Origin of the sequence: Micromonospora sp. CA-248089, from assembly GCF_050948515.1 — a bacterium.
Classification (GTDB): Bacteria; Actinomycetota; Actinomycetes; order Mycobacteriales; family Micromonosporaceae; genus Micromonospora.
This window is the reverse complement of sequence record NZ_CP192016.1, coordinates 6,345,328-6,400,340: the sequence shown is the minus strand read 5'-3', so window position 1 is coordinate 6,400,340 and position 55,013 is coordinate 6,345,328. Positions and strand designations below refer to the sequence as shown.

59 protein-coding genes (2 of these 59 only partly in view) are annotated in these 55,013 nt (G+C 72.3%); 16 read left to right on the top strand and 43 right to left on the bottom strand.

The features are described 5' to 3' along the window. A protein-coding gene (locus ACQP26_RS30075) for an alpha/beta hydrolase family protein (protein ID WP_433494584.1) crosses the window boundary here: on the bottom strand, window positions 1-84 show its start. 744 nt of this gene lie to the left of the window's left edge; only the first 84 of its 828 coding nucleotides appear in the window; the start codon lies at window positions 82-84; the stop codon falls past the left edge of the window. A 58-nt stretch (window positions 85-142) separates the two neighbouring features. Here ACQP26_RS30075 and ACQP26_RS30070 point away from each other — a divergent pair, with 58 nt between their 5' ends. Then, window positions 143-733 carry a bacterial proteasome activator family protein gene (locus ACQP26_RS30070; RefSeq protein ID WP_433494583.1) on the top strand — a complete coding sequence of 197 codons (591 nt, stop codon included), beginning with the start codon at window positions 143-145 and terminating at the stop codon, window positions 731-733. Between the two features lie 37 nt (window positions 734-770). On the opposite strand, the gene ACQP26_RS30065 is transcribed toward ACQP26_RS30070, so the two are convergent. The 3 genes from ACQP26_RS30065 to ACQP26_RS30055 all read right to left on the bottom strand — a co-directional run bounded on the left by ACQP26_RS30065 (window position 771) and on the right by ACQP26_RS30055 (window position 3,306). Then, window positions 771-1,583, bottom strand: coding sequence for an HAD family hydrolase (locus ACQP26_RS30065; protein WP_269703424.1), 813 nt, complete (start codon window positions 1,581-1,583; stop codon window positions 771-773). Beyond that, on the bottom strand, window positions 1,583-2,404 hold the full coding sequence (locus ACQP26_RS30060) for an HAD family hydrolase (protein ID WP_269703425.1): 822 nt from the start codon (window positions 2,402-2,404) through the stop codon (window positions 1,583-1,585). Before ACQP26_RS30060 ends, ACQP26_RS30065 begins: the two co-directional genes overlap by 1 nt. Before the next feature lie 167 nt (window positions 2,405-2,571). Then, window positions 2,572-3,306, bottom strand: coding sequence for a hypothetical protein (locus ACQP26_RS30055; RefSeq protein ID WP_269703426.1), 735 nt, complete (start codon window positions 3,304-3,306; stop codon window positions 2,572-2,574). Between the two features lie 118 nt (window positions 3,307-3,424). On the opposite strand from ACQP26_RS30055, the gene ACQP26_RS30050 reads away from it, so the two are divergent. From ACQP26_RS30050 to ACQP26_RS30040, 3 genes are all read left to right on the top strand, one after another. Continuing rightward, window positions 3,425-3,853, top strand: a complete 429-nt coding sequence (locus ACQP26_RS30050) for an OsmC family protein (protein ID WP_013289315.1) — start codon at window positions 3,425-3,427, stop codon at window positions 3,851-3,853. An 88-nt stretch (window positions 3,854-3,941) separates the two neighbouring features. Further along, window positions 3,942-4,286, top strand: coding sequence for a metallopeptidase family protein (locus ACQP26_RS30045; protein WP_181726620.1), 345 nt, complete (start codon window positions 3,942-3,944; stop codon window positions 4,284-4,286). Between the two features lie 95 nt (window positions 4,287-4,381). After that, window positions 4,382-5,101: an AIM24 family protein gene (locus ACQP26_RS30040; protein WP_269703427.1), complete on the top strand. Its 720-nt coding sequence runs from the start codon at window positions 4,382-4,384 to the stop codon at window positions 5,099-5,101. Window positions 5,102-5,144: 43 nt separating this feature from the next. Here ACQP26_RS30040 and pheA read toward each other — a convergent pair whose 3' ends face one another. From pheA to ACQP26_RS30020, 4 genes are all read right to left on the bottom strand, one after another. Then, entirely contained in the window at window positions 5,145-6,101 is a 957-nt protein-coding gene (gene pheA / locus ACQP26_RS30035; RefSeq protein ID WP_433494582.1) for a prephenate dehydratase, read from the bottom strand. A gap of 10 nt (window positions 6,102-6,111) precedes the next feature. Further along, window positions 6,112-6,687, bottom strand: a complete 576-nt coding sequence (locus ACQP26_RS30030; RefSeq protein ID WP_433494581.1) for a hypothetical protein — start codon at window positions 6,685-6,687, stop codon at window positions 6,112-6,114. 50 nt (window positions 6,688-6,737) lie between these two features. Further along, complete coding sequence (locus ACQP26_RS30025) at window positions 6,738-7,187, bottom strand: hypothetical protein (protein WP_433494580.1); 450 nt, start codon at window positions 7,185-7,187, stop codon at window positions 6,738-6,740. Window positions 7,188-7,331: 144 nt separating this feature from the next. Continuing rightward, window positions 7,332-8,069, bottom strand: a complete 738-nt coding sequence (locus ACQP26_RS30020; protein WP_281579492.1) for a hypothetical protein — start codon at window positions 8,067-8,069, stop codon at window positions 7,332-7,334. 162 nt (window positions 8,070-8,231) lie between these two features. Between ACQP26_RS30020 and ACQP26_RS30015 the strand changes: the two genes are divergently transcribed. Then, window positions 8,232-9,446 (top strand): arginine deiminase, encoded by a 1,215-nt coding sequence (locus tag ACQP26_RS30015; RefSeq protein ID WP_269703435.1) that lies wholly within the window; start codon window positions 8,232-8,234, stop codon window positions 9,444-9,446. A 10-nt stretch (window positions 9,447-9,456) separates the two neighbouring features. On the opposite strand, the gene ACQP26_RS30010 is transcribed toward ACQP26_RS30015, so the two are convergent. The 12 genes from ACQP26_RS30010 to ACQP26_RS29955 form a co-directional block, all read right to left on the bottom strand. Then, window positions 9,457-10,341 (bottom strand): DUF5926 family protein, encoded by an 885-nt coding sequence (locus tag ACQP26_RS30010; protein WP_269703436.1) that lies wholly within the window; start codon window positions 10,339-10,341, stop codon window positions 9,457-9,459. Between the two features lie 86 nt (window positions 10,342-10,427). Further along, window positions 10,428-10,844, bottom strand: a complete 417-nt coding sequence (locus ACQP26_RS30005; protein ID WP_433496231.1) for an ATP-binding protein — start codon at window positions 10,842-10,844, stop codon at window positions 10,428-10,430. Between the two features lie 64 nt (window positions 10,845-10,908). Continuing rightward, window positions 10,909-12,363, bottom strand: a complete 1,455-nt coding sequence (locus ACQP26_RS30000; protein WP_269703440.1) for an ATP-binding protein — start codon at window positions 12,361-12,363, stop codon at window positions 10,909-10,911. A gap of 76 nt (window positions 12,364-12,439) precedes the next feature. Beyond that, entirely contained in the window at window positions 12,440-13,234 is a 795-nt protein-coding gene (locus tag ACQP26_RS29995) for a glycerophosphodiester phosphodiesterase (RefSeq protein ID WP_269703441.1), read from the bottom strand. A 16-nt stretch (window positions 13,235-13,250) separates the two neighbouring features. Then, on the bottom strand, window positions 13,251-13,586 hold the full coding sequence (locus ACQP26_RS29990) for a rhodanese-like domain-containing protein (protein WP_013289303.1): 336 nt from the start codon (window positions 13,584-13,586) through the stop codon (window positions 13,251-13,253). 28 nt (window positions 13,587-13,614) lie between these two features. Next, the gene (locus tag ACQP26_RS29985) at window positions 13,615-14,550 is read right to left on the bottom strand and encodes an LCP family protein (protein WP_433496230.1); all 936 of its coding nucleotides are present in this window, start codon (window positions 14,548-14,550) and stop codon (window positions 13,615-13,617) included. 179 nt (window positions 14,551-14,729) lie between these two features. Next, window positions 14,730-15,944, bottom strand: a complete 1,215-nt coding sequence (locus ACQP26_RS29980) for an LCP family protein (protein ID WP_433494579.1) — start codon at window positions 15,942-15,944, stop codon at window positions 14,730-14,732. Window positions 15,945-16,147: 203 nt separating this feature from the next. Further along, window positions 16,148-17,395: an LCP family protein gene (locus ACQP26_RS29975; RefSeq protein ID WP_433494578.1), complete on the bottom strand. Its 1,248-nt coding sequence runs from the start codon at window positions 17,393-17,395 to the stop codon at window positions 16,148-16,150. Window positions 17,396-17,469: 74 nt separating this feature from the next. Next, window positions 17,470-18,447: an NAD-dependent epimerase/dehydratase family protein gene (locus ACQP26_RS29970; RefSeq protein WP_269703445.1), complete on the bottom strand. Its 978-nt coding sequence runs from the start codon at window positions 18,445-18,447 to the stop codon at window positions 17,470-17,472. Between the two features lie 67 nt (window positions 18,448-18,514). Next, on the bottom strand, window positions 18,515-20,188 hold the full coding sequence (locus ACQP26_RS29965) for a solute symporter family protein (protein WP_269703447.1): 1,674 nt from the start codon (window positions 20,186-20,188) through the stop codon (window positions 18,515-18,517). Beyond that, window positions 20,166-20,534 carry a DUF485 domain-containing protein gene (locus ACQP26_RS29960; protein WP_269703448.1) on the bottom strand — a complete coding sequence of 123 codons (369 nt, stop codon included), beginning with the start codon at window positions 20,532-20,534 and terminating at the stop codon, window positions 20,166-20,168. Before ACQP26_RS29960 ends, ACQP26_RS29965 begins: the two co-directional genes overlap by 23 nt. Window positions 20,535-20,771: 237 nt before the next feature. After that, window positions 20,772-21,368 (bottom strand): flavin reductase family protein, encoded by a 597-nt coding sequence (locus ACQP26_RS29955; protein WP_433494577.1) that lies wholly within the window; start codon window positions 21,366-21,368, stop codon window positions 20,772-20,774. Here ACQP26_RS29955 and ACQP26_RS29950 point away from each other — a divergent pair. After that, complete coding sequence (locus ACQP26_RS29950) at window positions 21,358-21,615, top strand: hypothetical protein (protein ID WP_194800348.1); 258 nt, start codon at window positions 21,358-21,360, stop codon at window positions 21,613-21,615. The genes ACQP26_RS29955 and ACQP26_RS29950 overlap by 11 nt on opposite strands. A gap of 21 nt (window positions 21,616-21,636) precedes the next feature. Here the strand turns inward: ACQP26_RS29950 and ACQP26_RS29945 are convergent, their stop codons facing one another. From ACQP26_RS29945 to ACQP26_RS29935, 3 genes are read right to left on the bottom strand one after another with little or no spacing between them, the layout of a single operon-like run. Then, a complete protein-coding gene (locus ACQP26_RS29945; RefSeq protein WP_269703452.1) occupies window positions 21,637-22,128 on the bottom strand; it encodes an SRPBCC family protein in 492 nt (163 codons plus the stop codon). Further along, window positions 22,128-23,822: an ABC transporter permease gene (locus tag ACQP26_RS29940; RefSeq protein ID WP_433494576.1), complete on the bottom strand. Its 1,695-nt coding sequence runs from the start codon at window positions 23,820-23,822 to the stop codon at window positions 22,128-22,130. Before ACQP26_RS29940 ends, ACQP26_RS29945 begins: the two co-directional genes overlap by 1 nt. Further along, window positions 23,807-24,571 (bottom strand): ABC transporter ATP-binding protein, encoded by a 765-nt coding sequence (locus ACQP26_RS29935; RefSeq protein WP_269703454.1) that lies wholly within the window; start codon window positions 24,569-24,571, stop codon window positions 23,807-23,809. Before ACQP26_RS29935 ends, ACQP26_RS29940 begins: the two co-directional genes overlap by 16 nt. A gap of 151 nt (window positions 24,572-24,722) precedes the next feature. On the opposite strand from ACQP26_RS29935, the gene ACQP26_RS29930 reads away from it, so the two are divergent. Beyond that, window positions 24,723-25,223, top strand: a complete 501-nt coding sequence (locus ACQP26_RS29930; protein ID WP_269703455.1) for a SigE family RNA polymerase sigma factor — start codon at window positions 24,723-24,725, stop codon at window positions 25,221-25,223. Further along, window positions 25,216-26,073 carry a hypothetical protein gene (locus ACQP26_RS29925; RefSeq protein ID WP_269703457.1) on the top strand — a complete coding sequence of 286 codons (858 nt, stop codon included), beginning with the start codon at window positions 25,216-25,218 and terminating at the stop codon, window positions 26,071-26,073. Before ACQP26_RS29930 ends, ACQP26_RS29925 begins: the two co-directional genes overlap by 8 nt. A gap of 44 nt (window positions 26,074-26,117) precedes the next feature. Here ACQP26_RS29925 and ACQP26_RS29920 read toward each other — a convergent pair whose 3' ends face one another. Further along, a complete protein-coding gene (locus ACQP26_RS29920) occupies window positions 26,118-27,758 on the bottom strand; it encodes a cation acetate symporter (protein ID WP_269703458.1) in 1,641 nt (546 codons plus the stop codon). After that, entirely contained in the window at window positions 27,758-28,165 is a 408-nt protein-coding gene (locus tag ACQP26_RS29915; protein WP_269703460.1) for a hypothetical protein, read from the bottom strand. The genes ACQP26_RS29920 and ACQP26_RS29915 overlap by 1 nt, the downstream gene beginning before the upstream one ends. 169 nt (window positions 28,166-28,334) lie before the next feature. Between ACQP26_RS29915 and ACQP26_RS29910 the strand changes: the two genes are divergently transcribed. Then, a complete protein-coding gene (locus ACQP26_RS29910) occupies window positions 28,335-28,886 on the top strand; it encodes a Uma2 family endonuclease (protein ID WP_269703462.1) in 552 nt (183 codons plus the stop codon). 22 nt (window positions 28,887-28,908) lie between these two features. Here the strand turns inward: ACQP26_RS29910 and ACQP26_RS29905 are convergent, their stop codons facing one another. The 5 genes from ACQP26_RS29905 to ACQP26_RS29885 all read right to left on the bottom strand — a co-directional run bounded on the left by ACQP26_RS29905 (window position 28,909) and on the right by ACQP26_RS29885 (window position 34,352). After that, window positions 28,909-29,571: a DUF5701 family protein gene (locus tag ACQP26_RS29905; RefSeq protein ID WP_433494575.1), complete on the bottom strand. Its 663-nt coding sequence runs from the start codon at window positions 29,569-29,571 to the stop codon at window positions 28,909-28,911. 66 nt (window positions 29,572-29,637) lie between these two features. Next, window positions 29,638-30,405, bottom strand: coding sequence for a LytR/AlgR family response regulator transcription factor (locus ACQP26_RS29900; RefSeq protein ID WP_269703464.1), 768 nt, complete (start codon window positions 30,403-30,405; stop codon window positions 29,638-29,640). Continuing rightward, on the bottom strand, window positions 30,402-31,625 hold the full coding sequence (locus ACQP26_RS29895; RefSeq protein WP_433494574.1) for a sensor histidine kinase: 1,224 nt from the start codon (window positions 31,623-31,625) through the stop codon (window positions 30,402-30,404). The genes ACQP26_RS29900 and ACQP26_RS29895 overlap by 4 nt, the downstream gene beginning before the upstream one ends. 33 nt (window positions 31,626-31,658) lie before the next feature. Then, window positions 31,659-33,167 (bottom strand): sugar transferase, encoded by a 1,509-nt coding sequence (locus ACQP26_RS29890; RefSeq protein ID WP_433494573.1) that lies wholly within the window; start codon window positions 33,165-33,167, stop codon window positions 31,659-31,661. Window positions 33,168-33,491: 324 nt separating this feature from the next. Then, window positions 33,492-34,352, bottom strand: a complete 861-nt coding sequence (locus ACQP26_RS29885) for an Fpg/Nei family DNA glycosylase (protein ID WP_433494572.1) — start codon at window positions 34,350-34,352, stop codon at window positions 33,492-33,494. An 80-nt stretch (window positions 34,353-34,432) separates the two neighbouring features. On the opposite strand from ACQP26_RS29885, the gene ACQP26_RS29880 reads away from it, so the two are divergent. The 3 genes from ACQP26_RS29880 (at window position 34,433) to ACQP26_RS29870 (ending at window position 36,422) form a co-directional block, all read left to right on the top strand. Beyond that, complete coding sequence (locus ACQP26_RS29880) at window positions 34,433-35,683, top strand: glycosyltransferase family 4 protein (RefSeq protein ID WP_433494571.1); 1,251 nt, start codon at window positions 34,433-34,435, stop codon at window positions 35,681-35,683. Window positions 35,684-35,748: 65 nt separating this feature from the next. Further along, the gene (locus ACQP26_RS29875) at window positions 35,749-36,033 is read left to right on the top strand and encodes a type II toxin-antitoxin system Phd/YefM family antitoxin (protein WP_194800358.1); all 285 of its coding nucleotides are present in this window, start codon (window positions 35,749-35,751) and stop codon (window positions 36,031-36,033) included. After that, entirely contained in the window at window positions 36,030-36,422 is a 393-nt protein-coding gene (locus ACQP26_RS29870) for a type II toxin-antitoxin system VapC family toxin (protein WP_433494570.1), read from the top strand. The genes ACQP26_RS29875 and ACQP26_RS29870 overlap by 4 nt, the downstream gene beginning before the upstream one ends. Window positions 36,423-36,434: 12 nt before the next feature. On the opposite strand, the gene ACQP26_RS29865 is transcribed toward ACQP26_RS29870, so the two are convergent. The 4 genes from ACQP26_RS29865 to ACQP26_RS29850 form a co-directional block, all read right to left on the bottom strand. After that, entirely contained in the window at window positions 36,435-37,157 is a 723-nt protein-coding gene (locus ACQP26_RS29865; protein WP_433494569.1) for a CDP-alcohol phosphatidyltransferase family protein, read from the bottom strand. Next, entirely contained in the window at window positions 37,132-38,199 is a 1,068-nt protein-coding gene (locus ACQP26_RS29860) for an iron-containing alcohol dehydrogenase family protein (RefSeq protein ID WP_433494568.1), read from the bottom strand. The genes ACQP26_RS29865 and ACQP26_RS29860 overlap by 26 nt, the downstream gene beginning before the upstream one ends. After that, window positions 38,187-38,918 carry a sugar phosphate nucleotidyltransferase gene (locus ACQP26_RS29855; RefSeq protein ID WP_433496229.1) on the bottom strand — a complete coding sequence of 244 codons (732 nt, stop codon included), beginning with the start codon at window positions 38,916-38,918 and terminating at the stop codon, window positions 38,187-38,189. The genes ACQP26_RS29860 and ACQP26_RS29855 overlap by 13 nt, the downstream gene beginning before the upstream one ends. Before the next feature lie 70 nt (window positions 38,919-38,988). Then, the gene (locus ACQP26_RS29850; protein WP_269703476.1) at window positions 38,989-39,444 is read right to left on the bottom strand and encodes an NUDIX domain-containing protein; all 456 of its coding nucleotides are present in this window, start codon (window positions 39,442-39,444) and stop codon (window positions 38,989-38,991) included. Window positions 39,445-39,556: 112 nt separating this feature from the next. Between ACQP26_RS29850 and ACQP26_RS29845 the strand changes: the two genes are divergently transcribed. After that, window positions 39,557-39,949 carry a CBS domain-containing protein gene (locus ACQP26_RS29845; RefSeq protein ID WP_269703478.1) on the top strand — a complete coding sequence of 131 codons (393 nt, stop codon included), beginning with the start codon at window positions 39,557-39,559 and terminating at the stop codon, window positions 39,947-39,949. A 94-nt stretch (window positions 39,950-40,043) separates the two neighbouring features. On the opposite strand, the gene ACQP26_RS29840 is transcribed toward ACQP26_RS29845, so the two are convergent. The 9 genes from ACQP26_RS29840 to ACQP26_RS29800 form a co-directional block, all read right to left on the bottom strand. Beyond that, complete coding sequence (locus ACQP26_RS29840; protein ID WP_433494567.1) at window positions 40,044-43,130, bottom strand: malectin domain-containing carbohydrate-binding protein; 3,087 nt, start codon at window positions 43,128-43,130, stop codon at window positions 40,044-40,046. A 188-nt stretch (window positions 43,131-43,318) separates the two neighbouring features. Further along, on the bottom strand, window positions 43,319-44,362 hold the full coding sequence (locus ACQP26_RS29835; RefSeq protein WP_433494566.1) for a glycoside hydrolase family 26 protein: 1,044 nt from the start codon (window positions 44,360-44,362) through the stop codon (window positions 43,319-43,321). 141 nt (window positions 44,363-44,503) lie between these two features. Next, on the bottom strand, window positions 44,504-45,436 hold the full coding sequence (locus tag ACQP26_RS29830) for a sulfotransferase family protein (protein ID WP_269703485.1): 933 nt from the start codon (window positions 45,434-45,436) through the stop codon (window positions 44,504-44,506). Window positions 45,437-45,464: 28 nt separating this feature from the next. Then, complete coding sequence (locus ACQP26_RS29825; protein WP_433494565.1) at window positions 45,465-47,078, bottom strand: lipopolysaccharide biosynthesis protein; 1,614 nt, start codon at window positions 47,076-47,078, stop codon at window positions 45,465-45,467. Further along, the gene (locus tag ACQP26_RS29820; protein WP_269703488.1) at window positions 47,045-47,908 is read right to left on the bottom strand and encodes a sulfotransferase family protein; all 864 of its coding nucleotides are present in this window, start codon (window positions 47,906-47,908) and stop codon (window positions 47,045-47,047) included. The genes ACQP26_RS29825 and ACQP26_RS29820 overlap by 34 nt, the downstream gene beginning before the upstream one ends. A 16-nt stretch (window positions 47,909-47,924) precedes the next feature. Next, entirely contained in the window at window positions 47,925-49,130 is a 1,206-nt protein-coding gene (locus ACQP26_RS29815; RefSeq protein WP_433494564.1) for a hypothetical protein, read from the bottom strand. Then, entirely contained in the window at window positions 49,130-50,614 is a 1,485-nt protein-coding gene (locus ACQP26_RS29810) for an O-antigen ligase family protein (protein ID WP_269703492.1), read from the bottom strand. The genes ACQP26_RS29815 and ACQP26_RS29810 overlap by 1 nt, the downstream gene beginning before the upstream one ends. Next, complete coding sequence (locus tag ACQP26_RS29805) at window positions 50,611-51,618, bottom strand: DUF3048 domain-containing protein (RefSeq protein ID WP_433494563.1); 1,008 nt, start codon at window positions 51,616-51,618, stop codon at window positions 50,611-50,613. Before ACQP26_RS29805 ends, ACQP26_RS29810 begins: the two co-directional genes overlap by 4 nt. Continuing rightward, window positions 51,615-53,447 (bottom strand): Wzz/FepE/Etk N-terminal domain-containing protein, encoded by a 1,833-nt coding sequence (locus tag ACQP26_RS29800; RefSeq protein WP_269703494.1) that lies wholly within the window; start codon window positions 53,445-53,447, stop codon window positions 51,615-51,617. Before ACQP26_RS29800 ends, ACQP26_RS29805 begins: the two co-directional genes overlap by 4 nt. 497 nt (window positions 53,448-53,944) lie before the next feature. Between ACQP26_RS29800 and ACQP26_RS29795 the strand changes: the two genes are divergently transcribed. The 3 genes in view from ACQP26_RS29795 to ACQP26_RS29785 are tightly spaced (each overlapping or abutting the next) and all read left to right on the top strand, a layout consistent with a single transcriptional unit that may run on beyond the window. After that, entirely contained in the window at window positions 53,945-54,421 is a 477-nt protein-coding gene (locus tag ACQP26_RS29795; RefSeq protein WP_013289269.1) for a polysaccharide biosynthesis protein, read from the top strand. Then, complete coding sequence (locus ACQP26_RS29790) at window positions 54,421-55,002, top strand: glycosyltransferase (protein WP_269703495.1); 582 nt, start codon at window positions 54,421-54,423, stop codon at window positions 55,000-55,002. Before ACQP26_RS29795 ends, ACQP26_RS29790 begins: the two co-directional genes overlap by 1 nt. After that, window positions 54,999-55,013: the 5' end (the start) of a sulfotransferase family protein gene (locus tag ACQP26_RS29785; protein WP_269703496.1), read on the top strand. The gene runs 987 nt beyond the window's last position; the window shows 15 of its 1,002 coding nt (coding positions 1-15); the start codon lies at window positions 54,999-55,001; the stop codon falls past the right edge of the window. Before ACQP26_RS29790 ends, ACQP26_RS29785 begins: the two co-directional genes overlap by 4 nt.

Below are 55,013 nucleotides of genomic sequence, written 5' to 3'. Positions count from 1 at the left end.
CTGGTCCGGGTGGTCGCCGTAGGAGACCGTGGCATCCGGGGGCGGGGACGGGCGGGTCAGCACCTCGCGCGGGTCGGAGAGCATGCGGCGACGGTAGCGCTCCGGAGGTCCGGCCGCGTGCGCATGGTCGGCGTGGGTAAAGATGGGTGCCATGACCGAAGCGCACTCCGCCGGACACGACGACGAACAGGGCAACGATGGCATCCCCGGCACCGTGGTGGTGGTCGGGCCGGACGGCCGCCCGGTCGGCACGGTGCAGACCGAGGAGGGCAAGGGCGAGGACCCGACCCGCCTGGTCGAGCAGCCGGCCAAGGTGATGCGGATCGGCAGCATGATCAAGCAGCTGCTGGAGGAGGTGAAGGCGGCGCCGCTGGACGACGCGAGCCGGAACCGGATGCGGGAGATCCACGAGCGCTCGATCGTCGAGCTGAAGGAGGGCCTCGCACCCGAGCTGCGCGAGGAGCTGGAGCGGATCTCGCTGCCGTTCACCGAGCAGCAGACGCCGAGCGAGGGCGAGCTGCGCATCGCGCATGCCCAGCTCGTGGGCTGGCTGGAGGGCCTGTTCCACGGCATCCAGGCCGCGCTGGTGGCCCAGCAGATGGCCGCCCGCGTCCAGCTGGAGCAGATGCGCTCGGGCCGTCAGGCGCTGCCCAGCGGCCCCGGCGGCGTGATCCCGGGCATGCCCGGGATGCCCGGCGGCGGCGAGAGCCACGCGCCCGGCCAGTACCTGTAACCCGTCGGCCGGGGCGCGCCGCACGCGCCCCGGCCGCTCAGTCCAGCTCGAAGACCTTCTCCAGGTACGCCGCGACGCCGTCCTCGGTGTTCGGCCCGGTGACCTCGTGGGCGATCTCCCGTACCGCCGGGTGGGCGTTGGCGACGGCCACCGCACGCCCGGCCCAGGCCAGCATCGGCACGTCGTTGGGCATGTCGCCGAAGGCCACCACGTCCCGCTCGTCGACGCCCAGCCGCTCCGCGTACCAGGCCAGGCCGGCCGCCTTCGTCACGCCGGCGGCCGAGATCTCGATCAGCCCGCTGTACGACGAGTGGGTCGCCTCGGCCAGCCCTTCCAGCGCGCCCGCCACCACCCGCACGAACACGTCCGGATCCTGCTCACCGGCCCGCGCCAGCAGCTTCACCGCGGGCGCGGCCAGCAGCTCCTCGGGCGACTCGACGGCCCGGATCGCGTCGAGGTCGGCGTCCCAGCGCAGCGGATAGTGCGCCTCGTGCCGCATCTGCCGGCTGTCCACGATCTCCACGGCGAGACTCACGCCTGGTACCTCGGCGCGCAGTCGCCGGGCCACCTCCGCCAGCAGTTCCGGGGCAAGCGGATCGGCCCGCAGCACCTGGTCGGTGACCGGGTCGTACACCACCGCGCCGTTGGCGCAGATCGCCGGCAGCGGCGCGGCGAGCTGCTCGTACACGAGTTGGAGCCAGCGGATCGGACGGCCGGTGACCAGGACCACCGGTGTGCCGGCGGCGGCGATGCGGGCCAGCACCGCGGCGGTACGCGGGCTGAGCGTCCGATCGTCGCGCAGCAGCGTGCCGTCGATGTCGGAGGCGACGAGCCGAGGTGGATCTTCCATCACCGCGAGAGTAGCCGGTCCAGGTAGACCGCGACGCCGTCGTCGTCGTTGCGCAAGGTCACCTCGTCCGCCGCGGCGCGCACCTCCGGGTGGGCGTTCGCCACCGCCACCCGGGCCCATCCGGCCCAGTCGAACATCGGCAGGTCGTTCGGCTGGTCGCCGAAGACCAGCACGTCGGCCGGGTCCACCCCGAGCCGTTCGGCGACGACGCTCAGCCCGCTGGCCTTGTCGGTGCGGGGCGGGCAGATCTCGATGAACCCCAGCCCGGCCTGGGTGAGCGTGGCCACCTCCGGCGGCACGATCGCCCGTGCCGCCGCCAGCAGCTCGTCCACGTGGTGGTCGGCGGTCCGGGCGAACGCCTTGATCACGTCGCAGGACAGGCATTCCGTCCGGCTGCGCGCCTCGAACCGGTCCGGGTAGGGCCAGCTCGGGTGGTAGTCGCCCCACAGCGGCGCGTCGTGCTCGTCCGACGCCTCCACCATCACTGTCAGCGGGCCGACCGCCTCCTCCAGGTCCGTGAGGAGCCGGGCCAGCACCTCGCCGGGCAGCCGCTCGTCGCGCAGCACCAGCGGCCCGTCGGGGTCGCTCTGGTCCACCACCCGGCCGCCACCGGCCATCACCAGGAAGTCGGCGGCCCGGATGTCGTTGCGGGTGAGCTCGGTCAGGCGCGGCCCGCGGCCGGTCGCGCCGACCACCGGAATCCCGGCGGACCGCACCCGGTCCAGCACCCGATGGGTGTACGCGGAGACGGTCTCGTCGCTGCGGACGAGCGTGCCGTCGAGGTCGGTGGCGATCAGCTTGGGCAGTCCCGGGCGGGTCATGGTTCCTCCTTCGCCCGCCGCCGTCACGCCGGCCGTCCAGGTCTTCGGTGCCGCGACCATGGGACGGCGGGCAGCAACCGTATCTCGCGGAACAGGCGGCAACCACGGCTTTCCGGCGAATCGGCGGCGAAGCTCCGGTGGCCGTCGTCCGCGCTGCCGGAGCTGGATCAGTACGACCGTTCGGGGCCGGCGAACGGCACCGTGGGCTGCACCGTCAGGTCCGCCGGGGCCGGGGGCAGGTCGTCCTCGTCCACCCGGCGGCGACGGTCCGGCCGGTCGTCGTCCGGCTCCTTGTCGACGGGCGACCCGCCGGCCGCCCGGCCGGCCAGGTGCAGCGCGGCCGCCAGCAGCGCGACGGCGAGGAACGCGCTGACCAGGCCGCGGCCGTGCTCGACCTCCAGGCGCTGCTCGCCGACGAAGAACAGGATGCGCCGGGCCAGCTGTTCGAGGGAGGCGGCGGTCGCGACGAGCAACCCGAGCACACCGGCGGCGAGACCCAGCCCCGCCAGCCGGGCGTGCTGCCGCACCGCCGGGGCGCCGCGCAGCGCCAGCACCACCGCCACCGACAGCCCGAGCAGACCCATCAGGTACGCCGTCCCGAAGCCGCCGATCTCGGAGATGCCGCTGGTCAGCCGGGCCGGCGCGTCGTCGCCCCGGGTGTCGGCCGGCACCGTGATGGTCAGCCACTCGCCGATCAGCGAGGCGATCGCGGCCACCGCGCCCAGCCCGGTGAGCACTGTCGGCAGGCGGCGGTCCCGGCCCAGCGCGGCGAGCGAGCGCGCGGCCCGGCCGGACGGCTCCGGCTCGGCGTCGCCCCACTCGACGATCGTGGTGTCGTCGGACCGGTTGTCCTGCAGGGGGATTCGCTTGTCCTGCCGGGGAACGGGGAGATCCTGCGACATGGCCACCCTTCCCGTGCGCGGGCCTGGGTCGAATCATGGCACAGCCCGCTCCCGCCGGCCGGGATCGCGACCCCGAGGTGCGGTGCGGGGCGGCGCGCTTTCGGTTAGCGTCGGTGCCATGCCTATCCGTACCGCATCCGCTCGCTGGCAGGGCAACCTCACCGAGGGGTCCGGCACCGTCCGCACCGGCAAGGGCGGCCTGTCCGGCAACTACTCCTTCAAGTCGCGCTTCGAGGAGGGCGAGGGGACCAACCCCGAGGAGCTGATCGGCGCCGCGCACGCCGGCTGCTTCTCGATGGCGCTCTCCAAGCAGCTCGCCGACGCCGGCGCCCAGGAGACCGCGGTGGAGACCACCGCCAAGGTGCACTTCGACAAGACCGACGCCGGCATGACCGTGACCCGCATCGACCTGGAGACCGTGGGTCAGGTTCCGGGCATCGACCAGGCCGAGTTCACCAAGCTCGCCGAGGCGGCCAAGGAGAACTGCCCGATCTCCCGGCTGCTGTCGCCGGGCGCGCAGATCACGCTGAACGCCCGTCTGGCCTGACATCGCGTACGCCACGGCGGGGGTGTCCTGCGGGACGCCCTCGCCGTGCGGCGTGCCCACCGGGAGGGAGTGACCGGGCCGCGTGGCCGTGGAGATGAGCCGGGACCGGTTCGAGGAACTGGTCGGCGAAGCACTCGACGAGGTGCCCGAGGAACTGCTCGGGTTGATGAGCAACGTGGTCATCCTGGTGGAGGACGACCCGCCGCCGGGTGAGGACCTGCTCGGCCTGTACGAGGGGCACTCGCTCACCTCGCGCGGCTGGGACTACTCCGGCGTGCTGCCCGACCGCATCCTGATCTACCGCAACCCGATCCTGGCGATCTGCGACACCGACGACGACGTCGTCGACGAGGTCGCGATCACCGTGGTGCACGAGATCGCCCACCACTTCGGCATCGACGACGAGCGCCTGCACGCCCTGGGCTGGGGCTGACCGGCCCTCGGCGCGTCCCCGCTCGGCTGATCCCGGCGGTTGCGCAGGTCCCCTAACCTGCGGATCAGGCAGAACCCGATGCAGGAGGAAGACCCATGCGTAGCGCGCTGTTCTCCGCGGAGAACCTCGAGAAGGAGTCCCAGCAGCCGGGCATGCGGTTGCAGAACTCCAAGATGCTGAAGATCGAGCTGAACGGCGAGGCCATGGCCCGGGTCGGGTCGATGGTCGCCTACCAGGGGCAGGTGCAGTTCCAGGCACTCGGCTCCGGCGGCATCGGCAAGTTCATCAAGCAGCGGCTCACCGGCGAGGGCGTGCCGCTGATGAAGGTCTCCGGGCGCGGCGACGTCTTCCTCGCCGACTTCGCCAAGGACGTGCACGTCATCGACCTGGAGCCGGGCGACGCGCTGTCCATCAACGGCTCCAGCGTGCTGGCGTTCGACTCGACGCTCCAGTACGACATCAAGATGGTCGGCGGCGCCGGTTTCGCGTCCTCATCCGGCCTGTTCAACTGCGTCTTCACCGGGTACGGCCGGATCGCCATCACCACCAAGGGCACCCCTGTGGTGCTCAACGTGGACGCGCCGACGTACGTGGACCCGCAGGCGGCGGTGTGCTGGTCGGCGAACCTCCAGACCGGCTACCACCGGGCCGAGCAGCTCGGCCTCGGCACGCTGCTCGGCCGCAGCACCGGTGAGGCGTTCACGATGAGCTTCGCCGGTCAGGGCTTCGTGGTGGTCCAGCCCTCGGAGGAGCCTCCGGTGGCCGGCAGCGGCTCCCAGCAGCAGGGCGGCGTGCTCGGCGGCCTGCTGCAGTGACCTTCCGGTGCCCGGGGCGTCCGCCGAGGTCGCCCCGGGCCGGTCAGGTCAGCTCGCCGGACCGCAGCCGGGCCACCCAGGCCGCCGCGTCGGCGTAGTCGGCGTCGGTGAGCCCGGGCGGCACCGGCGTCTGCTGGTCACCCGCCGCCGTGCTCCAGCGGTGCCGGGGGTACGACCCCAGGAACCGCACGTCGGCGCAGACCCGGCGCAGCCCCTGCAACGCCTCGCCGAGGCGTACGTCGGCGACGTGTCCGGCGCAGTCCAGGAAGAACACGTAGCGGCCGAGCGCCTCGCCGGTCGGGCGGGACTCGATCCGGGTCATGTTCACGCCGCGTACCGCCAGCTCCATCAGCACCGCCAGCAGGGCGCCCACCCGGTCGTGCGCGAGGCACACCGCGAGCGAGGTGAGATCGTCCCCGGTGGGCGGCGGGGGCGGCCCGGGGCGGGACACCAGCGCGAAGCGGGTCACCGCGCCCGGGTGGTCGGCGATCTTGTCGGCGAGCACCGCCAGCCGGTGCCGGGTCGCGCCGATCGGGGCGCAGATGGCGGCGTCGTACTCGCCGCTGGCCGCACCGGCCGCGGCGGCGCCGTTGGAGAGCACGTCGACCACTGTGGCGTCGGGCAGGTGCTCCCGCAGCCAGCCGCGGCACTGGGTGGACGCCTGCGGGTGTGCCGCGACGGAGCGGACGTCGGACAGCGTGGTGCCGGCGCGGGCGGCGAGCACGAAGTCCACCGGGAGGACCACCTCGCGGGTGATCACCAGCGGGTCGCCCTCGACCAGTTCGTCGAGCGTCACGCCGACCGCGCCGCCGATGGAGTTCTCCAGCGGCACCAGCGCCGCGTCCGCCTCCCCGGCGCGTACCGCGTCGAGCGCCTCACCGACGCTGCGGGCCGGTGTACGGTCCCCGCGCTCGGCGGCGGGCACCGTACGCAGGGCCTGCTCGGCGAAGGTGCCCTCGGGGCCCAGGTAGACGAAGCGGGTCGGCGGTGTTCCGGGCATGTCGACCAGCCTACGCACCTGGCGTGCCGTCGCAGGCCAGGGTACGGATGCCGACCGGCGCCAGGGTCCGCACCTCGACGCCGCACACGTCGGTGCCGGCGGTGACCAGCCTCGGCGTGCCGGTCTCGCCGCGCGTGACCACCTGCAACTCCTCGTGCCCGGTGACCGTCAGCACGGTGTACTGCCAGCCCTCGGCGCAGAGCGGACCGGTCGCCACGGTGACCCGGACGTCGCGGGGCAGTACGCCGGCGGATCCGCGCAGCAGCGCGACGATCCGGTCGCCGGACGGCCGTCCCCGGCAGGGCGCCGCCGACACCGGCACGGCCGGCGAGAGCGTGGGTGCCGGCGGTGGCACGGGTGCGGCCGAGGTCGCGCTCGGCGTGGGCGTGCCGGACACCGACGGGACCGGGAGCGGCGTGGCGGCGGCGGACGGCGCGCGCAGCTCGGGCGGGGCGCCGCAGGCGGTGAGGGCGAGCAGCGTCAGCAGCGCCAGCGGGCGGTGGCGGCGCCGGGGGTGTGGGGTGCGGGGCACGGGGGCGTCCTCGGGGCATCGAGGGGTGTCGTCGTGTGGTGGGGCCGAGGCCATCGTAGGAGGATGAACCGGCCCGGGTGAAGGGCGCCGGGTCCGGTCGCGGATCAGACCGCGGAGAGGAAGGTGAGCGAGCCGGCCACCGCGCCGTCGGTGAGCACCGGCGTGGAGATGGCGTCGACCGTCCGGCCGGCGTCGGAGCCGGGCCCCTGCACCCGCAGCAGGCCGCGGGCGAGCCGCCCGGAGTGCAGCGCCAGCAACGGCGGGATCTTGTCGGTCTCCTGCTCGGTCAGCTCGCTCGGGCTCGCCGTGAAGTCGACCAGGCGCAGGCCGCCCTCCAGCAGCGGCAGACCGATCACGTCGTCCGGAGCGCCCAGGCAGAGCAGGTCGCAGCCGGACGAGGAGATCGCCACGACAGTGGTGCCCTCGTCGATCAGCAGGCACGGTTCGGCGGCCCGGGAGACCATGCCGGACCACTGCCCGAAGTTGTCGGACTCCTGCTCGGTGGATGCCGCGGGCGCGAACACTTCCGAGAGTGAGAGTTCGACGTGGGCCACCGCGCCTCCTATGTACACCGACGGTCTGTCCACGCTAGCCGGTCGGTGCGGCGGAAGCATCGGCTGCCGGGCGGCCGGCGACGGCGCGGACCGACGGAACCAGTCGGGGGCGGTGCCGTGGGCCGCGTGGCGTCGCCGGAGACGTTACCGGCGGGCGGCCCGCTTGTCAGCGGCCGTTCGGCCCTCGTCATACCACCGGTAGTCGGCGGTTGGACGGTACGTGCCGTTGAACCACGTGGCCGGCGCCTGGGCGACGCGGGAGAGCTTCTCGGCGGTGGCCGGGCTGATCCGGTTCCCGCCGGCCACGAGCAGGCGATCCAGCTCGCGGTGGGTGGCCATGAGGCAGTCCTTCGGCAGGCCGTAGACGCTGATCACCCCGGAGCCGACGAACGTCAGCACCGGGCTGACCGGGATCGGCAGGCCGACCGCGTCGGAGAGCGCCTTGCTGGCCCGCTTGGCGTCCCGGCGCGCCTCCGCCACGTACGGCGGGCGCTTGCCGTTGATCTGGACCACGTCTCCGGCGACGAGCACGCGGGCGCGGCCGTGGTCGGCGATGGTGACGGCGAACAGACCGCTCGGACCGATCGCCAGGAAACCGGCCCGGTCGTCCCGGACGCGGTCGAACAGCATGTCGGCGGGATCCGTCCGGGGCCACTCGATGACGTGCCAGGCGGGACCGAGGTGGTCGAGTTGGCCCAGGGCGCGGGCCCCTGCTGCTTCCAACCGGCGGGCCCCCCGCTCCGCCCGGCGACGCCGGGCCCACTCCAATGGAGTCGGTCGGGCCGGCTCGAGCACCGAAGTGGCCTCGACCCGGGAGTGCGGCACCGTGCGGGGCGGCAGTGCCCTGCTCGGTACGGCCTGGCGAGCGGGAAAGACAGTCATCGCGACCTCCGGCAAAAGGTCTCTCGAAGTTATGTCTCCACTACCCTACGTTGCGCCCCCGGGGGCTCGGCAAGTTGGACCGCCGGAGTGAGTGCGGATGAATGCCATATTCATTCACACTTCTTTTCCGGATGGTGCGCAAGCCTGCCCTAGGCTGCGGAGGTGACCCACTATGTGGACAGCGAAGTCGCCCGACTCGGGACGGTACTGCTGCACCGCCCGGGACCGGAACTGGCCCGCCTCACCCCACGCAACAACGACAGTCTCCTGTTCGACGCTATCCCATGGGTGGGACGCGCGCAGGAGGAGCACGACGCGTTCGCGGCGGCGCTGCGCTCCCGCGGGGTGGAGGTGCTCTACCTGGCCGACCTGCTGGTCGAGACGCTCGCCGTGGCGGACGCCCGGGCCGAGCTGACCGAGCAGGTGCTGCGGTCCCGCCGGCTCGGCCACACCCTGCGGCGCCGGGTCGCCGACCATCTGACGTACCTCGACCCGGCCGGGCTGGCCGACGTGCTCACCGCCGGGCTCGCCCACGAGGAACTGCGCATCGGCGCGGACCGGCCCGGCGGTCTGGTCTGGACGCTGATGGACCGGCACGACTTCGTCATCGACCCGCTGCCCAACCTGCTGTTCACCCGGGACTCGTCGGTCTGGATCGGCGACCGGGTCGGCGTGACCAGCCTGGCCATGCCGGCCCGGCGGCGGGAGACCACGCTCACCGACGCGATCTACCGCTACCACCCGCGCTTCGTCGGCACCGAGTTCGTCTACCACCCCCGGCTGGAGCACCTGGAGGGCGGCGACGTGCTGCTGCTCGCCCCGGGGGTGCTCGCGGTCGGCGTCGGCGAACGCACCACCCCGGCCGGCGCGGAACGGCTGGCCCGGCAGGTGTTCGCGGCCGGCCTGGCACACACCATCCTGGTGGTGCCGATCGCGCAGGAACGCGCCACCATGCACCTGGACACGATCTGCACGATGGTCGACGTCGACGCCGTGCTGATGTACCCGAACGTCGCCCACGAGCTGTCCGCGTACACGGTCATCGCCGGCGCGGACGGCGACGACCTGCGGGTCGACGGCCCGGCGCCGTTCCTGCGGGCCGCCGCCGACGCGATGGACATCGACCAGCTCCGGGTGATCGACACCGGCCTCGACCCGGTCACCGCCGAACGCGAGCAGTGGGACGACGGCAACAACACGCTCGCTATCGCGCCCCGGCTGTGCGTGGGCTACGAGCGCAACGTGGAGACGAACGCGCACCTGGAACGGGCGGGCATCGAGGTGATCGCGATTGCCGGGTCCGAGCTGGGGTCCGGGCGGGGCGGCCCGCGCTGCATGTCCTGCCCGCTGGTGCGGGAGAAGGGCGGGGCCGCCTGACCCGGAGACGTCAGCGCAGCGTCAGCTGGCGGCCCAGCAGACCCTGGCGGGCCCGGCGGCCGGCGGCGTCGAGCGGCTCCTTGTCCGCGACCGCCTCGGCGTAGCGCTTGGCGAACTCCGCCACCGGCGCCTCCCACTCGGCGGCCGGGGTGTCCTCCGGCAGGTCCCAGACCGGCGCCAGCCGCCCGTGCGCCCGGAACATGCCCGCGAACTTCGTGTCGTCGCCGAGCGTCAGGGCCCCCGCGGCGGCGAGGCGGGACAGCGCATCCAGCGCGGTGTCCTCGTCCTCCGGCAGCACCAGGCGCACGTGGGCCTTCTCCGGCACCTGGCACCAGTACGCGGCCCGCGCGGCGGCCAGCTTCACGGTCGGGTAGATCGCCGAGTTGGCCCGCTCCAGGGACGCCTGCACGTTCGGGTCGTCGGCGGCGCCCGGGTCCAGCCAGAAGTCGAACCCGTCGTGCATGGTGATCTCCAGCGGACCGTCCACCAGGATGTCCTGGAGGCGGGGGCCCGGCCCGGGCAGCGGCGGCACGCTCACCTGGCCGCCCGGCTCGGTCCGCAGCGCGGAGATCAGCGCGTCGGCCAGGTCACGGGAGACGTCGCCGGACTGCTGGTGCCGCTGCAGGCCGATGAAGACCCGGCCGTCCGGCTTGGTCATCGCCGGGGCGGCCATCGGCAGCACGGTGGCCAGCGTGACCGGGCGGTCGCCGTACTCCTCGATCAGCTCCGGGGTCAGCCGCAGCGGCGCGGACGCGGCCGGGACCAGCTCGCGCAGGGCGATCCACTCCGGCTCGTCGGCCAGGCCCTCGAACGGCCGGGGGACGAAGACGTCGCGCACCTTCTCCCGCTTCGGGGTGGCCTCGCCGGCCCGCTGGTTCTTCCGACGCTTGCTCATGCGCCCGCTCCGCTCCGCTCGCCCATGGCGAGACAGCCTAGATGCCGGGCCTCGGCGGCGGGGGCCGGACCCGCCCGCCGCGTCGGTCAGCCGGCGGTGACCAGGTCCGGCCGGTGCGCCGGGACCGGGTCGAACCGGGCCCACACGCTCTGGCCCAGGCCGTCGCGCTCCACGCCCCAGCCGCTGGCGAGCCCGGCGACGATGTGCAGTCCGCGCCCGTCGGCGGCGTCCGGCGCGGCGGTACGCATGCACGGGCCGGCACCGGATCCGCCGTCGGTGACCCGGAGCTCGACGCTCGGCCCCTGCCCGGTCGGGTGCAACCGCCAGGCGACCCGCACCACGCCGCCGGGCAGGGCGTCGGCGTGCCGGACCGCGTTGCCCACCAGTTCGGCGAGGACCGCGACCAGGTCGGCCAGCAGGACCGGGGGTACGACACCGGTCAGCTCGTCGGCGAGCCGGTGCCGGGCCAGACGCGCGCCGGTGGGGTCGTGGGGCACCACCACGCACCACGACCGTTCGGCCGAACCAGTCGACACGTCGTTCCTTTCCCGCCCGTGAGCGCCCCGGTCAACCCCGGGGCAGCCGCACCTCTGCGACCGTACCGCCACCGGCTCTGGGCCGGAGGGATACCCATCCGTTCTGCTGTTCAACGATCTGGCGGACGAGATAGAGACCGAGTCCGGCGCCGGGGTAGCGCCGGCGGTCGCCGGACTCCCCCTGCCAGAACCGGTCGAAGGCCCGCTCGACGTGTTCCGGGCGGATGCCGATGCCCCGGTCGGCCACCCGGAACGAGACGGTCCGTTCGTTCGCCTCGGCGGTGATCTCGATCGGCGTGTCCGGCAGCGAGTACTTCCCGGCGTTGGTGCCCAGTTCGGTGAGCACCGTGGCGAGGCTGTGCCGGTCGCCGAGCGCCTTGGGCAGGTCGGTGGGCAGGTCGAGGGCGACCCGGTGCCGGACGTCCGCCGGCAGGTCGGCGACCGCCGCGCGCAGCGCGTCGACCAGGTCGAAGGGCGCGGCCGGCTCGCCGCCGGGACGGTTCTCGGTGGCGGCGGTCAGCAGCCGGTCGACCAGGCGGGCCAGTTCGTTCGCCCGTTGGCCGATGATCCGGGCGGCCTGCCTCCGGTCGCTGTCGCTCAGCGAGTCCCAGTGGTCGGTGAGCGTGTCCGCGTACCCCTTGATCACGGTGACTGGGGTACGCAGCTCGTGGCTGGTCACCGCGACGAACAGATCGCGGTCGTGGTCGCGGCGCTGTTGGTCGGTGGTGTCGCGGAAGCTGACCACCCGCAGCGCGTTCGGGCCGGGCAGTTCGCCGGAGGTGATCCGCAGCCAGCGGCCGTCCGGCAGCCGGTGGTCGAGCACCTGGCCGGGAGGCGGCAGCGGGAACGGCAGCGGACGGCTCAGCGCCTCGTCCGCGGGCCGGCCGGTCACCTCGACCGCGGCCGGGTTCCAGAGCCGGACCCGCCCGTCCCGGTCCACCACCGCCAGTCCGTCGGCGAGCGCCGCCACCACCGGGCCGTCCCCGTGTACGGGCAGGCCGGTCTGATCGCCGTACATGTGGGCGATGCACGCGGCGACGTAGCCGATGACGGCGCGTTGCGCCGGCTGCGGCGGCTCATCGAGCGGGTAGAGCGCGTGCAGGCTGCCGACGGTGAGCCCGCCGATCTCGGCGCGCGCCACGATCATCCGGCAGAGGCCACGGCCGACCACCTCGTCGGCGAGCGCGCCGGGGATCGCGTCGACCCGGACCTCCCGCACCGGCGGACCGGCGAGCAGGCAGACGGTGGCCGGGTCGCTGGGCGGCAGCGGACGGCCCAGCACGAACTCGGCTCTGCCGGTCGCCGCGATCACCCGGCCCCCGGCCGGGGTGAACTCCACGAAGACCAGGCCGGCCGCGCCGACCGCCGGTTCGACCTCGCGGAGCAGGCGGGTGAGCACGGCGAGACCGGACTCGCCCGAGTTGATCATGTTGATCACTGCGGTGTGGCCGGCGATGAAGGCGGGGTAGTCGGTTCGCTCCGGCATGTCCCGAGTGTGCCGCGCCGTCCGCGTCCGGGACACCCCCGGCCGGTCGACCGTTCCCGGTACCGATCGACGGGACTCACCGGCCCAACCGGGCCAACGCGTGGGCCGGCCGGTCCGTGATCACCCCGTCCACGCCCGCTTCCAGCACGAGTTCCAGATCCTCCGGCTCGTTGACGGTCCAGACGTACACCGCGTTGCCGGCGGCGCGCAGCGCGGGCACCAGGCGCGGGCGGGCCCGGACCAGGTCCACGCCGGGGCCGGCGATCCGGGTGCCGAACGGCAGCCGGCCCAGCGGCAGCAGGAGGCGCGGCAGCACCTCCAGCAGCAGCACCGTGGGCAGGGCCGGGGCGAGTTCCCGGATCCGGCGTACGGCGAGCGGCGAGAACGACATCACCGTCACCTGGACCGGATGGTCCGGGCGGGGTTCGGCCAGCCCGTACCGGCGCAGCATCTCGACCAGGCGGCGCTCGACCTCGCCCCGGTAGCGGGACGGGTGCTTGGTCTCGATCAGCAGCCGGACCGGCCGCCCGGCGCCCAGCACCGCGTCGAGCAGCCGCTCCAGCGTGAGCAGCCGGGTGTGCGACTCGTCCAGCGGCGCGTCGTCCTCGGCGAGCGTCGCGGCGCGGTGCCAGGAGCCGAAGTCCAGCGCCTCCAGCTCGGCGAGCGTCCGCGCGCTGACCAGCCCACGGCCGTTGCTGGTGCGGTCCAGCCGACGGTCGTGCACGCAGACCAGATGCCCGTCGCGGGTCAGCCGGACGTCGCACTCCAGCCCGTCCGCGCCCTCGTCGAGAGCGCGCAGGTAGGCGGCGAGCGTGTGCTCCGGCAGGTCGTACGAGGCGCCGCGGTGGGCGAAGACCAGGGGGACGGTCATGGCCGCGTCACCCGGCTCAGGCGACCCGGCCCGGCTGCCCGTCGTCGGTGACCACCGGACGGCCGGCGGCGGCCCAGTCGCCCATCCCGCCGTCGACGTTGCGGACCTGGTCCCAGCCGTTGCGCATGAGGTAACCGACCACCTGGGCGGACCGGCCGCCGGAGCGGCAGATCACCGCCACGTCGCGGTCCTGCGGGATCTCGGCGATCCGGGCGGGCAGCTCGGTCATCGGCAGGTGGTGGGCGGCCGGCGCGTGGCCGGCGGCCCACTCGTCGTCCTCGCGGACGTCGAGCAGGTAGACGTCGTCGGGCACGGCCGACGCGGGGACGCTGGGTAGTGAGGCTCCGAACACGGTGACCAAGCCTAGTCGCACACGCCGCTCACAGCCGGTTGACCCAGCGCGGGTTGGCGCCGGCCCATTCCGGCACGCGCGTGTCGCGCAGCGCGGTGAACAGCCCGCCGCCGCCGTTGTCCAGGACCACGTACGAGACGCCGTCGATGGTCTGCGGGTAGGAAGGCACCTGGACCCCGCGCAGGGCGTCCGCGGGCAGGCCGCGCAGCGCGAACAGCAGCTCGTCCAGGGGTACGCCGTTGGTGTCGACAGTCAGCGCCCCGCCTGCCGCGCGCAGCACCCGGTCCAGCTTGACCGGGTCGCTGCGCAGTCGCGTCTCGCCCGCCCGGTCGAGCATCGCCCGCAGCATCTGCTGCTGGTGCCGCTGCCTGTCGAAGTCGCCGCCGGGCAGGTCGTAGCGCTGTCGCACGTAGTCGAGCGTCCGCGCGCCGTCCATCTGCTGGCAGCCGGTGTCGAACTGATGCCGGGTGTGGATCGAGCGCACCGGCGTGTCCACGCACATCCGGATGCCGCCGAGCTGGTCGATCACCTGCTTGAAGCCGGAGAAGTCGACGAGCGCGGCGCCGTCGAAGCGGACCCCGGTGAGCCGGCTCAGGGTGGCGCTGAGCAGCCGCGCGCCGCCCTCGCCGCCGCCGCCGTGCTCGTACGCGGCGTTGACCTTGTCCTGGCCGCCGGGGAAGCCTGGCGCCGGGGGGAGCGCCACCAGCAGGTCGCGCGGCACGGAGATCAGGTACGCCTGCCGCATCCCGGCCGGTACGTGCACGATCAGGATGCTGTCGGAGCGCTGGTCCTCCGGGTTCGCGCCGGGCCGGTGGTCCGAGCCGATCAGCAGGTAGTTGAGCGCGCCGTCCAGGTCTGTCCGCTTCTTCCGGGCGGCCGGGTCGAGCAGTTGCTCCTTGGCGACGGTGCTGTCGTAGCGCGAGGTGAGCCAGTGCAGCCCGGCGATGCCGAGCGTGGCGAGCAGGACCAGCACGAGGCCGGTGCCGAGCAGGAACCGGGCCCAGCGGGCGGGTCCACCCCGCCCGCGTCGGTTCCGTGCTGGCCTGGACGTGACGATCCCCCCGTAGCCGCGACATGAGACCCGCTCACGTCAGGCTACGGGGGGATCGGCCGACCGTTACCGCTTTCGCGCAGGTCAGCGGGTCATTTCCGGGTGGAGAGGACGTCCGGGTTGTTCACCACGAAGTCGGCCAGCTTGTCGTTCTTGACCGCCTTGAACATGTCCATCGTCGTCTCGTTGAACGTCTCCCGGCCGTTGTCGTTGCCCGCGAAGGTGCCGCCGTTGGTCCGCAGGGTGACCAGGTCGTTCCCGTTGAGGTTCTTGAGCGTGAAGATGAAGTTGGCGATCGGCACGCCGCCGGTGTCCAGGACGAACGCCTTGCCCGCGGCCTTCATCAGCGAGTTCAGCTTCAGCGGGTTGGTCAGCATGCCGCCCTCGGTGGCCTTCTTGGCCATCGCCTTGATCAGCTGCTGCTGGTTCTGCTGCCTGTCGTAGTCGCTGTTCGGCAGGCCGTAGCGCTGGCGGGAGTAGTCGAGCGCCTCCCAGCCCTCCATCTCCCGGCAGCCCTTCTTGTGCACCACTGCCTTGTACGGCTTGCCGGTCTTCTTCGCGTCGGCGTTCCACATCGGCTTGCCGTCGACGTACGACATGTGGTGCGACTTGACCTCGTGGCTCACGCAGATCCGCACCGAGCCGAGCGCGTCGATCACGCTCTTGAAGCCGCCGAAGTTGATGATCGCGGCACCGTCGAAGCCGATCCCGGTCATCGACTTGATCGTCTTGGCCATCAGCTGGGCGCCGCCCTCCCAGCCGCCGCCGTTCTGGGCGCCATGGAAGAAGGCTGCGTTGATCTTGTCGGTGCCGCCCTTGTAACCGCTCTTGTCGAACGCCGGGATACGCGCCTCGGTGTCCCGGGGGATCGAGATCAGGTACGCCTGGTCGTGGCTGGCCGGGATGTGCAGGATGATGATCGTGTCCGACCGGACGTCGTCGGCGGCCCAGCGCTCGCGGGCGTCCACACCGAGCAGCAGCATGTCGATCGGGCCTTCGAGGCTGTTGCCGCCCTCGGCCTCGCTCTTGCCCGCCCCGCCGAGCAGGTTGCGCTGGGCGATGTTGTCCGTGGCCTGGCCGATGACCGCCTTGCTGCCGACGATCGCGACGCCACTGGTCACCATCAGCACGGCGCCGAGCACGAGCGTGAGCTTCGCCCAGAGCGGGTCCTTGCGCTTGGTGCGCTTCTTCTTGCCACCGCCGGGACCGCGACCGCCGGAACCAGGCTGTGTGGGGATGACCGGAGGGACCCGCCCGGATGATCCGGGTGCCGGTGACTGCGGGCGACGGCTGGTCTGGACCGACATGCGTGCTCCAGCTCGGTGATCGGGGGCGGGACCACTTTACGTATCTGTTCCCGTTCTCGCGACCTCGTAGGCTCGCAATTCCCGTCAATACCGGCCACCATTCCCGGGTTGTGGCCGAACGGGCAGGGGTAAGGAGCCGGTCGGCGGTTGGCCTCCGTGGTGGCGAGGCTCTAACGCGCGGTACCGGTCGTGTCGTGCCGGCGTCAGCCGCCCGCGTTGTCGCCCGAACCCTTCTTGTTGGCCTGCATCCACTCGGCCATCCGGTCCGCGGCGATCGCCTTGTACATCGCCAGCGCCTTCTCCCGGTCGGAGACCACCACCGACTGGCCGTCGATGGTCTGGCCGCCCAGGTGCGGGCTGGTGACGAACGTCAGGTTGTCGCCCCGCAGGCTGCGGAACTGCACTGCCATGTCGGTCAACGAGAATCCCTGGTCGACCGTGACGGCGGCGGTCACCGCCTTGAGGAAGTCGTTCAGCTTCTTCGGGTTGGTCAGCGTCCCGGTGCTGGCCGCCTTGTCCATCAGCGCCTTCAGGAACTCCTGCTGGTGCCGCATCCGGGCGAAGTCGCCGTCCGGGAACTGCTTGCGCTGCCGGACCCAGTCCAGCGCCTCGGCGCCGTTCATGTGGTTCACGCCCTTGGTGAACGTCCGGTACGGCTTGTGGATCGAGGTGATGGTCCGCTCCACCTTGAGGTCGACCCCGCCCAGGGCGTCGGTGACCTCCTTGAAACCGCCGAAGTCGATGGCCATGACGTGGTCGATCCGTACGTCGGTGAAGCACTCCACGGTCTTCACCGCGAGCGGCAGGCCGCCGAACGCGAACGCCGCGTTGATCTTGTTGCGTGACCCGGAGTCGCAGGACGCGCCGGCGCTCTCCGGGATCGGCACGTACAGGTCACGCGGCACCGACACCAGGTAGGCGCTCTTGTGGTCGGACGGGATGTGCATGACGATCACGGTGTCCGCGCGCCACTTGCCGGAGCCGTCGACAGGGGCGTCCGGATCCCGCGAGTCGCTGCCGACGAGCAGGATGTTGAACGCGCCGTCGACCTGCTTGGCCGGCCGTCCCCCGGTGATCCCGGCGAACGGGTCGGTGCGGGCCAGGTCGTCGTCCAGGTTGCGGGCGTAGAACCAGGCGCCGAGGCCGCCGAGCAGCGCCAGCACCAGCACCGCCACACCGGCCACCAGGCCGATGCGCCCCCAGCGGGGCCGAGGTCCACGCCGCCCGGACCCGCCCGGCCCACCGCCACCCGGGCCACCGGGACCGATCGGGCCGGGCGGGCCGCCGGGACCGCCGGAACGAGGTGCCTCGTCGTGTGCGGGGTACCACCTGGCTTCCGAGGGGCGGGCGCGCCCGGTGGCGGCCCGGTCGGAGCCGGGAACCGAGGCGCGGCCCGCGCCCCGGCTGAGGTGTCGGGGGATCGGGGCGCCGGCAGACGAGGTCGCTGACATGTAACCGAGGGTAGGTCGGCCGGGCCACCGACGCCCTCGTACGCGCGCCGATGTCAGCCGCGTCCCCGGCGGGTTCAGTACCCGAGACGCCCGCGGAAGTACTCGATCGTGCGCCGGAGGCCGTCTTCGGGCGTGACGCTCGGCTCGTATCCCAGCAGTTCGCGGGCGAGGGTCAGGTCCGGGCGCCGCATCTCCGGGTCATCGGAAGCACGCGTGATGTAGCTCACCTCGGACGTGCTTCCGGTGAGTGACACGATCGTCTCGGCGAGTTGCCGCATCGACATCTCGTGCTCGGTGCCGCAGTTGATCGGCCCGGTCTGGGTCGAGTCGAGCAGCAGCAGGATGCCGCGCACCAGATCGTCGACGTAGCAGATCGAGCGGGTCTGGTTGCCGGTGCCGTGCACCGTGATCGGCTCGCCGCGCAGCGCCTGGGAGATGAACGTCGGGATGGCCCGGCCGTCGTCCGGGCGCATCCGCGGGCCGTACGTGTTGAAGATCCGCACGATCGCGGTGTCGGTGCCCCGGCTGCGGTGGTACGCCATGGTGGCCGCCTCGGAGAAGCGCTTCGCCTCGTCGTAGACGCTCCGGATGCCGATCGGGTTGACGTTGCCCCAGTACGTCTCGCGCTGCGGGTGCTCCTTCGGGTCCCCGTACGCCTCGGACGTGGAGGCCATCAGGAACCGCGCGCCGTCGTCGGTGGCCCGCTCCAGCAGCGCCAGCGTGGCCACCGAGCCGACCCGGAGGATCTCCACCGGCAGCTTCTCGAAGTCGGTGGGGCTGGCCGGGGACGCCATGTGCAGGATCGCGTCGAACCGCTCGGCCATCGCCGGGTGCTGCGGCAGGCCGTCGGAGATGTCCGCCTCGACGAGCGTGAAGGTCGGCTTGTCCAGCAGGTGGGCCACGTTGTCCTTGGACCCGGTGACGAAGTTGTCCAGCACCACGACCGTGCAACCGCGCTCGACGAGCCGGTCGACCAGGTGGGACGGGACGAAACCGGCGCCGCCGGTGACGAGGATGCGGTGTCCGGTACCGAAGCGGGGAGCGACCTTCATGGCGGTCAGCCTATACACGCGAGGCGGGGCCCCCGCGCAAGGCAGGGGCCCCGGTCGAGCGTGGTGATCAGTGCGCGCCGGCTCCGGTGAGCGAGCGCACCTCCAGCTCCGCGTACTTCTCCTCGTCGCTCTCCTTGGACAGGATCGTGCCGAGCCAGCCGCACAGGAAGCCGAACGGGATCGAGATGATGCCCGGGTTCGACAGCGGGAACCACTGCCAGTCGTGGTCGGGGAACATCGCCGTCGGCGCGCCGGAGACGACCGGCGAGAAGAAGACGAGCACCACCGCGGCGAGCAGGCCGCCGTAGATCGCCCAGACCGCGCCCGAGGTGTTGAACCGCTTCCAGAACAGGCTGTAGAGGATCGCCGGCAGGTTGCCCGAGGCGGCGACCGCGAACGCCAGCGCGACCAGGAACGCCACGTTCAGGTTCTGCGCGAAGATCGACAGGACGATCGAGACCGCGCCGATCACGAGCGCGGAGATCCGGGCGACGTTCACCTCCTGCCGCTCCGACGCCTCACCCTTCTTCATCACGTTGGCGTAGAAGTCGTGCGCCAGGCTCGACGACGACGCCAACGTCAACCCGGCGACAACGGCGAGGATCGTGGCGAACGCGACCGCCGCGATGATCGCCAGCAGTGTCGCGCCGCCCAGGTTCCCGCCGAGGAAGTCCACGCCCAGCGCCTCGGCCAGCTGTGGCGCCGCCGTGTTGCCGGCCTTGTCCTGCTCGGTGATCGCCTGCCCGCCGACGATGGCCGCCGCGCCGAAGCCGAGCGCCAGGGTGAGCAGGTAGAACGAGCCGATGATGCCGATCGCCCAGAGCACGCTCTTACGGGCCGCCCGCGCGGTCGGCACGGTGTAGAAGCGGATCAGGATGTGCGGCAGGCCGGCCGTGCCGAGGACCAGCGCGATGCCCAGCGAGAGCAGGTCCATCTTGCTGTAGAACGTCTTCAGCGCGTCGCCGGGTGTCTCCACGCCGTAGCGCAGCCCGGGTTCGAGGAACGCCGCTCCCTTGCCGGAGGCGCTGGCCGCGTCGCCGAGCAGCGAGGACAGGTTGAACTTGTACTTGGCGAGCACCAGCAGCGTCATCACCAGCGCGCCGCCCATCAGCAGGAACGCCTTGACGATCTGCACGTAGGTGGTGCCCTTCATGCCGCCGACCGTCACGTAGATGATCATCAGGGCGCCGACCAGGATGATGGTGGCGACCTTGGCGGTGTCGGCGTCCATGCCGAGGAAGGTGGTGCCCGGCTTGATGCCGAGCAGCAGCGCGACGAGCGCGCCGGCGCCGACCATCTGGGCCAGCAGGTAGAAGATCGACACGGTGATGGTGGAGACCGCCGCCGCGGTCCGGACCGGCCGCTGCCGCATCCGGAACGCCAGGACGTCCGCCATCGTGTACCGGCCGGAGTTGCGCAGCAGCTCGGCCACCAGCAGCAGCGCCACCAGCCAGGCGACCAGGAACCCGATCGAGTAAAGGAAGCCGTCGTAGCCGTAGAGCGCGATGATGCCGGCGATGCCCAGGAAGGACGCCGCCGACATGTAGTCGCCGCCGATCGCCATGCCGTTCTGGAAACCGGAGAACGACCGGCCGCCGGCGTAGAAGTCGGTGGCGGTCTTGGTCTGCCGGCTGGCCCAGACGGTGATCGCCAGCGTGATCGCCACGAAGACCAGGAACAGCGTGATGGTGAGGTTCCGGGCGGTGGTGCTGCCCGCCTCAGCCGCGAGGACCGTGTTCATGGGTCACCTCCCCGATCTCGTCACGGATCTTGTCGGCGACCGGGTCGATCCGGCGGTTGGCGAACCGGGAGTAGAGCCAGGCGATGACGAACGTGGAGACGAACTGGAGCAGGCCGAAGACCAGGGCGACGTTGATGTTGCCGATCAGCTTCGTGCCCATGAATCCCCGCGCGTACGCGGAGAGGATGACGTAGAGCGCGTACCACAGGAAGAACGCGACGGTCATCGGGAAGACGAAGCCGCGCAGCGCGCGACGCAACCCGGCGAACTCGTCCGACCGCTGGACGGCGAGGTACCGTTCCGCCGCCGACTCGGCGGGTGCGGACGCGGGTGTGTCCGTGGACATCTGTGGATCACCACCTTCGCAAGGCGTGGGGGAGTTTCGCGCACGGTAGAGAGGGCGCTCCCGGCCCGGGAAGGCTCCGCCGAGGGCCGGTCGACGCTTGCGCCGAACGGCACCCCCACTGCGCCCAGTGACCCACGTCACTCCGCTAACCGGTCACCCCAACCCCGTTGATCATGAAGTTGACGGCGACAAATCGGACGCCGAATGCGGCCAACTTCATGATCGTCGGAGCAGGGGTCAGCCGGGGAGGTTGTGGTAGCGGCCGCGGTAGTGCAGCAACGGAGGGGTGTCCGCAGGTAGGGCCACCGACTCGATGGTGGCCTCGACCAGCAGGGCCCAGCCGTACTCGCGGGCGGTGTCCAGGCGGCACCCCGCCCACCCGCCGGCGTCCGCCGGCACCGGGCCGTACGGCGTCTCGGTCCAGGTGTCGAGCGCGAACAGTCCGCCGGGCGACGGGAACAGCCCGGCGAAGCGGTCGGCGAGCTGCCGGTGCTGCGGGCCCAGCGGGGCCACCGCGAACCGTCCCGCCTCCTCGATGGCCGCCCACAGGTCCGACTCCGGATCGATCAGGCCGAGCAGCCGGTCCGGCTCGCCCTCGGCCACGAGCGTGGACGAGACGGTCAGCCCGGCCGGTCCGGGCGCGGTCCAGAGCGTCACCGGTGCGGCCAGCCGGCCGCGCAGCCGCCGCACCGGCGAGCGTTGCCCGGCCGGCGCCGCGAACGGATCGGTGGAGTGGATCTGCGCGCCCGGATCTGGATTCACGTGAAACATTGTGCCGCCCGCCGTCGGGCGAGGTTCGACGGAACGCCCTACCCTGCCGGGCATGAATCTCATCCCCCCGCAGCAGCTCGCCCAGGAACGGGTGGTCGCCGCCGACGCCGTCCTCGGCGGCCAGGTCGACCTGCGCGCCTATCCACACCGGCACCTGCTGCTCCGGGCGAACAACACCTGGGGTCGCCGGGCGTTCCAGCCGCTGATGGAAGCGGTCGAGCACCTGTCCAACTACGGTTGGGAGCTGGTCACCATGACCAGCGTCGGCGACGGCCACCACGTCTACGCGGCGATGCGCCGCACCGCCTGACGGCGGGCCGGGACGCGCGGATCAGTCGTCGGCGAGCAACCGGCGGGCGGCGGCCAGCACCTCCGGATCGGCGCAGCCGGCCGCGTACCCGGCGATCCGGCGCCGGATGTCGCGCCCGAGCAACCACCCCCCGATCCGCTCGGCGACCGGGCGCAGGAACGCGGGCCGGCAGCGGAAGTTGTACCGCCACGTCGCGATCGTGGTGTCCGGCTCCGGACCGGGCGCGAAGCGCCAGCCGCCGCCGAACCGTTCGAAGAACCACGGTCCGCGCACCATCTTCATGCCGACGTTCGTCGGCGGTGACCAGGAGACGTACTCGCTGACCATGACCAGGCCGTGCCGGGAGCGGGTGAACGTGCGCACGCCCCGGCCGGGCCGCGTCGCACCGTCGACGAAGTGCTGCTCACGGACGAACGGGTCCCAGCGGTACCGCACCGGTGCGGTGGTCTGGGAGACGGCGAACGCCAGCTCCGGGGGAACGGGGACGGTGGTGACCGCCTCGACGACAGGCATCAGCGCCTCGGGGTGACGTTCGCCAGCAACTCCGGCTGCCGGTGATCCAGTGTGTCCCCGGCCATGTACGCGCCGAGCAGCGCCGCGCCCCCGCCGTACGCCAGGCCGAGCGGCAGCGCCAGCCAGAGCCACACGTCGCCGAGCAGCGCGGCGGCCAGCACGAACGGCACCGCCACCACCGCCGAGCCGACCATGGAGACCAGGGTGAGCAGGCCCTTGGTGAAGCCCGCGCCGCTGTTCAGGGCGAACGGGTTGCTGGACTCGGGCAGCGAGTACGCGCCGAGCACGGAGACGAACGCGTTGATCGCCAGCCCGCAGCCGTACGCGGCGAACAACGCGCCCCCCATGACACCGAGCCATGCGGGCCGGCCGAGGACGACGGCGAGGGCGACCGCGATCACGAGGAGCATCGGCACCACGTAGATCGAGAACGCGGCCATCCGGGCCCGCAGCTCCACCCGCCCGGGCACCCCGGCGACCACGTTCGCCGCGTACGAGCTGCCGTCGAAGCCGAACTGGTTGGCGAGCGTCAACGACGCGAGCGCCCCGACGAAGATCATGGTGAGGCTGACCATCGCCGGTGAGGAGTCGGCGGTGGCCTGGTCGAACGCGGCGCCGCCCTCGGACAGGAACGCCGGGCCACCCAGGTTGACCATCAGCGGCACGAACACGCCGACCACGGCGACGGTGATCAGGTTCGCCCGGCGACGGGCGTCCCGCCACCAGTAGCGGCACTCCCGGGCGACGATCGCGCCGAACCGGTCCCGCCGGGCCCAGCCCACCGCGCGGGGGAAGAGCTGCGTCACCGCGCCGCCGGCCACCCCGCGTGGCGCCCGCGCGGGGCCGCTGCTCGCCGCGCCCACCATCGCCGTCTCCAGCGACCGGGACCACCAGAACAGGAGTACGCCGAGCGTCGCGACCGCGATCAGCAGCTTCACCACCGCGGCGCCGGCCCGGCCCTGGGCCACGTCCACGCCGACGGTCCACGGTGCGCCGAACGGCGTCCAGCCGACCACCCGGGCCACACCGTCCAGCCGGTCCCAGTCGGTCTGCCGTACCGCGGCGAGCACCAGCAACTGCAACGGCCCGAGCAGTGCGGCCAGCACCGCCAGCAGCACGGCGGCCAGGTCACGGACCCGGCGGGAGCGCAGCATCGTCGCGAACGCGCTCGTGAGCGCGCGGGCGCCGGCCAGGCAGACGAGCAGCCCGACGACCACGCCGAGCGCGCCGACGAGGGCGGCCGGCCAGCCACCGAGCGCGCCGGCGGTGACCACCAGGCCGGCCGCCGTGATCGCCGTCGCCAGCGCCGGCACGCTCACCAGCGCGGCGGCGAGCAGACCGGTGACCAGGGTGCGGCGGGACAGCGGCAGCAGCGCGAACCGGGCCGGGTCGAGCGTCTCGTCCACGCCGAAGAAGACGAGCGGCAGGAGCAGCCAGCCGAGCGTGAGCAGGCCACCGCCGAAGGCGGTGATCATCAGCGCGTACCGGGACTCGCCGGCCAGCCCGGGCGCGGCCAGCAGGAAGAACCCGACGGCGGCGAACCAGAGCCCCAGCAGCAGGCCGAGCACGAACAGCGCGACCCGCCACTTCTGGCCGCGGAAGTTGTTGCCGAGCACCCGCAGCTTGAGACGGACGAAGTGCCACGGCGACACGCGCCGGGCGGGCCGCTCGGGGACGGTCACCGGGACAGCCACGACAGCTCCTCGCCGGTCGCGGTCCGGCCGCCGACCACCTCCACGAAGACCTCCTCGAGCGACCGGTCGCCGCGCACCTCGGTGAGCGTGCCCACCCGCTTGATCCGGCCCTCGGCCAGGATCGCCACGTGCGAGCAGAGCCGCTCGACCACCTCCATCACGTGGCTGGAGAAGATCACCGTGCCGCCGCCGCTGACGTACCGGTGCAGGATGTCGCGGATCAGCGCCGCCGAGACCGGGTCGACCGCCTCGAACGGCTCGTCCAGCACCAGCAGGCGCGGACCGTGCAGCAGCGCGCAGGCCAGCCCGATCTTCTTCTTCATGCCCGCCGAGTAGTCGACCACGAGCGTGCGGCCGGCGTCGGAGAGCGCCAGCACGTCGAGCAGCTCCGCCGCCCGCTGGTCGACCACCGCCGGGTCCATGCCGCGCAGCAGACCGTGGTACGCCAGCAGCTCCGCCCCGCTCAGCCGGTCGAAGAGGCGTACGCCGTCCGGCATCACGCCGAGCAGGCTCTTGGCGCGTACCGGGTCGGCCCAGACGTCGTACCCGAGGACCCGCGCCTCACCAGCGTCGGGCCGCAGCAGGCCGACGGCCATGGAGAGGGTGGTGGTCTTGCCCGCGCCGTTCGGTCCGAGCAGGCCGTAGAACGAGCCGGTCGGCACGGCGAGGTCGACGCCCGCCACCGCGACCTTGGTGTCGAAGCGCTTGGCCAGACCACGAAGGGAGAGTGCCGGCTGCTGATCGGTCATGGTCCGACCGTATCGGGCCCCGGCGAACGGCCGCTCGGACGGCAGGATGATCTCGCATCATCCCTGAGAGCTACGAGTCGCATTGCCGACGGCCTGCAACCGACGACCGGGTCGGTGGGTGTCAGTCCCAGGGACGGCAGCGGGGAGAGACATGGATGCGGACAGTGCGTTCGAGGAGTTCTACCGGAGCAGCAGACAACGCGTGGTGACGGTGCTGTACGCGCTCGGCGGCGACCGGGCCGAGGCTCAGGACGCCGCCCAGGAGGCGTACGCGCGGGCCTGGCAGCGCTGGTCGCAGGTGAGCGAGTACGACGATCCGGAGGCGTGGGTCCGTACCGTCGGTCACCGCCTGCTGGTCAACCGGTGGCGCAAGGTGCGCAACAGCGTCGTCGCCTACCGGAGGCACGGGCCACCACCACCGGTGCGGCCCCCCTCGGAGAACACAGTGGCTCTGGTCGCCGCACTGCGGCAGCTCTCCTCGGACCAGCGGCAGGCCGTCGTCCTCTATCACCTGGCCGACCTGTCGGTCGCGGAGATCGCCGCGCAGACCGGCGTACCCAGCGGCACGGTCAAGGCTCGCCTCTCCCGGGGTCGCAAGGCCCTCGCCGCCCTGCTCGACATGACCCTGCCGGAGGAGATCCGCAATGCCTGATCCGATCTTCTCGGACCTGTACCGGGACACCGATGACCTCGTCTGGCCACCCACCGAGCAGGTGCGGCGCCGAGGTCGGCAGCGGACGCGGCGTACCCAGATCGCCGCCGGCCTGGCCACGGTGGTCGCGGTGGGTGTCGTCGCGTCGGGTGTGGCGCTGGCCCGTCCGGACGTCGCGCCGCCACCCGTGCCCCCGGCGACCGTCGAGCCCACCACGCCGACTCCCACGCCCACGCCGAGTTCCACGCCGTCGGCCGAGCCGTCCGCGAGCGGGGCGGCGACACCGAGTCGCACCACCGGGCGGCCCGTAGGCAGCACCGGCGGCGGGTCGACCAGCCGTGCGCCGAGCCGGACGATTCCGGCGGCGGCGATGCTCCAGCTCGCCGACCTCCCGTCGGGCTTCACGATCGAGACGGAAGGGGTGGAGGGTGACTGGTCCCTGGAGTCCGTGACCCTCTTCTGCAAGAACGAGTCGCCGACGCTGGCCGACGGGCAGATCGCCACCCGGTCGGTGACGTTCGACTCGCCCACCGACTGGCTGACCCAGCGGGTGACCCGGCACTCGGGCACCTCCGCCACCACGGTGATGAAGAATCTCCGCAAGTTTGTCGCGGGCTGCGAGATGGAGCAGCCGGACGACTCATTGTCGATCATGGCCGAGTCGCTCGGTGGCGACGACGGGGTGCTGGTGGGCAGCGACATCGGGGGGAAGCCCGGCCGCTGGCTCTTCGTCCGGCAGGGCGATCTGGTGGCGCAGCTACGCCTCGACTCCCAGACCACGCCCACCGAGGCACGTCGGCTGGCCCGGTCGGTGGCGAACCGGCTGTGCGCCGGCACGGACACCTGCTGACGGGTGCTCGGGTGTGCGGCGGGGCCGAGCGGGCGGGCCCCGCCTCACAGGCGCAGCGACTCCGGGGTGTGCAGACGGAGCATGGTGGCGCGGACGTCGCGGGGCAGCCGCCGCCGGCTCGCCATCGACACGACCACCATCACGGTGAACGCCAGCGGCACCGTCCACGCGGCCGGCTGCGTGGTGAGCGTCGCCGGCCACCCGGTCAGCGGCGGGCCGAGCACGGTGAGCAGCACCGCGCCGACCGCCGCGCCGCCGCCGACCAGCACCCCGGCGGCGGCGCCCAGGTCGGTCAGGCCGCGCCACCAGATGCCGAGCACCAGCAGCGGGCAGAAGCTGGACGCGGCCACCGCGAACGCCAGCCCGACCACCTGCGACACGTCCAGCCCGGAGACGTTCAGGGAGAGCACCGCCGGCACGCCGCCGGCGATCACCGTGGCGAGCCGGAAGCCGCGTACCGATCCGCGGCCCAGCACGTCCGTGGAGATCACCCCGGCCACGCTGGTGAGCAGGCCGGACGAGGTGGACAGGAACGCCGCGAACGCGCCGGCCGCGACGAGGGCGGCGAGCAGCCGTCCGGTGGTGCCGTCGCCGAGCGCCGCCCCGGGCAGCAGCACCACCACCGCGTCGGTCTGGCCGCTGACCAGCAGTTGCGGGGTGTAGATGCGGCCCAGCACGCCGTAGACGGTGGGCAGCAGGTAGAAGACGCCCACGAGCGCCAACACCACGAGCGTGGTGCGGCGGGCGGCGGCGCCGTCGGGGTTGGTGTAGAAGCGGACCAGCACGTGCGGCAGGCCCATGGTGCCGAGGAACGTGGCCAGGATCAGCGAGTACGTGGCGAACAGTCCCCTGTCGTCCTCGCCGGCGGTGTCCGGCAGCAGCCATTCGGTGGCGCCGGTCGCCGCGCCGGACACCTCCGGCACCGGGTCACCGGCGGCGAACTCGAGGCGGTCGCCGGGGCGTACCTCCCGGATGTCGCCGTCGGGCAGGGTGAGCGTCGCGCGGTGCTCGACCACGACGGTGGTCGCGGTCCGGAACGTCGGCCCGTCGGGCGGGGTCACCGCGGGGCGGGCGTCGGCCTGCCACTGCAACGCCAGGAAGATCGCGGGTACGGCGAGCGCGGTGAGCTTCAGCCAGTACTGGAACGCCTGCACGAACGTGATCGCCCGCATGCCGCCCAGCGCCACGTTCGCGGTCACCACCACGGCGACCAGCAGTGCGCCGAGCGGGTACGGCGAGCCGGTGAGCGTGGCGAGCGTCAGCCCGGCACCCTGGAGCTGCGGCACCAGGTAGAGCCAGCCGATGAAGATCACGAAGACGGTGGCGAGCGTGCGCAGCCGGCGCGAGCCGAGCCGTACCTCGCAGAAGTCGGGCAGCGTGAACGCGCCGGAGCGGCGCAGCGGCGCAGCCACGAACAGCAGCAGCGCGAGGTATCCGGCTGCGAACCCGACCGGGTACCAGAGCACGTCCACGCCGTACTTGAGGATCAGGCCGGCGACGCCGAGGAAGCTCGCCGCCGACAGGTACTCCCCACCGATCGCGGCGGCGTTCCAGGTCGGGCTGACCGCCCGGGACGCGACCAGGAAGTCCGAGGTCGTGCGGGCCAGCCGCAGCCCGTAGAAGCCGATGCCGACGGTGACCAGGGTGACGGCGACGATCGCCGGGACCACGTAGCCGTTGGACATCAGCGTTCCGGCCGTCGGATCAGGTCGACGAAGTCCTGCTCGTTGCGTTCGGCCAGGCGCACGTACGCCCAGCCGACCACGATCAGGAACGGGAACGACACCACACCGAGCAGCAGCCACGGCAGGTTGACCCCGAGCACGGTGACCCGGCCGACGGTGGGTGCGATGGCGAACAGCCACGGCAGACCGCCGAGCGCGACCAGCACCAGCAGGCTGAGCCGCAGCGCGAGCGAGAGCTGGGCACGCATCAGCCCCTGCACGAGCGTCTCGCCGACCGGGGTCTGCTGGGTCAGCTCGGAGCGGGTGCGGTCGGCCGGGCTGCCGGAGCGGGAGACCTCGGCCAGCACGATCCGGGTCCGCTGCGGCGCAGGCTGCCCCGGTGGATGCTGTTCCTCGGCTCCGGTCACCCCCGGGAGTCTCGTTCGCTCAGCGGGATTGTCAAGAGCACGGTCTCAGGCCCTGTGCACAACCTGTGGATAACGCTTCATGCCTGTGGAAAACCCGGTGGACGGCGCGGAGTCGTTGTGGACAACCGAACGGGGTGTCACTGTGAGCCGGTAGAGAGGAGGTGTGACAGTGACCAGCCCGGCACGGCCCGGCACCGGCGACGTCTGGACTGTGGACGACCTCCAGGACCTCCCCGAGGACGGCCAGGACTACGAGATCTTCGACGGGAGCCTGCTCGTGTCCCCACACGCCGACGTCCGGCACGGCGCGATCGCCAACCGTCTCCGCCGGCTCCTCGACCGGCAGGCTCCGGCCGGTCTGCTCGTCGGGCAGGACGTCGGCGTCAGCGCGAAGCGCTCCTCCTACTTCGTGCCGGACGTCTTCGTCGCCCGCGAGGAGGCACTGGAGCGGGGTGGCCCGGCCCTCGCCCCGGCCGACGTGCTGCTCGTGGTCGAGGTCGTCTCGCCCGGCAACGCCGGTCGTGACCTGGTCCTCAAACGCCACGAGTACGGCGTGGCCGGCATCGCGCGTTACTGGCTCGTCGAGCCGCGCAAGGAGACCCTGACGGTGCTGGAGAACGTCGGCGGCCGCTACCGCGAGGCCGCGGTGCTGTCCACGGCCGACGTGTACCGCGCCGACCAGCCGTTCGCGCTCGTCCTGCCGGTCGCCGAAATCTTCTGAGCGCCCTGCCCCAGCCCCGGCTTCAGCCGAGTCCCACCCGTACCGGGTTCGCTGTCGCCGAGCCGAGCCAGGTGTGCGGGTTGCCGAACCAGCACCAGCCGAGCTTCGGCGCGCCCTGGCTGATCCAGAGCGCGGGCACCCGCCGGTCGCCGCAGCGTGACCCGACGAGCGAGAAGCACCTGTTGCTCGCCAGCGCCGCCGGGTGCAGCGTGACGAACGCCAGTCCTTCGTCGATGGTGATCGGCAGTCGGTCCTTCGTCGTCATGTCCTCCAGCGCGGCCGACGGCGGCACGTTGCGGTACTCCTCGCCCCGGTCCACGTCGAAGAGCAGGTACGCGGGCCCGGCGGGCACCTCCAGCTCCTTGATCGGATCGAAGGTGGGCAGGTCGCCGGCGGGGAAGTTCCGGTCGAGGACGCCGGTCCTGCGCTTGCCGGCGAGCGTGGTGAGCGCGATCCGCTCCGGCACCGGCACCAGCTCCCGCGTGGTCACCAGCAGGAACGGCACCCGCGCGTCGGTGGGGCCGGCCAGCTCGGCGGCACCGGTCACCGCCGCGTCGCGCAGTGGGGTGAGCAGCGCCCGGAACTCCTCCTCGGTCTGCCCGGCCAGCGCCGGGTAGCCGAGCTGGACGAGGCGGTCGAGCTGGCGGTCGAATTCGGTAGCGGCGTCGAAGCGGTCGTCGGACATGCGGTCCCCCACCCTGTCGTACGGTCTGCCGTACATTGTACGTCAGGGTTTTCGGTGGCCCCTCCCTCAGCGGCTCCAGTCCTGCTTCGCGGCGCGCACCAGCTTGTCCTTCAGCTCCCGGGTGTGCCGGCGGCTCACCGGCAGCTCCGATCCGTCGATCACCACCACGTAACCTGAGTTGACCAGCCGCAGCTCGGCGATGAGCCGCAGCTGCACCAGGTACGAGCGGTGGATCCGGACGAACCCGGCATCAGCCCAGCGCTCGGCCAGCGTGGCGAGCGAGACCCGGACCAGGTGCGAGCCCTCCGCGGTGTGCAGCCGCGCGTAGTCGCCCTGCGCCTCCACCCACCGCACCGCCGAGCGGGGCAACATCCGGGTGGTGCCGGCCAGCTCGATCGGAATGCTCGGGTCCTCCTCCGCCCGGGCCAGCGCGGCCGGGTGCGACGGCACCACCCGGGAGCCGATCACCCGGCGCAGCGACTCGGCCAGCCGCTCGGCGCGTACCGGCTTGCGCACGTAGTCGGTGGCGCCCAGGTCGAACGCGTCCACCGCGCCGTCGTCGTACGCGGTGACGAACACGATCGCCGGGGGCCGGGCGAAGCGGCGCAGGACGCGGGCCAGCTCCATGCCGTCCAGCCCGGGCATCCGGATGTCGAGGAACACCACGTCCACGTCGTCGTCGCGCAGCACGCGCAGCGCCTCGGTCGCGTCCCCGGCCGTGTGCAGCCGGGCCACCCGGGGATCGGTGCGCAGGTGGTACGCCAGCTCGTCCAGGGCGGGCGGCTCGTCGTCCACCGCCAGCACCCGGAGGAATCCGGTGCCGGTGACTGTCACGACGTCGCCCGGACGCCGGGGTGGAACTTCGGCACGCGCATGCTGACCTTCGTACCCGAACCCAGGCCCGTCTCCACGACCAGGCCGAACCCGTCCCCGAAGACCGACCGGAGCCGTTCGTCGACGTTCGAGAGGCCGACGTGCTGCCCCGGGTCGTCGGCCGGGTCGGCGGCCGCGCCGGACACCTCGGCGATGCCGGCGGTAAGCGTCGTCGGATCCATCCCCACTCCGTCGTCCTCCACCGTGATGTGACACTCCGCGCCCGCGTCCCGGGCCTCGATGCTCACCATGCCGGTGCCCGGCTTGCGGGACAACCCGTGGCGGACGGCGTTCTCCACGAGCGGCTGGAGGCAGAGGAAGGGCAGCGTCACCGGCAGCACCTCGGGTGCGATCTGGAGGCGCACCTGGAGCCGCTCGCCGAAGCGCGCCCGCTCGATGGTCAGGTAGCGGTCGATCGAGCGCAGCTCCTCGGCGAGCGTGGTGAACTCGCCGTGCGCCCGGAACGAGTAGCGGGTGAACTCGGCGAACTCCAGGATCAGCTCCCGCGCCCGTTCCGGGTCGGTGCGCACGAACGAGCCGATCGCGGTCAGCGCGTTGTAGATGAAGTGCGGGCTGATCTGGGCGCGCAGCGCGCGTACCTCGGCCCGGGCCAGCCGCTCCCGCGACGACTCCAGCTCGGCCAGCGCGAGCTGGTCACCCGCCCAGTGCGCGGTCTCCAGCGTCGCCTGCACCAGCCCCGGGGCCGGGCGTTCGTCGGCGACCGCCACCAGCGCGCCGACCACCCGCCCGTCCGCGCGCAGCGGCGCCACCACCGCGCCGCGGACCGGGCAGTCGACCAGATCGCAGCGCAGCTCCGACTCGCCCAGCACCGTCGAGCGCCCGCCCTCGGCGGCGCGCCGGGCCGCCGCGACCAGCTGGTCGCCGTGGTGCGCGCCCTGCCCGTCGACCGCGAGCAACGTGTCCCGGTCCGTCAGCGCCAGCCCGGCCGCGCCGACGAGGGCCCGCAGATGGCGTACGGCCTTCGCCGCGTCCGCCTCGGTCAGGCCGGCGCGCAGCGGCTCGGCGGCGAGCCCCGCGGTGTGCAGCACCTCGTACGTGGCCCGCTGCGTGGCCGTGGCGATGCCGCGCCTACCGCGCAGCCGCAGCACCGCCCAGAGCGCCGCGGCCAACGCGGTGACCAACGAGACGACGGCGAAGACGGCGGAGAGGTTGCCACCCACGCAGCGATCCTGCCGGGTACCGGCCCGATAGCGCTAGTACGCGCCCTTGCGGGCCAGCACCACGCCCACGGTCCGCCACAGGATGCTCAGGTCGTACGCCAGCGACCAGTTGTCGACGTAGTAGAGGTCGAGCCGGACCGCCTCGTCCCAGGACAGGTCGGAGCGGCCGGAGACCTGCCACAGACCGGTCATGCCCGGCCGGACCAGCAGCCGGCGCCGCACGTCGCCGAGGAAGTCGCCGTCGTCGGCGGGCAGCGGGCGCGGGCCGACGAGCGACATCTCGCCCCAGAGCACGTTGATCAGCTGGGGCAGCTCGTCCAGCGACGTGGCACGCAGGAAGCGGCCCACCGGGAAGACCCGGGGGTCCTGCTTCATCTTGAACAGCATGCCGTCGGTCTCGTTGCGGTCGACCAGGCCGGCCAGCCGCTCCTCGGCGTCGACGTACATGGTCCGGAACTTCCACACCCGGAACGTGCGCCCCTCGTGCCCCACCCGGGGCTGGCGGAAGAAGACCGGCCCGCGGTCGGAGATCCGGATGGCGACGGCGATGGCGACGAAGAGCGGTACCAGCAGCAGCAGGCCCAGCCCGGCGGCGACCCGGTCCATCAGGTTCTTGGCCAGCAGTGCCGGCCCGGACAGGGTCGGCTCCTCGACGTGCAGCAGCGGCAGGCCCTCGATCGGGCGGATGTGCACCCGGGGACCGGCGATGTCGGTGAGCTGGGGCGCGACCACCAGGTCGACGCCGGAGCCCTCCAGCTGCCAGGCCAGCCGGCGCAGTTCGCCCGGCTCGGCGCTGGCCGAGCCGCAGACCGCGATGGTGTCGCCGCCGACCTCACGTACCAGGGCCAGGACGTCCCGGCCGGCGTACACCGGCACCGGGGTCTCCAGGCCGCGCGCGGCGGCGTACCCGTCGGTGAGGTGGATGGCCACCGGCACCAGGCCGACGGACGGGTTCCGGGTGACCGTGGCGTAGACCTCCAGGCACTCCGGAAGCGTGCCGACGAGCACCATCCGGTGCCCGGCGTGGCCGGCGCGGCGGCGCAGCGCGTGCAGGCAGGCCCGGGCGATCATGCGGCCGAGCACGATCAGCAACATCGCGCCGAGCAGCGCGAAGCCGACCGTCCACCGGGACAGGGAGTAGGTCTTCGTGGCGAAGGCGATGAACGAGACCGCCGCCGCGACCGCGACGCCGGCCCGGATCACCCGCTTGAACTCGTCCGGGCCGAGGCCCAGGTAGCGCCGGTCGTAGGCCCGGTTACCCCAGAGAAAGAGCAGCCAGCCGAGCGGCAGGAGCACAAACGCCACGGTGTAGAACCAGGCTTGCGGCGAGTTGCGGAAGCCGGAGTCGGCCTGCTCGAAGATCTGCACGGCCAGGAAGCTGGCCAGAGCGGCCGCGCCGAAGTCGAGCAGCAGCAGGAGGGCGATGTAGGGCCGGTGCCACCGGGACACCCGCCGGCGGGCGCGGGCCCACGCCGACCGCGGTACGCCGTTGTGTGACGGCGGAGTCGGCGGCTGGATCTCAAAGCTGTCGACGTGCCGCACGCTCTTGCTCCGGCCTCTGTCGGTTACCGGGCGCTGGAGGCTTGTCGTCACCTCAACCCATGTCCTCCCGCATGACCCGCGTCCTCACTCGGCGTGAGGGATCGGGTCGCTCACCGTCCCAGTCTCCCACGCGGGCCCGGTCTGGACCGGCCCCCGCGAGGAAGCCGTTCCGCTGGTGCTCGGTGAGATCTGGCCGGCTCCGAATCAGTTGTGAAGCCGGGGACCGAGCCACTATACCGATGGATGACGGCTCGGGTAGAGGGGCGGACCGGACCTTCGGCGATCGCCGGTCGATTCCGCTCGGTAACCGGCGAATCCGGTTACTCACCGTACGAGCCGGGACAACCTTCGGTCAGCCAGCGGCTTGCCACCGGTCTGACAGGTGGGGCAGTACTGCAGGCTCGAATCGGCGAACGAGACCTCCCGCACGGTGTCGCCGCAGACCGGACACGGCAGCCCTTTGCGGGCGTGCACCTTGAGGCCCGAACGCTTCTCGCCCTTCAGCTCCGCGGCCCGTTGCCCCATGGACCGGCGTACCGCGTCGCCGAGCACCGTCCGCGTCGCCGCGTGCAGAGCGGCGAGCTGGTCGTCGGTGAGCCGGTCGGTGATCGCGAACGGCGAGAGCCGCGCCGCGTGCAGGATCTCGTCGGAGTACGCGTTCCCGACCCCGGCCAGCACCGACTGGTCGGTCAGCACGCCCTTCACCTGGCCCCGGCGGCTGCGCACCCGCTCGGCGAAGGTCGGCAGGTCCGCCTCCAGCGCGTCCGGCCCGAGCTTCGCCACGCCCGGCACCGTCGCCGGATCGGTGACCAGGTAGGCGGCCAGCTTCTTCTGGGTGCCGGCCTCGGTCAGGTCGAAGCCGGAGCCGTCGTCGAGGCGTAACCGCACCGCGATCGGGCCCTTGCCGGGCCGCAGCGGAGTCGCCGACGGGAACGCCTCCCGGTAGTGCAGCCAGCCCGCCCGGGCCAGGTGGACCACCAGGTGCAGGCCCTCGTCGAACCGGACGTCCAGGAACTTGCCGTACCGGCCGGCGCCGGTGACGGCGCGGCCGGCGACCGCGCTCGGCGGCGGGTCGTACGTCTTGAGCGCGCTGATCGCGGCGACCTCGAACCGCTCCACGCGGCGGCCCACCGCACGCTCGCGCAGGTAACCGGCGAGCGCTTCCACCTCCGGAAGTTCGGGCATCGTCCAACGGTAGCCTTCTTTCCCGTGAGCGCGAGGAATGAGCTTGCGAGTCCCGCAGTCGCGAACGAAAGGCGAGCTCTGTGAGAATCGTGGTGGCGCACAACCGGTACCGGGAAGCCCAGCCCTCCGGCGAGAACACCATCGTCGACGCGGAGATCGCCCAGCTCACCGCCGCCGGCGTGGAGGTGCTGCCGTTCCTGCGCAGCTCCGACGAGATCCCGTCGATGTCCAAGCCGGCCAAGGCGCTGCTGCCGATCTCGCCGATCTGGGCCCCGAAGGCCCAGCACGACCTCGACCGCCTGCTGACCGAGCACCGGCCGGACGTGCTGCACCTGCACAACCCGTACCCTCTGCTCTCGCCCTGGGTGGTGCGGACCGCGCACAAGCGCGGGGTGCCGGTGGTGCAGACCGTGCACAACTACCGGCAGGTCTGCTCCTCCGGGCTGTACTTCCGTGACGGCGTGATCTGCCAGGACTGCCGGGGCCGGGCGCTGGGCGTGCCGGCGATCGTGCACCGCTGCTACCGCAACTCGCGGGCGCAGAGCGCGCTGATGGCGACCACGCTCGCCGTGCACCGCCCGACCTGGAAGTCGGTGGACCGGTACATCGCGCTCACCACGGCTGTGGCTGATCATCTGCGCGACTACGGCATTCCGGACGAGCGGATCGTGGTCAAGCCGAACGCGGTACCCGACCCGGGCACACCGGCGCCGGTCGGGAACGGCTTCCTCTTCATGGGGCGGCTCAGCCCGGAGAAGGGGCTGGACCTGCTGCTCTCCGCGTGGCGGCGGCATCCGGTGGGTGCGCTCGGCCCGCTGCGCATCGCCGGTGACGGCGAGCTGCGCCCGCTCGCCGAGGCGGCCGCCGCCGAACGGCCCGACGTGCACTACCTGGGCCAGCTCGACCGCTCCGGGGTACGCGCGGTGCTGGCCGACAGCTCCGTGGTGCTGGCCACCTCCACCTGGCACGACGTGCTGCCCACGGTGATCATCGAGGCGTTGGCGTCCGGGCGGCCGGTGCTCGGCACCGCGCTCGGCGGCATCCCGTACCTGGTGGGCGCGGACGGCCCGCGCGAGCCCGCCGGCACCGGCCCGGCCGAGGTGGCCACCGCCGCACCCGGCGACGGGCATGTCGCGTTGCCGGTCGGGGTGCAGCGCGGCGAGGCGGGTTGGGTGGTGGCGCCGGAGGCGGACGCGCTGGCCGCCGCGCTGCCGCTGGCCGCCGCCGAGGCGGGAATGCTCGCCGGTCCGGCCCGGTCCCGCTACGAGCGCACCTTCCACCCCGACGTGATCACCAAGCGCCTGATCGACATCTACGCCTCGCTCACCTGAGTGTCGGTCGGTGCGGCCAGCTTGTAGGTACAATCGCGCTGTTGTCGGCACAAGGGAGGTGCGTGGTGAGCACCGTGTCCGTGCGCGAGTTCTCCTACAACCCCAGCGCGATGTTCGCCCGGGTGGAACAGGGCGAGACGATCGAGGTCACGCGGCACGGCAGCGTGATCGCCGTGCTGCTGCCGGGTTCGGGGACGCTGGGCAGGTACGCGTCCCTGGTGGCGAAAGGGGTGATCCGCCTCAAGGCGACCACCACGAGCGACATCGACCGGCTGGCCCGCTACGACGTGCCGCCCGACGTGTCGCCCCTCGAGCTGCTGTTGGCCGACCGCGAGGACGACGAGCGGTGATCTATCTGGACTCGTCCGCCCTGATCACTCTGATCGCCGGCCGTACCTACGTGACGGAACTTCAGGAGTTCCTGGCGAGCCGGGCGGGCATGCCGATGGGAACCAGCTCAGTCGGATTCGTCGAGACGGTACGCACCCTCGACCGGATCGGCGACTACCCGGACGCCATGCAGATGCTGGTACGGAACTTCACCGAGATCCTGGTGACCGAGGAGGTCCGTGATTCGGCGGCTGCCCTGCCCGCCGGCATCCGGACGCTGGACGCGCTACACGTGGCGAGTGCCCAGGCCCTCGGAGATGCGCTCGACACGCTGGTCACATACGACAAGCGGATGTCGGACATCGCCGTCTCGGTGGGCTTACCGGTCGCGGCTCCCGGCACCGTCTAGGTCTCCCGCACCTCAGCGCAGGGAGGCGCGGGCGGAGAAGGCGATGCTCGCCAGCAGGAAGCCGCCGTTGACGACGGTGAACGCCACCATCACCCAGAACGCCAGCGCGGGCGCGAAGGCCAGCACCAGGCCGGCCACGAAGATCACCGCGCCGTAGTCGCGGACCAGCTTCACCAGGCGTACCGGGAACGAGGTCGAGGTGACCATGCTGGCCGCGTTCGGCCCGGACTGCATCACCGACGTCACCAGGTTGACCATCCAGGTGCCCGCGAACACCGACACCAGCCACACCGGCGTGGACGGGCGCTGCGCCACGGCTGTCGCACCGATGGCGGCCACCAGCGCGATCTGGGCGGCCACGTCGCAGAGCACGTCGATCCGGGCGCCGGCCGCGCTGCGCTGATCGGTCACCCGGGCGAGCTGCCCGTCGGCGCAGTCCAGCGCGTACGCGATCTGCCACGCGACCAGCGCGACCAGCCCGACCGCCCAGGCCGGTACGGTGCCGGCGGCCACGTCGTCGGCGAGCGCCACCACGGTGACCGAGGCGGCCAGCCCCAGCACCAGGTTGGTCAGCGTCAGCGCGGTCGGGCGCAGCCCCAGCCGCTGGGCGGCAAGCGCGAAGGCCGCACCGATCCACTGGCTGATCGACTCGCTGAACAGGCCGCCTCCCCGGTTGACCCGGTGGAAGTCGGCAACGGTGGGGCGGGGCTCAGCCAATGTGGTCGCGGAGGGCACCGGCGTAGTCTGCCAGCCGCTCCCGCGTCTCGGTAGCCGACATCGTGAGGTGTTCGAGGATGGTGTAGCGGTCCGGCCGGGTGGCCGGCGCGAACTGCACCGCCTCGACGAACTGGTCGTCGGTCAGCTCGACCTCGGCGGGCAGGCGGGGCAGCCCGTGCCGGGTCAGGCAGGCCGCCATCTCGGCGAACCGGCGCTCGTCGCCGCGCAGGTACGTGCAGAACAGCGCGCCGAGCCCGGCCAGCTCGCCGTGCGAGGCGGTGCCGGGGAACAGCGCGTCGATCGCGTGCATGATCTCGTGGCAGCCGCCGCTGCACGGCCGGCTGGTGCCCTCGATCGCCATCGCCAGGCCACTGGAGATCAGTGCCTCGGCCAGGACGGTCACGAACGCGTCGTCGCTCATGTCGCCCGGGTGGTTCAGCACCGCCTCCGCGCCGGCCCGGGCCAGCGAGGCGGCCAGCCCGTCGACGCGCTCGCCGCGTACCTGGCGGGCGAGATCCCAGTCCGCCAGGGCGCTGATGTTGCTCACCACGTCGCCGATGCCGGCCCGGTTGTGCCGTTCCGGCCCGGCCTCCACGAAGTCCAGATCCACGATCACCGCGATCGGGATGTGCACGCCGTAGGAGCCCTTCAGGCCCTCGGTGATCAGGCTCGCCACCGGGGAGGCGATGCCGTCGTTCGCCAGCGCGGTCGCCACCGAGACCATCGGCAGACCGCGCCGGGTCGCGGCGTACTTGGCCACGTCGATCGTCTTGCCGCCGCCGATGCCGACGACCGCGTCGTACGACCGGGCGCGCAGCTTCGCCCCCAGGTCGTCGGCGGCGTCGAGCGTCCCCCCGGCCACTGTGAACACGTCGGCCGAGCGCAGCGACGGCCGGATCAGCTCGGCGATCCGTTCGCCCTGCCCCGGCCCGACCACCACGGCGACGTCGCCACCGGCGGAGATCCGCCCGTCGGAGAGGATCGACGCCAGGTCGGCCACCGCGCCCCGCCGCACGTCGATGTGCAGCGGGGTGAGGACGCTGCGGGCTAGTAGCGGCACGCGATCTCCCGCGCCCGGGCCAGATCGGCGTGGTTGTCGACCTCGACCCAGGAGACGTCACCGATCGGGGCCGCCCGCACCTCGCCGCCGCGCTCCGCGAACTCCTGGTAGCCGTCCTCGTAGTAGAGGTTCGGGTCGCGCCGCCAGGTCGCCTCCAGGGCGTCCGCGAGCGGCGCCGCCACCTGCGGCTCGATCAGCGTCGCGCCGATGTACTCGCCGTACGCCTCGCCCGGGTCCATCAGCTTGGTGATGCGGGTGAGCTGGCCGGCGGCGTCGAAGGTCGTCTTCATCTCCTCCTCGGCCAGCGGCTTGAGCGTGTCGACGGCGAGCAGGATGCCGGGGCCACGCTCGGCCAGCAGCGTCTTCTCCACGCTCACCGGGTGCACGGTGTCGCCGTTGACGAGCAGCACACCCCGGGAGAAGTGCTCCCGCGCCAGCCAGAGCGAGTACGCGTTGTTCCACTCCTCGGCCTTGTCGTTGTGGACCAGGGTGAGCGTGACGCCGTACTTCTCCTCCAGGGCGGCCTGGCGCTCCCGTACCGCGTCCGCCGCGTAGCCGACCACGATCACTACTTCGTTCAGCCCCACCTCGGCGAGGTTGCGCAGCGCGATGTCGAGGATGGTGGTCTCCCCGTCGACCGGCACCAGGGCCTTGGGCAGGGTGTCGGTGTACGGCCGCAGCCGGCGCCCCGCTCCCGCGGCGAGCACCATCCCGATCATGCCGACACGCTCCTCTTCTCGACCCGATTCCACCCGGCGAGGATATCGCCGGACGCGGACCCGCCGTGGTTCAGCCCGTCAGCCCGATCGAGCGCAGCGCGGCGAAGCCGTCCTCCGCGATCCGCCGGATCAGCCCGTCGTTGACGTCGCGGTGCTCGTCGAGCAGCGCGATCTCCGACTCGGCCAGCCAGCGGAACTCGGTGTGCTTGCCGGCCTCCAGCCGGGGGCGGCTGAGGTCGCCGTCCACCCGGACCAGGAAGTCGGTCTCGATCCGGGTCAGTCCGTCGTCGGCGGTGTAGCGGTATTCGCCGACCAGGCCGAGCACGTGCGACACGGCCCAGCCGGTCTCCTCGGTGACCTCCCGGCGCAGCGCGTCGTCGATCTCCTCGCCCGGTTCGAGGTGGCCGCCGACGATGTCCCAGCAGTTCGGGAAGAGGCGCCGATCGGGGGATCGGCGTTGGATGAAGATGCGGCCGTCGTCGTCGACGATCAGCGCGCCGGTGCAGCGGAGGGGCTCGGTGGGCACCCTCCGACAGTAGCCATCCGGGCCGTATCCGGCGATGCCCGTTCTTGTCCCGGTACGCATCGAGGGCCCACCATGTCCGTACTCAGTCGCCGTCCCACAGGGGTGATGTGTGATGCAGGTACGGGAAGCGATGTCCAACGAGGTACTCGTGGTCGGGCCGGAGCACACGCTCCGGCAGGCGGCCCGGATGATGTCGGCCCGCGGTGTCGGGTCGGCGGTCGTGATCGACCCGGACTCCGAGGGGGTCGGCATCATGACCGAACGAGATGTGCTGAAGGCGATCGGAGCCGGGCTCGACCCGGATGTCGAGCGCACCGGAGCACACCTGACCTGGGACGTCGTCTACGCCGGCCCGGACTGGACGGTCGAGGAGGCAGCCGCGGCGATGGCCCGGGGCGGGTTCCGTCACCTGGTCGTGCTCGACGGCCGGGAGGTGGCGGGAGTGATCTCGGTACGGGACCTGATGCGGGTCTGGGCGGGACAGCACGCGCCGACCCGTACCTGATGTTCTCCGGCGCGACCGGCGCCGGAGAAAGGGCGATGGCCCGGCCGATATCGGCCGGGCCATCGTCGTATCTGTTCTCGGTCGTGCCCGCCCGTCAGGGGCCGACGAAGACCGAGGTGCCGCGCCAGTCCACGTCATCGACGCCCGGACCGCTGCGCACCGTGGCGGAGCCGGTCGGCACGCCGTCCGACCACGCCATCGTGGACAGGTTGCCGGTGCTCCGGGAGACGACGTAGAGCGTGTCGGCGTCCAGGAACAGGCCGCCCGCGTCGGCGAAGGCGGTGGTGCCGGTGACCGTGTTGCGCTCGGCGCCGACGGTGCCGGTGTCCGGCGCGAAGCCGCGCCAGAACAGCGTGCTCTGACCGGCCAGCGAGTAGTAGATGCGTCCGCTCTTGTAGAACATCGCGGTCACGTTCGGCAGCTCCGCGGAGAAGTTGCCGGTCATGCCGGCGTACGTGGAGCCCTCCGGCGCGGAGCCGGTGACCACCAGGTCCCACTTCGCGTCGTGGTACGGGTCCAGCTTCTTCGGGGTGCCGAACTCGCTGCCGTCGAACGAGCGCTTGTAGAGGTCGCCGCCGACGCCGTAGAACAGGTCACCGCCGACCCAGAACGCGCCCTTGATGTTCGACCAGCCGGTGTTGTCGCCGTTCGGCACCGACATCGCGTTGCCGACTGAGGTCGCGCCGTCGTACGTCCGCTTGGTGATGCTGTCGACGGTGGTGGCCGGCGGCACCGGGGGCAGCTTGACGATCTCGATGCCCTGCACCAGCGGGTTCTCCAGGACGCGACCGAAGTCGATGTCGATGTTGCCGTCACTGGTGATCGGGAACGCCCGCATGGTGCCCCGGTTGGTGGCGCCGATCGCGGCGATCGGGTCGAAGTTGCTCAGCTTGACCACACCGTCGATCGACACGTTGAACTTGCGCTTGCCGGCGGTGGCGGTGCCGGACCAGCGGTTCGCCAGGTAGAGACGCACCTGCACCGGCGTGCCGGCCGGGACCGGGAAGTCCCACTGCATGTCCGGCGCGGGCGACTCGTCCCACCGCTCCGCGTTGAACAGCTCCACCGGCGTACCGGACGGCACCGTCCCGTCGAGCGTGGCGTTGGTGGTGTAGCTGGTCACCTGGTTGCCGGCGTTGTGGTACGTGCTCGGCGCGGCGACGGTGTCGGCGGCCCAGGCCGGTCCGCTCGGCGCGGCCAGCTGGTCGCCGCCCGCGTTGACCCGGTAGAGCACGTCCGAGGCGTCCGGGGTGGGCGCGGTCTTGACGATCTCGATGCCGTGCAGCAGCGGGTTCTGCAGCACCCGGCCGAAGTCGATGTCGACCACGCCGTCGCTGACCACCGAGATGGACTGCATGGTCCCGCGGTCGGTTCCGCCGGCGGTGGCGACCGGGTCGAAGTCGTTCAGCTTGAGCACGCCGTCGATGCTGACGTCGAACTTGCGGGCGCCCGGCTTGCTCGTGCCGGACCAGCGGTTGGCCATGTAGATCCGGACGTCGACCCGGGTGCCGGCCGCGACCGGGATGTCCCACTGCATGTCCGGCGCGGTCGACTCGTCCCACCGCTCGGTGTTGAACAGCGTGGCTGGCGTGCTCGCCGGCACGGTCGGGTCGAACGTCGCGTTCGTGGTGTAGCTGGTGACCTGGTTGCCGGTGTTGTGGTACGGGCTCGGCTCGGTGGCGCTGTCGGCGGCCCAGTCCGGTCCGCCGTCGGTCGCCGGGATGGCCGGACCACCGGCGTTGACCCGGTAGAGCACCTCGGTCTGCGCCGCGCGGCCGGCCTGGTAGACGTTGCCCGGCAGACCCTTCGTGCTGGTCGAATGCGGGGTGCTGCCCCCGTCCAGCGGGAAGAAGGCGATCCGCTTGCGCTGGTAGTCGAAGTTGCCGATGTACTCCTGGTCGCTGCCGAGCCAGAGGCCCTCCTGGGTCACCAGCATCTCGGTGACGCCGTAGCCGCGCGGGTGGCGGCCCGGGTTCCAGGACAGCGGCAGGCCGCTCACCGGGTCGAGCGCGGCGATGCTGGCCCGCGGCACCGCGCCCGGTCCGGCCTTGTCGCGGGCGAGCGGGTTGTTCGACCAGCGGAAGTGGCCGCCGACGTAGATGGCCTTCTCGCTGATGCCGACGGAGAGGAAGGTGTCGCCGCCGCTGAAGTTCGTCCAGGTCGGCTTCTGGTCGGGGCCGGTGGCGGCGGTCTCCCAGCGGGCCGCGGAGTCGCAGAGCGTGCCCGGGTACGACGCGCCGGTGGTGACCACCACGAAGTACTTGCTGTCCGGGGAGAACTGGACGTCGCGCACCCACGAGTCGAACGCGGTGTACTTGCAGGCCGCGGAGTAGCCGTCGGTGTTCCAGTCGGAGACGGTCGCCGAGCTCTCGCCGAGGTTGATCCGCACGATCTGGTCGTGCACGACGCCGTCGGCCTTCTTGAAGTTGCCGATCACCACGAGGTGCTTGCCGTCCGGCGAGACGGTGAACTTCTCCACGCCGACACCGGCGGAGGCGCCGTTGTTGGTCGGGGTCCAGTTGTGGTTCTCGGTCAGCGACACGGTGAGGTAGTCGTCCACCGCGCCGGTGGTCGGGTTCAGCGAGGCCAGCCCGTTGCGGGTGGTCGTCGCGGTCACCGTGGTGAAGATGCCGCCGACCAGCAGGTGGCCGTCGATGAGCGCGATGTCGTTCACGGTGCCGTTGAACGCCGGGCCCTTGAACCCGTCGACGGGGGTGCCGTCGGCGACGTTCAGCAGGGCCAGCTTGCGGAAGTTCTTGTCACCGACCTTGTTGAACTTGCCGGCGACGTAGACCGTGCCGGGGGTCGGGCCGGCGATGATGGCGGTGACGTCGTTGTCCAGCACCGGCGCGAACGCGTTGTCGATCTTGCCGGTCGCCTTGTCGAAGGCGAGCAGACCGCGGCGGTCGACCGGGGTGGGTGAGGAACCCCGGTTCTGCGCGTTGGTGAACGAGCCGCCGACGATCACCTTGCTGCCGGCGTCGTGGATGGCCAGGACGTTGCCGTCGTTGATGTTCGGCGTCTTGTCCGAGGGCACCTCGCCGACCGTCGTGCTGTGGTCGGGCGCGGGCGCCGTGGCCGGCGCGGCGAGCGCCGGCACCGGTGTGAACAAGGTGGCGATGCCGAGCACGGCAGCGCCGAATGCGGACACCGAGCGGTGTCTCAGGATCGAGGAAGCCACAGGCTACTCCGGGGGGAAACGTCGGAGGCGCTGCGATCGTGGTCGGTGCCGACATGAGGCGGGGCGTCACTCGACCGACCGCAGACGTGAGAGCAATACCTTCTCGCATTCGGCCGTCGCCCGTCCACCCGGGTTCGGCCTTTTTGACCGAGGAAACGCCCCCGGTCACACGAAAAGACGAGCGACGATCACTCGTCGGACACGGAGGGTGTTCCTGAGGAAACGCTCAGGTCGGGCATCGGCGGCTGGAAGTACGGATCGGTCGCCATCTCCCGGAAGACCTGCTCGCTCTCCGGGTCGTTGCCGAACGTGCTGTCGTAGATCGGCTTCTCCGTCTGCCGGGCCGCGAAGTAGACCGCCGCCTTGATCTGCGGGTGCTTCTTCAGGTACGGCCCGACCTCGCGCATCCATTCGGCCCGCTGGCCCGGCCGCCCCTCCTGGGTGAGGCCGTACTCGCCGACGATGACCGGCCGCGGATGCTTCTTGGCGAACGCCATGAAGTGGTCCATCCGGTTGGAGAAGCTGTTCCACTCCGGACTGGGATAGACGTCCGCGCAGAGCCAGTCGACCTGGTCGTCGCCGGGATAGTAGGCGGCGGCCCGGCGCTGCGGCTCGGCGAACCCGTCCGCGTGCGGGCACCACACCCAGCCCGCGTTGGTCACGCCCATCTCGGTGAAGATGCCGCGCACATGCTTCCAGGCGGCGACGTAGTCCTCCGGCGAGTGCATGCTCGCGGCCAGGTTCGGCCGGTCCATCTCCCACCGGTAGCGCAGCAGCACCGGGACACCGAACTCCTTGATGTCCTTCGCGCGCTGCCGGATCAGCGAGTCGTAGACGCCGCTGACGGTGGACCGGGTGTCGGTGCCCTGCCACGAGATCATCTGGAGTTTGCCCCGGCCCTGGTACAACTTCTCGGTGGCGCTCGGGAACGGCTCGTTCCACTCGTGGAACATGTGCGCGATGGCGAGCTTGCCGCCGGCCGCCCGGTTGAAATCGTCGAACGCGGCGACCCGCCCGCTGGCGTTGTGGAACTGCGGCTTGACCCAGGTGCCGAGCCAGGCCCCCTTCTCCGGCGGCTCCGGCCCGAGCCCTGTCGTGCGGACCGGTGCGGTCCGCGGTGTCACAGTCGGTGGGGGCGGCGCGGCCTTCGTCGTCTCGCCGGACCCCTCGGAGCCGATGTCACAGGCCGCCACGGCCGGGGCCAGGAAGGCCAGGCCCAGCACGGCAGCCATCGTCAGTCGTAACCGTCGTACCACCGCAACCTCTCCCCAGGACGGTCGCCGGCCACGGTAGGGCCCTGACGGATCCGCGGGGGCGGAGAGGCACGCCGGGCCGGGCGGGCGACCCCTGGCACTCTACCTGTGACGCGGCCCTCAGGCGGGGTAGCCGAGTTGTGCCAGCAGCGGCCCGGCCTGAGCCATCACATCGGCCAGATCCTTTTCGGTCAGTCGCTGCCGCCAGCGTCCCACCGAGCCCGGCCGGGCCTTGGCGAAGCGGGCGTGCAGCGCCTCCCGTCCGGCCGGGTCGCGGACCTCCAGGAAGTCGGCCACGGTCTCGGCCGCCTCGGCCGGGCGGGTGACGACGTCCTCGTACCGGAGGTGCCGTACCCGCTCCGCGGGCAGCTCGGCGAGCTGGGTGAGCGCGCTGCTGGTGAACCGCCGCCACATCCAGGCCGACCGGCCCAGGTCGGAGACCTGGGTGAACTCCTCACGCCGCTCCGGCTCCACCCAGAACCGGGGCGCGGCGCCCCACGGCGTACCGCCCCGGCCACTGCGGCCGCTGCCGGTGGACGCGGCGTTCAGCCAGGGCTGCTCGGCGTGCGACACCGCCACGTCCCGCCCGTCCCGGTAGACGTGCAGGAAGACCGCGTCCGGGAAGACCTCGGTCAGGAACGGCACGATGAAGCAGTTCTCCGGGTCCTTCTCGGCGAAGCGCAGCCCGCCGTGCCCGGACGCGGCGAGCAGCGCGCCGTAGTAGCCGCGGAAGTAGCGGGCCGCCCGCTGCGGCGTCCAGCTTCCCTCGTAGACACAGCGGGCGACCGCCTTGGTCAGGCGCGGTTCGAAGTGGTACGACACGTCCGGCAGCGCCCCCACGCAACTGCCGAGGAACGTGGTGCCGGAGCGCGGGGCGCCCAGGATGAAGATCGGCCGCTCCACCTTCAGGGTGAGCCGGCGGCCGCCCCCCTCCACCGGGCGTTCCAGCTCGCGGCGTTCCTTGCGGTCCGCCAGCAGGCCGACCGCGGCGAGCTTCGCGGCCTTGACTGTGGACAGGCCGGAGTGCGGGGCGTGGGGGGAGTCGCTGGTCATCGAAGGTCCCATCGGTGCGCAGGATCGGTCAGGACTGGGCGGCCGGGTCCGCCCCGGCCCGGTTACGGCCACGGCGCAGGGCACGCAGCGCGTCGAGGTTCAGCGTGCGCCGCCAGCGCCAGACACCCGCCGCGTACGCGGCCAGCCCGGCTAGGGCCACCAGCGCGAGCATCGGCGTACCGGCGTCGAGCACTGTCGCCGCGCCGAGCGGCAGGCCCAGCGTGACCACCGCGAGCGCCATCGCGGCCCGGGTGCCGGCACCGAACGGGTGCAGCCGCATCGACCACCAGAGCTGGGTCAGCGGCACCAGGTTGGTGACCAGGATGGAGACGGTCCAGGCCAGCGCGGCGCCGAGGATGCCGTACCGCGGGATGAGCACCAGGTTCCCGACCACGTTGAGCACGGTGCCGGTCATCGCGTTGTAGAACGTCCACGCGGTGCGCCCGGCCATGTTGAGCACCATGTCGACCATGCCGCACCCGGTGGCCAGCAGCATGGTCAGCGCCAGCAGCACCACTACCGTGCGGCCGTCGGCGTAGCCGGCCCCGAACAGCGCCAGCATCGGCGTGGCGAAGGCCGCGAAGATCAGGTACGCGGGCCAGGAGAGGATCACCAGCCAGCCGGTGGCGACCTGGTAGAGCTGACCCGCCTCGGCCCGGTCGTCACGGGCGAACGCGGCGGCCAGCCGGTGCTGCACCGAGCTGGACAGCGCGACGCTGGAGAGCTGACCCAGCGCCAGGAACCGGGTCGCCGCCGTGTAGATCGCCGCGTCCGCCGGCCCGCGCAACGCGCTGAGCAGCACGATGTCCAGCCGCTGCACCACGATCGCGGCCAGGCTGCTGATCGCGCGAGGGCCGGTGAACCGCCAGAACGGCCCGGCCAGCTCGCGCGCCGGCACCGGCCGCGTCACCTGCCGACCGGCCCGGCCGACCAGCCGGCTCAGCCAGAGCAGTGCGACCGCCGCGGCGAGCAGGTACGGCACCGCCCAGGCCAGCGGCAGCCCGACGGTGGCGGACAGGCCGAGCCAGGCGGCCAGCGCCACGCCCAGGAACTGCACGAGTGTGCGACCGAGCCGCTCCACTGTCAGCAGTGGGCGCATCTGGCCGAAGCCGCGGCAGGCGGCGAGCGCGTAGTCGTTCAGCGCGGCCAGCGGTACGAACGCCAGCAGGATGCGCAGCGCGGTGACCGCCTCCGGCCCGGCCTCCGGCATGGTGGCCCGGGCCAGCGCCGGTGCGGCCAGCCAGCCGGCCAGCCCGAGCAGCGTGCCGACCACGAGCACCGGCAGCAACCCGACCAGGATCGTGCCCCGGATCTGGTCGCGGCGGTCGAGGGTGCGCTGGCGGCTGACGAAATAGACGGTGCCGACGTCGGTGCCGAGCCGGGCCGCCGACGCCGCGATCATGAACGCGCTGGTGGCGGCGAAGAACATGCCCGCCTCGCGGACCGACCAGCCCCGGGCGATGACGATGTTCAGGCCGAACCCGGCCACCGCGGCCAGCCCGACCCCGACCAGGTTGGCGAAGCCCTGCCGGGCCGCGCCGCCCAGCCCCGCGCCCGGTCCGGGGGGCGGTGCGGTGAGCGTCGGGGTGCCGCCGGCGTCGGGCCGGGTCACCGCCGCCACGACGGCACGCGTCCCCACCACGTCGCCAGCCGCTCGTCGTACGGCGCGAAGTGGTCCTCCAGCCGGGCCCGCAGCTCCGCCGACATGGGCGAACGGGAGCGCGAGTTGTGCTTGCCGAACGCGATGTCCGCCCAGCGGGGCAGCTCGAGAAAGTCGCACACCGCGTCGAAGGAGGGGCGCGGGTCGGCGAAGAAGTCGTCGCTGTCGATGACGTGCATGCGGTCCCGGCCGACGAGCGCCTCCAGGCGCTCCAGCTGCTCGATGTAGCGGCCCCGGGCCAGGTACGCGTTGTGCTGGAGGTGCTCGCTGGCGTACGACGCGGAGCTGATCATCCGCTCCCGCTCGCCGGCCGTACGCGACTCCTCCAGCGCGAGGGCCCGCTCGAAGTCCGCCTCGGTCTCGTAGCCGCGGGCCAGCTCGTGCGAGTGGGCGGAGTAGGCCCGCTCCACCGGGTCGCGCAGGAGCACCAGCAGCTTCACCGAGGGCAGGTCACGGGCGATGCGCTGCCCGGCCAGCGGGTGGAACATGTAGTACGGGCTGGACTCGCCGGTGATCCCGCGTACCCCGATCTGGGCCTTGACCGCCTCGGCCTTGCCGGTGGTGGGGAAGTGCCCGAGGTACCAGCTCATCCCCCGGTGGTAGTCCATGTCGAAGTAGTGCACGCCCTTGTGGTACGCGGGCGGCAGCACACCGGGATGCTGCGAGAGCGTCTTGAACAGCGAGGTGGTGCCGCAGCGCTGCGCCCCCACGATCAGGAATCCCGGCACCATCCGCGAACCGGCGGTCAAGCGGCCGACCGTCCGGCTCACCGACTTCACCGCGCGGAGCGCCTGCTCCTTGGCCAGCGTCACGTCCCCACTCCTCAACTCAGCCGGCCCGGCGGGCCAGGTGTTCCTCAACCGCGGGCAGCAGCCAGGTGTCGACGTGCCCCAGCCGCGCACCCGCCTCCGCCTGCCGGTCACGCAGATAGCGCGCCGCCAGCTCCACCAGGTAGAGCACGGCGACCAGATCGGCGCCCCCACCGGTCTGGTCGAACGGCGCCAGGGTGGCCCCGGCGCCGGCGATCAGCGCGCGGGCCGCCTCGACGGGTTCCACCCCGTCGTGGCTCATCGCGCCCTGCACCGCCAGGTGCAGCGCGTCGTAGCCAGCCGGCACGTCGGCCTCGAACCGTTCCCAGTCCCAGACCAGCACCCGGCCGTCGGCGAGCACCGCGCTGTTGCCGCCGTTCCAGTCCCCGTGCCAGGCGCCGAACGCCACCATCGGGTCGGCGTCCGCGATGGACTTCAGCGCCGCACGCAGCCGCCCGGCCTCCGGCCGGGGCCCGAGCGCGTCCACCGCCGCGGTGAGCCGGGCGGCGTGCCCGCTGCCCGCCCAGGACTGCCGGCGTACGCCGAGACAGCCGGCGACCGTCACCATGGCCGCGCGTTCGGCGGCCTGGGCGGCGGCCGGGGTGGCCCGGGGCAGCCGTACCGGCAGCGCCTCCTGCACCAGCAGCGCGTGGCCGTGCCAGTCGCCGTGATGGCGTACCCCGGCCAGCACCACCGGCCCGAGCGGCACCTCGGCGAGGCGGCGCAGCGCGTCCGCCTCCGCGTGCACCAGCGCGCGGGTCAGCGGGTCGACGCCGAGCTTGGCGTACCCGAGGGCCCGGCCGTCCGGGGCGAGCAGTTGCAGCACCGGCTTGCGGTTCGCCCGGGCGGGCCCGATGTGCAGGCTGACCAGGGCCGGTTCGCCGAGCACCTCGGTCAGGTACGCGTCCAGCCCGCCGCCGTCGACCACCAGCCGGTCGCGGAACACCAGCGGGCCCAGCCCGAGCCGGAACGCGGTGGACAGCCCCTGCCGGACCAGCTTGGCCTTGCGGCCGACCGCCTCGGTGGAGTGCCGGACCGCGCTCGCCGCCGCCCGGCCGGAGCCGGTCGGCACCAGCAGCCGGGGGCGGGACGCCGACGGCACCACCACCCAGCCGGCGCCGCCGCGGCGCAGGCTGGGCTCGGCCGGCGCGGGCCAGATCAGCCCGGCCAGTTCACCGAGGTACGCGGCACGGCCGTCGCCGTCCGGGGGTACGCGGAACACCATCAGCGGTCACCGGTCGTTTCCAGTCGGGCCCGTAGCCCGGCGATCGTGCCCTGGGGTGGCTCCGGCGCCAGCGACCGGCGGATCCGGTCGTTGCGGGCCAGCAGGGCGACTGTGATCAGGGCGTAGGCGAGTGTCGCTTCCATCGCACCGTAGGTGAACTGGAAGAAGAGCATGAGGATGAGCACGAGCGTGCCGGCGATCCCGATGGCGCTGTGGTCGCGCCGGTAGCGCCAGATGCAGTAGAGGAAGAACGCGTTGTAGCAGATGGCGCCGACCCAGCCCTGCCCGACGAGCAGCGCCCAGACCTGGCCGTTGCTGCCCAGCTCCCGGTTTCCGCACTGCTTGCAGTCCTCGGACTTGCCGATGGCGATGGACCGGTTGCTGCCGATCAGCGCCCGGTTGCCGCCGTACCCGAGGACCGGCGACTGGTTGGCCGCGGTGACAGCGCCCTGGGACAGGGTGGTCCGGATGTCGTCGCTGTGGCCGTTCTGGAGGCGTTCGTCGAAGGTGCGGCCGAGCGGTGTGGCGACGATCAGCACCCCGATCAGCCCGACCGCCAGGGCGAGCCCGCCGAGCACCACCATCCGGCCGCGCAGCGCGAGCCGCAGCGCGACGTACGCGGCGGCGATGCCGAGGCCGATCCACAGGCCGCGGTTCAGCGAGTAGACGATCGGGAAGATCGCGGCCAGAGCGATGGCCACGCCGGCGGTACGGCGCAGCGGCTTGCCCAGCACGACCCAGCCGACGATCAGCCAGACCAGCAGGATCGCGGTGTTCTGACCCCACGAGTTCGTGTAGGTGAACGGCGCGGACGGGCGGGGCGAGCTGGCCTCTCCCTCGATCACCTGCTGCACCTGGGCGAACTTGATCTCCATGAGCGAGGTGACGTACGGGTGCCCGGCGATCGACTGGGGCAGGACGAAGCGCAGCGGCGCGACGAACTTGAGGTTCGGGAACAGCGAGCCGATCCAGCCGCCGAGCACCACAACCACGCCCATGAACCCGAACAGCCGAACCATCCGCCGCTGGGACAGCTCCCGCTCCCGCAGGTTGTAGACGTAGAGCATCGTCACGGTCATGGCGACGTAGTTGGCGAGCCGGATGCCCCAGCCGATGTACTTGCCGCTGCCGCCGGGCGGCAGCGTGTTCGGCGCGGTCAGGTCGAGGGTGAGCACCGACAGGAACACCCAGAGCAGCAGGACCATCCAGATCCCGAAGCCGGGTGGCACCCGGATCGGGCCCCGCTTGCGCATCTGCGCCACCATCGGCACCGCGAAGATGACGAAGACGAAACTCGACACGCCGAGCACCCACCACAGCGGGTACAGCAGGAAAACCGAGATCAGCGGCCATGCCGTCGGCAGCCGCCACGACCAGCTCTCCGGCCGCGCCGTCACCGGCCGGAGGCGGTTCCCGTCCGGCGGTGAGACCGCCCCGACCGGGACCGTCCCGCGCGCGGTGCGGGGCGGGGTGGCGGTGCTCATTTCACGGAGACCTTGGCGGTGGTCGGCGCGTAGATGACCCACGCGTTGCCGGGCTGGGGGTGCAGGAGGTCACCGCCGGTGTCGGCGAGCGTGCAGATCATGCCCAGGCCGGGCTTGCGCCACCGGCCCTTCGCGCTGTTCGGCCCGGACACCGCCAGCACCGCGCCCTCGCCGAAGACGTTCGCCGAGGGAAGTGAGCGTGGGGACGGATTGCGGACGTCCAGCGTGCGGTATTCCATCGTCAGTACGATGACGGCGGCGGCGGTCACGGTGACCTTGCCGACCTTGGCCGCCCAGAGGGACTTCGCCTGGTCGTACCGCCAGACCATCGGCGGGCCGCCGGCGACGGTGACGGTGAGTTCGGTGGCGGGGGCGAGGTCGCGGGCGGCGAGCGCGTCGCCCTCGCCGGCGTGATCGATCGGCGGGGTGGGCGGCTGGCCGCCCTTCGGGGCCGCCTTGAGCAGCGCGGCCGTCGACGTGTAGTCGCCGGAGAAGACCTTGCTGTCGTCGTCGGGCGTGACGCCGTCGAGGTCGGAGTTCTTGAACTGGGTGAGGAAGCCGGGAGGGCCGCCGTCGTAGCCGACGAACGGGCGCAGCACCGCGAGCGACCGGATGTCGACCGGCCGGATCTCGGTGACCGGGCCGATCTTGGCGGCGTCCCTGGAGTGGAACACGGCGGTCAGGTGCAGCGTGTCCGCCTCGGCGAACTCGGCGTAGACCAGATCGGCGGCCTCCAGGCCGGCCGGGGTGGTCGCCGGGCTCACCCGCAGCGGCACCGCGACCGCCTGGCGGGTCGCGGCGGCCGGGGTGCCGACCGGCGCGCCGGTCAGCGGGCCGGTGGGCAGGGTCGGCGAGGCACCGGCCGCGGACGGCGAGGCGGTGACGTCGCCCGGGTCCACCACCTGGATCTTGCCCGGCTTGGGCTCGGGCTCGCTGCACCCGGTACCGACGCCGAGGACGACGGCGGGGGCGATGGCGGCGCGGAGCATCTGCCGGCGGTTCACCCCAGGTCCTCGCCGGAGTCGAGGGCGTAGCTGCGGCCGTCGCCGTCACCCCGGGAGCGGTACGTGCCGCCGGTGCCGTTGAGCGGCACCGGCTTGCCCGGCACGCCCTGGTTGCCCGGGCTGGGCGGCGGGGTGGCCTTGCCGGGTGCCGGCTTGGCCGGGCCGGGCCGGGACGACTGCATGCGCGGCAGCACCATCGTCGACTCGGCGGACGGGCCGGGGCTCGGCCGCGGCTTGGGCCGGGCGGCCGGTGCCGGCGGGGTGCTCGACGCGCCCGACGTGCCCGAACCGCCCGAGGACGCCGGCCGGGCGGCGCCGGCCGCCGGTGCGGGCAGGCGCGGGGCCAGCACGGCACCGATCACCGGCGCGTTGACCTGCTCGAACTGCTGCAGGGCGGCGGTGATCTCGCCGCTACGGGTCTTGCCCGCCTCGGCCACCATGATCACGGCGTCGACGTACCGGCCCAGGGCCTGGGCCTCCACGGCGAACGTGGGCTGGGCGGTCTCGATGATCACGTGGTCGAAGCGCGCGGACAGCTCGTGCATGATCTCCAGCAGCCCGGCGACCGGCAGTTCGACCTCCGCGTCCAGGTCGCCCGGCACCAGCACCCGGAGCTGGCCCAGCCCCGGCACCGGCGCGAGCGCCTTGAGCGGGGGGACGTCGCGGCGCAGCACCGAGGCCAGGTTGTGCCGCCCCTCGGCCACGCCGGTGATGGTGCCCACCATCGAGTCGTGCTTGGTGGTGATCAGCGCGACCTGCTGGCCGGTGCGGGCGTACGCGGCGGCGAGGTTGGCGGCGACGAACCCGGCGGCGGTGCCGGCCGAGGCGTCGCAGAGCAGCAGCTGGCGGCCGCGTCCGCCCTGTGCCGGTTCGGGGACGGCGGACAGCAGCACGTTGCGCAGCCGGCCCAGCTCGCGGGACACCCGGTGGGTGGCCGGCAGGACGGCGAGCGAGGGCGTGCGGACCGGTAGCTCCAGCAGCAGCGGCACGCCGACCCGGTCGGAGATGTCACGGCCGCGCCGGATCCGGGTGTCGAGCCGGTCCAGCACCAGCGCCAGCACGATGCCGAGCAGCAGGCCCGCGCCCATGCCGCTGGCGAGGTTGAGCGTGCGGTTCGGCGAGCTGGGCCGCTCCGGCAGCCGGGCGTCGGAGATGATCTCGCCGGGGTCGGAGCCGGCCGACACCAGCGGGCTGAGCCGGTTGTTCAGGTTGGTGATCTGGCTGGTCAGGACGCTCCGCTCGGCCTCGGCCCGCTCCCGCTCGGGCGAGTTCGACGGGGACGCGGCGATCCGCCCGGCGACCGCGCTGAGCTCCTTCTGGAGGCCGGCGATCTGCTGCTTGAGCGCGTTGGTCTCGTTCTCCAGCGTCTTCTGCGCGGTGGCCTTGCGCAGGTCCAGGTACGCCTGGGCGAACGCGTGCGAACCGGACTGGGCGCCCTCGGCGCTGTTCGCCTCGTACGCCACCTGCAGGATCTGGCTGTTCGGCGGCACCTTGACGGTCACCGACTTGACGAGCTGGTCGGCCCCGGTGTCGACCTTCATCAGCGCCTTGGCACGCTCGGCCACCACCAGGGAACGGACCACCTGGGCCTCGGTGTCGAGGTTGACCTTGGCGTTCGGGTTGTTCTCCGCGCCCGAGCCGAGCGGGCGCACGAGCAGCGACGTGGTCGAGGTGTAGCGCGCCTCCTGGACCTGGCTCAGCGCCAGCCCACCGCCCAGCCCGAGGACCGCGGCGAGCAGCAGGATCCACCAGCGGCGGCGCAGCCAGCCCAGGTAGGCCATCAGGGCAAGACCGTCGGCGTCGCTCTCGGCCAAATGGGGTGAGGGCATCAGAGTCTGTCGCTCCCTTTCGACCGAGCCGGGCAGTCCACGGCACAGCTGGACCTGACCGTGGCCTTGAGTGTCCCCGATCCGAACGACGAGGGAAAGTCTGCTCACGTTCCGGTAAGCCTGCCCGGGTGTGGGCAGCCCGCGTAGAAATGGCCGATCGGCGCTGACCATTCGGCGGGTTTCCCGGTGTCGGGCCCGACCTGCCCCCGGATAAGCCGACGTCGCCGACGGCTCTCGTGCGGAGCGGTGACGGAATCCTGACACATCTCACTTTCTTCCGGTGTCCCGGCCCGGCCTTCCGGCGGTAACGGGCTGACCTGGACGGCGACCGGTCGGTGCATGTCCCAGTGACGGGAATCGAGAGGTGAGCCGACCGGCGCGTCAGGATCCGTCCAATGGCCCCTTCAGTTGCCCAGGGGCGCGCCAGTAGGTTGTCAGGACGCGTCCGAGGGGCTTTCACAAATCCGGACGCGTCATCCGCGTACGGGAGGAAATCTGTGGTGAGCGGGTCAACCGAGGACTCGGGGCAGGTCCTGCTGGTGGGGTCCAGTGGCGGGCACCTGGCCCAGCTCCTGGCCCTGGAACCGTGGTACCGGGATCGGCGCCGCGCGTGGGTCACTTTCGACACCCCGGACGCGCGCTCGCTGCTCGCCGGTGAAGACGTGGTCTGGGCGCACCACCCCACCACACGCAACGTCAAGAACCTGGTACGCAACGCGTTCCTCGCGCTCAAGGTGATCCGCCGGCGTCAGGTCGACGCGGTGGTCACCACCGGCGCCGGGGTCGCCCTGCCGTTCGTGGTGGCGGCCCGGATGCGCAAGATCCCGACGGTCTACATCGAGGTGTACGACCGGATCGACAGCGCGACGCTCACCGCCCGGCTCTGCCGCCCCTTCCTCTCCGCGATGCTCGTGCAGTGGGACGAGCAGCGCCGGATGTACCCGGAGGCCACCGTCGTGGGGAACCTCCTCTGATGGCGCACATTCCGCAGCAGCGGGACCGGCGTTCCGCGGCACCGTACGTGCTGGTCGTCGTCGGCACCGACGTGCACCGCTTCGACCGGCTGGTCGGCTGGCTGGAGCGCTGGCACGCGGCCCGGCCCGGGGTCCGGCTGGTCCTCCAGTACGGCCACAGCCGCACCCCGGCCCTGCCCGAGGCCACCCCGTTCCTCGGCCACGAGGAGCTCCAGCGGGCGATGGCGGAGGCGACACTCGTGGTCAGCCACGGCGGCCCGGCCACCATCACCGAGGCCCGGCGCAACGGCCACCTGCCGATCGTGGTGCCCCGCGACCCGTCGCACGACGAGCACGTCGACAACCACCAGCAGCTGTTCTCCCGTCGTCTGGGCGCGGCGGGCATGGTGCGGCTGTGCGAGTCCGAGGCCGAGCTGCTCGCCGCGCTCGACGAGGGCCTCGCCGACCCGAGCCGGTTCGTCCTGGCCGCCGACCCGGGCCGTCCGGACCCGCGCGCCGAGGCGGTCGCCCGCGTCGGCGCGGTGATCGACGAGCTGGTGGCCCGCCGGGTACGGCAACGAGCCGTCGGGCGTCGCGGATGAGCGCCCCGGAT

Excerpts from the sequence above, each read along its gene's own strand:
- ACQP26_RS29970 (WP_269703445.1), bottom strand. The coding sequence starts at position 18,447 with ATGAAGGTCGCTCCCCGCTTCGGTACCGGACACCGCATCCTCGTCACC.
- ACQP26_RS30060 (WP_269703425.1), bottom strand. The coding sequence starts at position 2,404 with ATGACCCGCCCGGGACTGCCCAAGCTGATCGCCACCGACCTCGACGGC.
- ACQP26_RS29830 (WP_269703485.1), bottom strand. The coding sequence starts at position 45,436 with ATGACCAGCGACTCCCCCCACGCCCCGCACTCCGGCCTGTCCACAGTC.
- ACQP26_RS30000 (WP_269703440.1), bottom strand. The coding sequence starts at position 12,363 with ATGCCGGAGCGAACCGACTACCCCGCCTTCATCGCCGGCCACACCGCA.
- ACQP26_RS29980 (WP_433494579.1), bottom strand. The coding sequence starts at position 15,944 with ATGTCGGTCCAGACCAGCCGTCGCCCGCAGTCACCGGCACCCGGATCA.
- ACQP26_RS29815 (WP_433494564.1), bottom strand. The coding sequence starts at position 49,130 with ATGGTGTTCCGCGTACCCCCGGACGGCGACGGCCGTGCCGCGTACCTC.
- ACQP26_RS29835 (WP_433494566.1), bottom strand. The coding sequence starts at position 44,362 with ATGGCTGCCGTGCTGGGCCTGGCCTTCCTGGCCCCGGCCGTGGCGGCC.
- ACQP26_RS30020 (WP_281579492.1), bottom strand. The coding sequence starts at position 8,069 with ATGACTGTCTTTCCCGCTCGCCAGGCCGTACCGAGCAGGGCACTGCCG.
- ACQP26_RS29935 (WP_269703454.1), bottom strand. The coding sequence starts at position 24,571 with ATGACCGATCAGCAGCCGGCACTCTCCCTTCGTGGTCTGGCCAAGCGC.
- ACQP26_RS29965 (WP_269703447.1), bottom strand. The coding sequence starts at position 20,188 with ATGAACACGGTCCTCGCGGCTGAGGCGGGCAGCACCACCGCCCGGAAC.
- ACQP26_RS29810 (WP_269703492.1), bottom strand. The coding sequence starts at position 50,614 with ATGAGCACCGCCACCCCGCCCCGCACCGCGCGCGGGACGGTCCCGGTC.
- ACQP26_RS29930 (WP_269703455.1), top strand. The coding sequence starts at position 24,723 with ATGGATGCGGACAGTGCGTTCGAGGAGTTCTACCGGAGCAGCAGACAA.
- ACQP26_RS30070 (WP_433494583.1), top strand. The coding sequence starts at position 143 with ATGGGTGCCATGACCGAAGCGCACTCCGCCGGACACGACGACGAACAG.
- ACQP26_RS30040 (WP_269703427.1), top strand. The coding sequence starts at position 4,382 with ATGCGTAGCGCGCTGTTCTCCGCGGAGAACCTCGAGAAGGAGTCCCAG.
- ACQP26_RS29960 (WP_269703448.1), bottom strand. The coding sequence starts at position 20,534 with ATGTCCACGGACACACCCGCGTCCGCACCCGCCGAGTCGGCGGCGGAA.
- pheA (WP_433494582.1), bottom strand. The coding sequence starts at position 6,101 with ATGCCCGGAACACCGCCGACCCGCTTCGTCTACCTGGGCCCCGAGGGC.
- ACQP26_RS29945 (WP_269703452.1), bottom strand. The coding sequence starts at position 22,128 with ATGCCTGTCGTCGAGGCGGTCACCACCGTCCCCGTTCCCCCGGAGCTG.
- ACQP26_RS29920 (WP_269703458.1), bottom strand. The coding sequence starts at position 27,758 with ATGTCCAACGGCTACGTGGTCCCGGCGATCGTCGCCGTCACCCTGGTC.
- ACQP26_RS30065 (WP_269703424.1), bottom strand. The coding sequence starts at position 1,583 with ATGGAAGATCCACCTCGGCTCGTCGCCTCCGACATCGACGGCACGCTG.
- ACQP26_RS29885 (WP_433494572.1), bottom strand. The coding sequence starts at position 34,352 with ATGCCCGAACTTCCGGAGGTGGAAGCGCTCGCCGGTTACCTGCGCGAG.
- ACQP26_RS29975 (WP_433494578.1), bottom strand. The coding sequence starts at position 17,395 with ATGTCAGCGACCTCGTCTGCCGGCGCCCCGATCCCCCGACACCTCAGC.
- ACQP26_RS30030 (WP_433494581.1), bottom strand. The coding sequence starts at position 6,687 with ATGGCCTCGGCCCCACCACACGACGACACCCCTCGATGCCCCGAGGAC.
- ACQP26_RS29995 (WP_269703441.1), bottom strand. The coding sequence starts at position 13,234 with ATGACCGTCCCCCTGGTCTTCGCCCACCGCGGCGCCTCGTACGACCTG.
- ACQP26_RS29925 (WP_269703457.1), top strand. The coding sequence starts at position 25,216 with ATGCCTGATCCGATCTTCTCGGACCTGTACCGGGACACCGATGACCTC.
- ACQP26_RS29845 (WP_269703478.1), top strand. The coding sequence starts at position 39,557 with ATGCAGGTACGGGAAGCGATGTCCAACGAGGTACTCGTGGTCGGGCCG.
- ACQP26_RS29905 (WP_433494575.1), bottom strand. The coding sequence starts at position 29,571 with ATGTCCGACGACCGCTTCGACGCCGCTACCGAATTCGACCGCCAGCTC.
- ACQP26_RS29955 (WP_433494577.1), bottom strand. The coding sequence starts at position 21,368 with ATGAGATTCATGCCCGGCAGGGTAGGGCGTTCCGTCGAACCTCGCCCG.
- ACQP26_RS29800 (WP_269703494.1), bottom strand. The coding sequence starts at position 53,447 with ATGCCCTCACCCCATTTGGCCGAGAGCGACGCCGACGGTCTTGCCCTG.
- ACQP26_RS29950 (WP_194800348.1), top strand. The coding sequence starts at position 21,358 with ATGAATCTCATCCCCCCGCAGCAGCTCGCCCAGGAACGGGTGGTCGCC.
- ACQP26_RS30050 (WP_013289315.1), top strand. The coding sequence starts at position 3,425 with ATGCCTATCCGTACCGCATCCGCTCGCTGGCAGGGCAACCTCACCGAG.
- ACQP26_RS30010 (WP_269703436.1), bottom strand. The coding sequence starts at position 10,341 with ATGAGCAAGCGTCGGAAGAACCAGCGGGCCGGCGAGGCCACCCCGAAG.
- ACQP26_RS29855 (WP_433496229.1), bottom strand. The coding sequence starts at position 38,918 with ATGATCGGGATGGTGCTCGCCGCGGGAGCGGGGCGCCGGCTGCGGCCG.
- ACQP26_RS29790 (WP_269703495.1), top strand. The coding sequence starts at position 54,421 with ATGGCGCACATTCCGCAGCAGCGGGACCGGCGTTCCGCGGCACCGTAC.
- ACQP26_RS30055 (WP_269703426.1), bottom strand. The coding sequence starts at position 3,306 with ATGTCGCAGGATCTCCCCGTTCCCCGGCAGGACAAGCGAATCCCCCTG.